Origin of the sequence: Vibrio sp. 10N.239.312.C11, from assembly GCF_041466065.1 — a bacterium.
Lineage (GTDB): Bacteria > Pseudomonadota > Gammaproteobacteria > Enterobacterales > Vibrionaceae > Vibrio > Vibrio tasmaniensis_A.
In genome coordinates, this window is sequence record NZ_JBFSRZ010000038.1 from 1 (window position 1) to 46,532 (window position 46,532).

Annotated in this window: 43 protein-coding genes; 11 read left to right on the forward strand and 32 right to left on the reverse strand. The window is 44.1% G+C overall.

The window, feature by feature from the left end; all coding sequences use genetic code 11:
• Positions 1-238: 238 nt before the first annotated feature.
• From AB6D07_RS15745 to ppsA, 6 genes are all read right to left on the reverse strand, one after another.
• Positions 239-1,561, reverse strand: coding sequence for a CoA-disulfide reductase (locus AB6D07_RS15745; protein WP_017102502.1), 1,323 nt, complete (start codon positions 1,559-1,561; stop codon positions 239-241).
• A gap of 77 nt (positions 1,562-1,638) precedes the next feature.
• Complete coding sequence (locus tag AB6D07_RS15750) at positions 1,639-3,045, reverse strand: cation:dicarboxylate symporter family transporter (RefSeq protein WP_017102501.1); 1,407 nt, start codon at positions 3,043-3,045, stop codon at positions 1,639-1,641.
• Positions 3,046-3,082: 37 nt separating this feature from the next.
• Positions 3,083-3,466 carry a RidA family protein gene (locus AB6D07_RS15755; RefSeq protein WP_017101764.1) on the reverse strand — a complete coding sequence of 128 codons (384 nt, stop codon included), beginning with the start codon at positions 3,464-3,466 and terminating at the stop codon, positions 3,083-3,085.
• A gap of 24 nt (positions 3,467-3,490) precedes the next feature.
• The gene (locus AB6D07_RS15760; RefSeq protein WP_017101763.1) at positions 3,491-4,156 is read right to left on the reverse strand and encodes a transcriptional regulator; all 666 of its coding nucleotides are present in this window, start codon (positions 4,154-4,156) and stop codon (positions 3,491-3,493) included.
• 496 nt (positions 4,157-4,652) lie between these two features.
• Positions 4,653-5,987, reverse strand: coding sequence for an MATE family efflux transporter (locus AB6D07_RS15765; protein ID WP_017102500.1), 1,335 nt, complete (start codon positions 5,985-5,987; stop codon positions 4,653-4,655).
• A gap of 202 nt (positions 5,988-6,189) precedes the next feature.
• Entirely contained in the window at positions 6,190-8,562 is a 2,373-nt protein-coding gene (gene ppsA, locus AB6D07_RS15770; RefSeq protein WP_017102499.1) for a phosphoenolpyruvate synthase, read from the reverse strand.
• A 178-nt stretch (positions 8,563-8,740) separates the two neighbouring features.
• Between ppsA and AB6D07_RS15775 the strand changes: the two genes are divergently transcribed.
• Complete coding sequence (locus tag AB6D07_RS15775; RefSeq protein WP_009846294.1) at positions 8,741-9,574, forward strand: pyruvate, water dikinase regulatory protein; 834 nt, start codon at positions 8,741-8,743, stop codon at positions 9,572-9,574.
• A 167-nt stretch (positions 9,575-9,741) separates the two neighbouring features.
• Here AB6D07_RS15775 and AB6D07_RS15780 read toward each other — a convergent pair whose 3' ends face one another.
• The 5 genes from AB6D07_RS15780 to AB6D07_RS15800 form a co-directional block, all read right to left on the reverse strand.
• The gene (locus tag AB6D07_RS15780; protein WP_017102498.1) at positions 9,742-10,914 is read right to left on the reverse strand and encodes a serine protease; all 1,173 of its coding nucleotides are present in this window, start codon (positions 10,912-10,914) and stop codon (positions 9,742-9,744) included.
• The gene (locus tag AB6D07_RS15785; RefSeq protein WP_017102497.1) at positions 10,914-11,591 is read right to left on the reverse strand and encodes a hypothetical protein; all 678 of its coding nucleotides are present in this window, start codon (positions 11,589-11,591) and stop codon (positions 10,914-10,916) included. The genes AB6D07_RS15780 and AB6D07_RS15785 overlap by 1 nt, the downstream gene beginning before the upstream one ends.
• A gap of 312 nt (positions 11,592-11,903) precedes the next feature.
• Positions 11,904-12,536 carry a glutaredoxin 2 gene (gene grxB, locus AB6D07_RS15790; protein ID WP_017101756.1) on the reverse strand — a complete coding sequence of 211 codons (633 nt, stop codon included), beginning with the start codon at positions 12,534-12,536 and terminating at the stop codon, positions 11,904-11,906.
• Between the two features lie 346 nt (positions 12,537-12,882).
• Entirely contained in the window at positions 12,883-13,044 is a 162-nt protein-coding gene (locus tag AB6D07_RS15795) for a hypothetical protein (RefSeq protein ID WP_009846296.1), read from the reverse strand.
• Positions 13,045-13,207: 163 nt separating this feature from the next.
• A complete protein-coding gene (locus AB6D07_RS15800) occupies positions 13,208-14,188 on the reverse strand; it encodes a Gfo/Idh/MocA family protein (RefSeq protein ID WP_017101754.1) in 981 nt (326 codons plus the stop codon).
• Positions 14,189-14,791: 603 nt separating this feature from the next.
• Between AB6D07_RS15800 and AB6D07_RS15805 the strand changes: the two genes are divergently transcribed.
• From AB6D07_RS15805 to AB6D07_RS15815, 3 genes are all read left to right on the forward strand, one after another.
• Complete coding sequence (locus tag AB6D07_RS15805) at positions 14,792-15,568, forward strand: glycosyltransferase family 25 protein (RefSeq protein WP_009846298.1); 777 nt, start codon at positions 14,792-14,794, stop codon at positions 15,566-15,568.
• 211 nt (positions 15,569-15,779) lie between these two features.
• Positions 15,780-16,262 (forward strand): GNAT family N-acetyltransferase, encoded by a 483-nt coding sequence (locus tag AB6D07_RS15810; RefSeq protein WP_017102496.1) that lies wholly within the window; start codon positions 15,780-15,782, stop codon positions 16,260-16,262.
• 2 nt (positions 16,263-16,264) lie between these two features.
• Entirely contained in the window at positions 16,265-17,038 is a 774-nt protein-coding gene (locus AB6D07_RS15815; protein WP_017102495.1) for a murein L,D-transpeptidase family protein, read from the forward strand.
• A 104-nt stretch (positions 17,039-17,142) separates the two neighbouring features.
• Here the strand turns inward: AB6D07_RS15815 and AB6D07_RS15820 are convergent, their stop codons facing one another.
• The 7 genes from AB6D07_RS15820 to AB6D07_RS15850 form a co-directional block, all read right to left on the reverse strand.
• A complete protein-coding gene (locus AB6D07_RS15820; RefSeq protein WP_017102494.1) occupies positions 17,143-17,880 on the reverse strand; it encodes a sulfite exporter TauE/SafE family protein in 738 nt (245 codons plus the stop codon).
• Between the two features lie 182 nt (positions 17,881-18,062).
• The gene (locus tag AB6D07_RS15825) at positions 18,063-18,782 is read right to left on the reverse strand and encodes a glycerophosphodiester phosphodiesterase family protein (RefSeq protein ID WP_017102493.1); all 720 of its coding nucleotides are present in this window, start codon (positions 18,780-18,782) and stop codon (positions 18,063-18,065) included.
• A gap of 56 nt (positions 18,783-18,838) precedes the next feature.
• A complete protein-coding gene (locus tag AB6D07_RS15830; RefSeq protein WP_017102492.1) occupies positions 18,839-20,149 on the reverse strand; it encodes a sn-glycerol-3-phosphate import ATP-binding protein UgpC in 1,311 nt (436 codons plus the stop codon).
• Positions 20,139-20,981 (reverse strand): sn-glycerol-3-phosphate ABC transporter permease UgpE, encoded by an 843-nt coding sequence (gene ugpE / locus AB6D07_RS15835; RefSeq protein ID WP_012601047.1) that lies wholly within the window; start codon positions 20,979-20,981, stop codon positions 20,139-20,141. Before ugpE ends, AB6D07_RS15830 begins: the two co-directional genes overlap by 11 nt.
• Before the next feature lie 38 nt (positions 20,982-21,019).
• Positions 21,020-21,901: an ABC transporter permease subunit gene (locus AB6D07_RS15840; RefSeq protein ID WP_029222833.1), complete on the reverse strand. Its 882-nt coding sequence runs from the start codon at positions 21,899-21,901 to the stop codon at positions 21,020-21,022.
• 242 nt (positions 21,902-22,143) lie between these two features.
• Positions 22,144-23,436: an extracellular solute-binding protein gene (locus AB6D07_RS15845; protein WP_017060568.1), complete on the reverse strand. Its 1,293-nt coding sequence runs from the start codon at positions 23,434-23,436 to the stop codon at positions 22,144-22,146.
• 276 nt (positions 23,437-23,712) lie between these two features.
• The gene (locus tag AB6D07_RS15850; RefSeq protein WP_017102491.1) at positions 23,713-24,315 is read right to left on the reverse strand and encodes a 2OG-Fe(II) oxygenase; all 603 of its coding nucleotides are present in this window, start codon (positions 24,313-24,315) and stop codon (positions 23,713-23,715) included.
• A 419-nt stretch (positions 24,316-24,734) separates the two neighbouring features.
• Between AB6D07_RS15850 and AB6D07_RS15855 the strand changes: the two genes are divergently transcribed.
• Complete coding sequence (locus AB6D07_RS15855; RefSeq protein ID WP_029222832.1) at positions 24,735-25,523, forward strand: MBL fold metallo-hydrolase; 789 nt, start codon at positions 24,735-24,737, stop codon at positions 25,521-25,523.
• Between the two features lie 75 nt (positions 25,524-25,598).
• Here the strand turns inward: AB6D07_RS15855 and AB6D07_RS15860 are convergent, their stop codons facing one another.
• Positions 25,599-26,027, reverse strand: coding sequence for a RimK/LysX family protein (locus AB6D07_RS15860; RefSeq protein WP_004733090.1), 429 nt, complete (start codon positions 26,025-26,027; stop codon positions 25,599-25,601).
• Between the two features lie 32 nt (positions 26,028-26,059).
• On the reverse strand, positions 26,060-26,965 hold the full coding sequence (rimK, locus tag AB6D07_RS15865) for a 30S ribosomal protein S6--L-glutamate ligase (RefSeq protein WP_017102489.1): 906 nt from the start codon (positions 26,963-26,965) through the stop codon (positions 26,060-26,062).
• A gap of 603 nt (positions 26,966-27,568) precedes the next feature.
• Between rimK and AB6D07_RS15870 the strand changes: the two genes are divergently transcribed.
• The 5 genes from AB6D07_RS15870 to AB6D07_RS15890 all read left to right on the forward strand — a co-directional run bounded on the left by AB6D07_RS15870 (position 27,569) and on the right by AB6D07_RS15890 (position 34,186).
• Positions 27,569-29,353: an SgrR family transcriptional regulator gene (locus AB6D07_RS15870; protein ID WP_372091448.1), complete on the forward strand. Its 1,785-nt coding sequence runs from the start codon at positions 27,569-27,571 to the stop codon at positions 29,351-29,353.
• Between the two features lie 183 nt (positions 29,354-29,536).
• A complete protein-coding gene (locus tag AB6D07_RS15875; RefSeq protein ID WP_017102487.1) occupies positions 29,537-30,589 on the forward strand; it encodes an MBL fold metallo-hydrolase in 1,053 nt (350 codons plus the stop codon).
• 67 nt (positions 30,590-30,656) lie between these two features.
• The gene (locus tag AB6D07_RS15880) at positions 30,657-31,421 is read left to right on the forward strand and encodes a fumarylacetoacetate hydrolase family protein (protein ID WP_017102486.1); all 765 of its coding nucleotides are present in this window, start codon (positions 30,657-30,659) and stop codon (positions 31,419-31,421) included.
• A gap of 190 nt (positions 31,422-31,611) precedes the next feature.
• Positions 31,612-32,970 (forward strand): Na+/H+ antiporter NhaC family protein, encoded by a 1,359-nt coding sequence (locus tag AB6D07_RS15885; protein WP_017102485.1) that lies wholly within the window; start codon positions 31,612-31,614, stop codon positions 32,968-32,970.
• A 157-nt stretch (positions 32,971-33,127) separates the two neighbouring features.
• Entirely contained in the window at positions 33,128-34,186 is a 1,059-nt protein-coding gene (locus AB6D07_RS15890) for an AraC family transcriptional regulator (RefSeq protein ID WP_017102484.1), read from the forward strand.
• Between the two features lie 20 nt (positions 34,187-34,206).
• Here AB6D07_RS15890 and AB6D07_RS15895 read toward each other — a convergent pair whose 3' ends face one another.
• The 4 genes from AB6D07_RS15895 to AB6D07_RS15910 all read right to left on the reverse strand — a co-directional run bounded on the left by AB6D07_RS15895 (position 34,207) and on the right by AB6D07_RS15910 (position 39,127).
• Complete coding sequence (locus tag AB6D07_RS15895) at positions 34,207-35,223, reverse strand: alpha/beta fold hydrolase (protein ID WP_017102483.1); 1,017 nt, start codon at positions 35,221-35,223, stop codon at positions 34,207-34,209.
• 124 nt (positions 35,224-35,347) lie between these two features.
• Complete coding sequence (locus tag AB6D07_RS15900) at positions 35,348-36,508, reverse strand: multidrug effflux MFS transporter (RefSeq protein ID WP_017102482.1); 1,161 nt, start codon at positions 36,506-36,508, stop codon at positions 35,348-35,350.
• A gap of 323 nt (positions 36,509-36,831) precedes the next feature.
• Entirely contained in the window at positions 36,832-37,212 is a 381-nt protein-coding gene (locus tag AB6D07_RS15905; protein ID WP_017102481.1) for a hypothetical protein, read from the reverse strand.
• Positions 37,213-37,414: 202 nt separating this feature from the next.
• Positions 37,415-39,127 (reverse strand): RluA family pseudouridine synthase, encoded by a 1,713-nt coding sequence (locus tag AB6D07_RS15910; protein ID WP_017102480.1) that lies wholly within the window; start codon positions 39,125-39,127, stop codon positions 37,415-37,417.
• A 291-nt stretch (positions 39,128-39,418) separates the two neighbouring features.
• Here AB6D07_RS15910 and AB6D07_RS15915 point away from each other — a divergent pair, with 291 nt between their 5' ends.
• Positions 39,419-39,871 (forward strand): NUDIX pyrophosphatase, encoded by a 453-nt coding sequence (locus tag AB6D07_RS15915; protein ID WP_029222831.1) that lies wholly within the window; start codon positions 39,419-39,421, stop codon positions 39,869-39,871.
• A 17-nt stretch (positions 39,872-39,888) separates the two neighbouring features.
• Here AB6D07_RS15915 and AB6D07_RS15920 read toward each other — a convergent pair whose 3' ends face one another.
• From AB6D07_RS15920 to AB6D07_RS15955, 8 genes are all read right to left on the reverse strand, one after another.
• Positions 39,889-40,326 carry a bifunctional diaminohydroxyphosphoribosylaminopyrimidine deaminase/5-amino-6-(5-phosphoribosylamino)uracil reductase RibD gene (locus AB6D07_RS15920; protein WP_372140730.1) on the reverse strand — a complete coding sequence of 146 codons (438 nt, stop codon included), beginning with the start codon at positions 40,324-40,326 and terminating at the stop codon, positions 39,889-39,891.
• 259 nt (positions 40,327-40,585) lie between these two features.
• Positions 40,586-41,113: a DUF4823 domain-containing protein gene (locus AB6D07_RS15925; RefSeq protein WP_009844743.1), complete on the reverse strand. Its 528-nt coding sequence runs from the start codon at positions 41,111-41,113 to the stop codon at positions 40,586-40,588.
• Between the two features lie 76 nt (positions 41,114-41,189).
• Positions 41,190-41,777: a nucleotidyltransferase family protein gene (locus AB6D07_RS15930; protein WP_017102478.1), complete on the reverse strand. Its 588-nt coding sequence runs from the start codon at positions 41,775-41,777 to the stop codon at positions 41,190-41,192.
• Complete coding sequence (locus tag AB6D07_RS15935; protein ID WP_017102477.1) at positions 41,770-42,063, reverse strand: putative quinol monooxygenase; 294 nt, start codon at positions 42,061-42,063, stop codon at positions 41,770-41,772. The genes AB6D07_RS15930 and AB6D07_RS15935 overlap by 8 nt, the downstream gene beginning before the upstream one ends.
• 970 nt (positions 42,064-43,033) lie before the next feature.
• A complete protein-coding gene (locus tag AB6D07_RS15940) occupies positions 43,034-43,891 on the reverse strand; it encodes a hypothetical protein (protein ID WP_017102475.1) in 858 nt (285 codons plus the stop codon).
• Positions 43,891-44,745 (reverse strand): ABC transporter ATP-binding protein, encoded by an 855-nt coding sequence (locus AB6D07_RS15945; RefSeq protein ID WP_017102474.1) that lies wholly within the window; start codon positions 44,743-44,745, stop codon positions 43,891-43,893. Before AB6D07_RS15945 ends, AB6D07_RS15940 begins: the two co-directional genes overlap by 1 nt.
• Positions 44,742-45,113: a GntR family transcriptional regulator gene (locus AB6D07_RS15950; RefSeq protein ID WP_012601023.1), complete on the reverse strand. Its 372-nt coding sequence runs from the start codon at positions 45,111-45,113 to the stop codon at positions 44,742-44,744. Before AB6D07_RS15950 ends, AB6D07_RS15945 begins: the two co-directional genes overlap by 4 nt.
• Before the next feature lie 226 nt (positions 45,114-45,339).
• Positions 45,340-46,532, reverse strand: a 1,193-nt coding sequence (locus tag AB6D07_RS15955) for an EAL domain-containing protein (RefSeq protein WP_372140731.1), incomplete at its 5' end; no start/stop codon positions are given.

The following is a 46,532-nucleotide window of genomic DNA, read 5'->3' on the forward strand; positions in this document are numbered from 1 at the left end:
TAATAGCGGTTCTAGGGTTCAAATCCCTATCCCTCCACCACCATTGAAAAGCCCGCTGAGAAATCAGCGGGCTTTTTTACATCTTGAATTTGCTAAAAGAGAGCTCAAAAACACTAGATAAGTCGTTATATTATCTAGTTATAAGGTTCGTAGAGTTAAGGCATTAAAAAAGCAGAGCGTAATCGCTCTGCTTTGATGTCTCAATGAATACTCTTTGGAATTTGTACAATCAGCTCGCTTATTTAGCGACGTTACCCGCCACGTTTAAAGCATCCCAAGTACGTGAAAAAGGTGGGGCATAACAGAAATCCATGTAGCCTAGTTGTTGAGTAGTCATCTTGGCTGTGATCGCTACGGCCAGTGCATTGATGCGGCCAACGGCTCCTTTCTTACCTACGATTTCACCACCTAAAAGGACCTTAGTTTCTGGGTGATAAACCAACTTCACCTTGATGTCTTCTTGGCCTGGGTAGTAATCGGTTTGGTTCTTATCTGAAATCGTTGATACTTTGACGTCCAAGCTGTGTTCTTTCGCCAGAAGTTCAGATACGCCGGTACACGCCAATTCGTAATCGAGTACTTTCAAACAAGACGACCCCAAGAAGCCTGACATATAGGTATCTTTACCTGCTAGCTTGTCTGCCATCATACGCGCTTGTTTGTTGGCTGTGGTTGCTAGAGGAACATAAACGGGTTTGCCTAGTGCCATATGATGGACAACGGCACAGTCACCTACAGCATGGATGTAAGCGTCTTCAGTGGCACCATATTCATTTACCAACAACGCGCCATTTTGAGCTTTTGGTAATTCGAATGCTTCCGTGTTTGGTTTGAAACCGAGTGACAGGATCACGACATCGGCTTCTACGTTGCCATTGTCGGTTTCTACGATGTAACCACCTTGCTCGGCATCGCGAATCGCAGACACGCTGCACCCTGTTTTAAGGTCAGCGCCGGATTCTCGAATTGCACCTTCGACAACTTCAATGATCTCTGGGCTGAACTGACGGCTCATGATGTGTTGTTCACGTTCGATAATCGTCACGTGCTTATCTAAGCCATGTGCCGCATCAAAGACTTCCAGCCCGATAAAGCCTGCACCGATGACACACACGCGTTGTTTGTTATCGTCTTTAAGCGCTTCTTTGACTGCTAAGCCATCTTCCATACTTGTTAGTGTGTATACGTGTTCTGGATTGAATTCACCGAATGGTGGAACGATTGGTCGTGCACCTGTTGCAATGACCAACATATCGTAATCGATGACGCTTTCTTCATTTTGGTGACGCACCGTAATTTGCTTTTCAGTGCGGTCGAACGACACCATTCCTGTGTCTACACGAACATCTAAACCTGATTTGATGGCTTGTTCTGGTGTACGGGAGATCATCCGTTCGGTGTCATCAAACATGCCGCCTGCAAAGTAAGGTAGGCCACAGGCTCCGAAAGAGATGTAGCTACGCTTATCTAAAACGATGACTTCGTCTGATGGTTGATTACGTTTGTATTTTGCTGCGAAACTCATCCCCGCGGCGCTACCGCCTATAACAACAACTTTCATATTTACTACCTAAATAACCTGAACTCAGGAAAAACAGAAGAGCACTCACGTGGAGTGCTCTTAATTAAGTTTGAGAATTATACTGCTGCTTCTTTTGATACTGTCGCTGTAACGTCAGCGTCGTATTGTTCAGTATCCAGTGAGCCATTCTTCTTCGCTGTAAGAACGCCTGACAACATAGAGCCAGAGATGTTCAGCGCGGTACGAGCCATGTCAATTAGCGCTTCGATAGACACTAGAATCGCGACTACTGTGATGTCTAGACCCATGATGGTCAGTACCGCTACTGCTGCGAACGTTGCACCGCCACCAACACCCGCGATACCGAATGAAGCAATTGCGATAACAGCGATCAGTTGTAGGATAAAGCTCAAGTCTACAGGCATGCCCATGACCTGTGCCGCCATGATTGCTAGCATTGCTGGGTAGATACCGGCACAACCGTTTTGACCGATACTGGTACCGAATGTCGCTGACATGTTTGCTGTTTCTTCGTCTACACCTAGGCGCTGAGTTTGTGTTTCAACGTTTAGTGGAATAGCTGCCATGCTTGAACGAGACCCGAAACCGAACACGAGTACTGGCCAGATTTTCTTCATGAACTTGGCAGGAGAAAGGCCGAACATTGACACCATCACGAAGTGGATGCCGAACATAACGCCAATTGCTACGTAGCTTGCTAGAAGGAAGCGGCCCATTTCTGCTAGTGCGAACAGGTCGTTGGTCATCATGAACGTAGTCATCAGAGCGAATACACCGTAAGGCGTTAGCTTCAGAATTTCACGTACCATTGAAAGCACCACTTCTTTTGCAGAGTTGATGAAATCAACGAAGTTTTGCACTTTCTCTGGCTTACGGTTTTTCACTTGAAGGATGCAGTAACCAAGGAACATACCGAACAGTACAGTTGATAACGTAGAAGTACGTTGAGACCCCGTTAGCATGTCAAAGATGTTGGTTGGAATGATAGACAGAGCCATACCAGACAGACCACTACTCGCCATTGCATCTTGTGTTGCGACCAGAGAATCACCGCGAGCTTCAATCGCGCTGTTTGTGCCGATTGTGCTTACTAGCGCGTTCGCATCGATACCAAATAGGTAAATACTTGCGATACCAACGGCTGCTGAGATTGCACAAGTGAAAAGTAGAATACCGATGATTTTTGGTGCGATTCGAGATAGCGCACCACCGCCTTCGACGTTCATGATCGAAGAGATCATCGCCACGAATACCAGTGGGATAACGATCATTTGTAGAAGTTTGATGTAGCCTTTACCGAATACGGAAATCAGTTCAGCAAAGCCAGATGTCGCAACGTTGCCGACACCGAAAACAAGTTGAATTGCGCCACCGAACAACAAGCCAGCAGCAAGCGCACTCAGTACGCGGAAGTTAAAACTTTTCTTTTGCTTTTTGAAGTTCGACAGCAGTGCGTAGAACCCAAAGAACAGTACGCTTAATGCGATAAATGAAACGCTCATGAGAATCTCCTATGATACCCATTAATACCTAAATCGGTTATTTTTTGTATGCGATGGCTTCAACTTCAACCAGTGCGTCTTTTGGTAGTCGTGCTGCTTCAACACAAGAGCGAGCAGGTGCATTCTCAGTCCCAAACACCTCGGTATACACTTCATTAAAGGCAACGAAGTTCTCCATGTCTGATAGGAAGCAGGTAGTCTTCAATACTGTGTCTAAGCCAGCCCCGCTTACTTCTAAAACAGCCTTCAAATTCTCAAGAGATTGACGAGCCTGCTCTTTGATGCCGCCCTCGACAAACTTCATGGTTTCTGGAACGAGAGGTAATTGGCCTGATGTATAAACCATGTCGCCGTAAGACGTACCTTGTGAGTAAGGGCCGATAGCTGCAGGTGCTTGTTCAGTGGCAATGATCTGTTTCACGATGTAACTCCTAAATTATTGGTTTTATTCTGATTTAAATTCACGGATAAACTTGTAAACCGCCTGACGGCTGATCCCAAGCTGCTCTGATACTTGTGTAGTCGTCTCTTTTAGCTCAAATACGCCGTTATCAAATAAGCAACGGATGATGGCTTTATTACGACCTTTGAAGGAAACCGACTCGTCTTGGTCAACCTCGTTAATGGCTGAACTCAATGCTTGTTGAATGACGTCGTTTGCATTGTTGCTGAATGTCTCGCTTACAATGGTTTGCGGCACATTGCACTGCGGCATCAACGTTTTGACGATTTCTGGGAATGGGAAAGATAAGTTCATGTTGATACACAGCATGCCGATAGGTTTTTGCTGTGGACCAGCCAGCACACAGGTGGTTGATTTCAGTAGGGACCCATCTGCTGCGTTGGTGAAATAGCTCTTCGGAGAAACTTCGCCAGTTTTCTCGAACGTGCTCCACATGCGTAAACCTAAATCGGTGATCGGTGAACCAATTTCACGACCCGTATGATGACCATTGACGATCTTCACGACTGAGTTTTCTAAGCTTTCAAATGAATGGATGACCACTTCGCAGTAAGGACCAATCAAATCGGCGATAGTGTCTGCTAAGCGGAAGTAATTGCTTAAGCATTCTCTGTCTTCATCGGTGAATCGAACTTGTTTTACATTCATGATTTCGGTTTACATTTTTGAACTCAATGACTGAAATCTACCCCTTTGGTGGTACCCCCGCAAGATGCGGTAAACTTCTGTAAACCTGAAGCGAGCGTTCAAAACATCAACAAATCGTAAGTTTTAGACATATATCACGAGCGGAATTTGAACAAGATCACCAAAGGTAGCCAAATGAGGTTTAATTTCTTAAACCGCATCAAGGTTTACATATTTAAAACCAAAGGTTGCATTTTTGAACCCTTTGATGATCTAGGACAAGTTATAAGGAAAGGCAAAAAGTCGGATTGATTGGTATTGTAAATGCATGGCAATCAAGAATTTACCTTGCGAATGTGGTGGTGAGTAAAGATAGGTGGTTAATTGAAAATGAGGTTGTATTAGAGAGTTAAATTCACAAAAAACAGCTTTTTAATAGGATGCAAGCTAGGATTTAGATCCTAAAAAAGCAGCTGAAGTTGCTGCTTTATTTATTTTGGAGTGTTCTGTTTGATTATTAGCCTGGCAGTTTAAGCTCGACTTGTTTTAGCGCGCGCTGATACATAAACCATGCACAGGTGCCAGCAAGCACATTACCTGCCATTGCGCCCCAGAATAGGCCTTCAATACCCGCAAGCTGAGAGCCAACCCACAAGCAAGGTAAGAAGAAGGCGAACAGGCGCAGCGCTGAAATCGTCAAGGCGGTGTAGGACTTGCCCAGAGCGTTAGAGACAGAAACCATCAGCATACAGATTCCTAATGGCCCTAAGCTAATAGGTACGATCAGTAGGTGATAGTTTAAAATCGTCGAGACTTCTTTTTCACTGGTCATTAGGCTTGCCAGTCCGCCTGAGAACAACCAAGTCACCAGTGCAATCACTAATTGGAAACCCAATACGAACATCACTGCAATCTTAACGAGCTTGCGTATGTTACCTAGGTTGTTTTCTCCCAACATGCGGCCAATCATCGGAGGCATCGACATCGTTAGTGCTAGCACAGCGACAATCGAGAAGAATTCAAAACGTGAACCTAGCGCCCAAGCTGCAACGGCAGCGGTGCCATAGCCAGCAAGCAGTTTAGTCGCAAACATGGATGAAACGGGTGGCAGCAATTGACTGATCATCGCAGGCCCCATGATGTTACCAATGGAGCGAACACTCTTGCTGATGTCGAGGTCGTGCCAGTCGAAGGTCATCCAATGCTTCTTGGTGACCTTTGGTGCAACGATAAAGATACCCGCACCGAACGCTAAGATGGTCGCAATGGCGGCTCCATTGATGCCCATGTCGAGCGTAAAGATGAAAATCGGGTCCAATATCAAGTTGATGATACTGGTCGCGATCATCATTGAACCGGGCAGCATGGTATTACCATTAGCACGACACACACTGTAGAAAAAGTAGAGCAGTGCACCTGTCCAAGAGCTGGCTAGCCAATAGATCCAATAAGAATCAATGATCGGTAATACTGTCGGTGGCGCATCCAACAATTGTAAAATTGGCCCTCGCAGCAGATAGATGATGACGGAGAAAAGCGCGACACTCACGCTGCCCATCGCAATCACTAATCCACCAAGCTGCTTAGCGTAGCGCGTTTCATTCGCGCCAATGGCTCTCGCGATTACCGCGGTTGTCGCGATACCTAACCCGACCTGAATACCGATGATGATCATCTGTATTGGAAGCGTGAAACCTTGAACAGCGAGCGGCAGTACGCCCAGTTGGCCAATAAAAGCACTGTCGACAAGCTGGAAGCTCATTAGAGAAAGCACCCCAAACAGCATTGGCCACGTCATTGTATAGAGTTGTCGGCCAAGAGAAGGCGAGGGAGTTGCGGTAGTAGAATTCATAACGCTCTTATCGGTCTTGAAGTTAGGTTTGTATTGGTGACAAACCTCTCAATGAAGAATTGTGTAAAGGATAACGTAAGGTCAGCGCGATACCAATGTTTGTTATGCTAGGCAGGTTATCTTTGTTGGCTTTCGGTGAACAAAAAAGCCAGTCGCAATGACTGGCTTTGTTGACTTTATATCTACTTGTTGACGCTAAGCGTTACTTGTTCGCAACGTTACCAAGCTTCAACCACGTGTCGATAACCGTATCTGGGTTTAGTGAAACCGAGCTGATGCCTTGTTCCATCAACCATTCAGCTAGGTCGTCATGGTCAGATGGGCCTTGGCCACAAATGCCTACGTATTTACCCGCTTTAGCTGCTGCATCTATAGCCATTTTCAGCATCGCTTTCACTGCTGGGTTACGCTCGTCGAATAAGTGAGCAACGTCACCTGAATCTCGGTCTAGGCCAAGTGTCAGCTGTGTCATGTCGTTTGAACCGATAGAGAAGCCATCGAAGTACTTCAAGAATTCCTCAGCCAAAATCGCATTCGATGGAAGCTCACACATCATGATGACTTTCAGACCTTGGTCGCCACGGCGTAGGTTAAACTTAGCCAGAATATCGATAACCGATGCTGCTTCGCTCGGAGTACGAACGAATGGGATCATGATTTCAACGTTCTTCAGTCCCATCTCGTTACGTACACGTTTTAGCGCTTGAGTTTCAAGCTCGAAACAGTCTTCAAATACTGGAGATATGTAACGAGATGCACCACGGAAGCCTAGCATTGGGTTCTCTTCATGTGGTTCAAATGTTTTACCGCCAACAAGGTTGCTGTATTCGTTCGACTTGAAGTCAGACATACGTACGATCACACGCTTAGGCCAGAATGCAGAAGCGATAGTCGCGATGCCTTCTGTTAGCTTGCTTACGTAGAAATCGATAGGATCTTTGTAGCCACGAATACGCTGGTTGATTTCAGCTTTGATCTCATCCGTTTGCTCATCGAAGTTCAACAGAGCTTTAGGGTGAATACCAATCATCTTGTTGATGATGAATTCAAGACGAGCAAGTCCAACACCTTCGTTCGGGATTTGAGCGAAGTCGAAGGCACGATCTGGGTTACCCACGTTCATCATTACTTTAGTTGGCAGCATTGGTAGCTCATCAACCTCAGAACGTTTGATTTCAAAGCCGAGTTCGCCGTTGTAAACGTAACCTGTTTCGCCTTCTGAACATGACACTGTTACGGTGTCGCCGTCATTCAGACTGTTTGTCGCGGTACCACAACCAACAATTGCAGGGATACCTAGCTCGCGAGCAATGATTGCTGCGTGACAAGTACGGCCACCACGGTTAGTCACAATCGCAGAGGCTTTCTTCATCACAGGCTCCCAGTCCGGGTCTGTCATGTCAGTGACCAGTACGTCGCCTTCTTGAACCAGTGACATTTGGTCTAGAGAGTCGACCAAGCGAACAGGGCCTGAACCGATACGCTGACCGATAGCGCGGCCTTCAACCAAGACATCCGCCTTGTTGTTTAGCTCGTAACGCTCAATGACATTTTGGTCACTTTGAGAACATACTGTCTCAGGACGAGCTTGAACGATGTAAAGCTTGCCGTCGATGCCATCTTTTGCCCACTCAATGTCCATTGGACGTTGGTAGTGCTTCTCGATGATCATCGCTTGTTTTGCTAATTCTTTGATCTCTTCATCGTTCAGTGAGAACTCGTTACGCTCTTGAGTATCTGTGTCGATGATATCAACTTGCTTGCCGATCTCTTGGTTGGTTGAGTAGATCATCTTGATCAACTTGGAACCAAACGTCTTTTTAACCACTGGGTAGTGACCCGCTTCTAGCATTGGCTTGTGAACGTAGAACTCATCTGGGTTCACCGCGCCTTGCACGACCATTTCACCTAAGCCCCAAGAAGAGGTGATGAATACCACTTGGTCGAAGCCTGATTCAGTATCAAGCGTGAACATCACACCTGAAGAAGCTTTGTCTGAGCGAACCATGCGCTGGATGCCCGCAGACAATGAAATGCCACGGTGATCAAAGCCTTGGTGTACTCGGTAAGAGATGGCGCGATCGTTAAACAGTGAAGCGAACACGTGTTTCGTTGCTTCGATAACCGCATCGATACCTTTCACGTTAAGGAAGGTTTCTTGTTGGCCTGCAAAAGAAGCATCTGGAAGGTCTTCAGCTGTTGCCGATGAGCGAACCGCAACAGACAATTCTTCGTTGCCTTCAATCAGTTCGCGGTAGTTATCACGGATATCTTGCTCTAGTGATTCTGGGAAGGGTGCGTCTAGAACCCATTGTCGAATTGTTGCACCTGTCTTACGCAGTGCGTCAACGTCTTCAACATCAAGTTCATCAAGGAGTTGGTGGATGCGCTCATCAAGACCTTTGTAGTCAAGAAAGTTATTAAACGCATAAGATGTGGTAGCAAAACCATTAGGTACTGATACGCCAGCGTTGGCTAGGTTAGAAACCATCTCGCCAAGTGAAGCATTCTTACCGCCGACTTTGTCGACATCTTCCATGGAAAGGCCATTGAACCATAGGGTGTTATTTTGCATTTATTTCTCCAGAAACATAGCAAGCATTGTAGGGATTTAAAGGCAAACGATTACGTATCAGTTTAAAAAAATGTAAATTATTTTCTAAAGCTGTGGGGGACGTAATAGTCAGCAGGGTTTCGTTATATATATTATGGTTCCCATCCTACTCAAAATAATTTTAAACATTAAATAAAAAATGCAAATTGATATCCAAAGTCGTGATGTATTCTATGTTTCTGATGGAACGGCCATAACATGTGAGACTTTAGGGCATGTTGTTCTAGGTCAATTCCCATTCGAAGCTAATGAAAAAACCTTCCCGTTTGTCGAAAGTGAAGACAAACTTTCTGATTTATTGAAAGAGATCGAGATTTCATATCGAGCAACAGGCCATGAACCTTTGGTCTTTTTCTCGATTGTGATTCCGGAGATAAAACTCAAGCTGTTAGATGCGCCTGCGCATTGTTATGACGTGTTAGAGAGTATCGTGCAGAAAGTGCAAGATGATACGAAAATGGCGCCTAAGCCGAAGCTGCAGCGTTCTCGTAGCGTTAATAAAGACTCGGACAAATACTTCGACCGTATTGCTGCTATCGAATACACGTTAGCGCACGACGACGGCATTACTTTAAAAGGCTTGGAAGAGGCAGACATTATCTTGTTGGGTGTCTCTCGCAGCGGTAAAACGCCAACGAGCTTGTACATGGCAATGCAGTTTGGTTTACGCGTCGCAAATTATCCGTTTATCCATGATGATATTGCTCGCTTAAGGTTGCTACCGGAATTTGAGATATATCGTCATAAGCTGTTTGGTTTGACGATTGATGCGGAAAGGCTGACCGAGATCCGTGAAAATCGATTAGCAGGCAGTGAGTACGCAAGTGACTCTCAATGTTTGTATGAGCTGCAAACGGTAGAAGGTTTGTTCAGACGTGAAGCCATTCCATACATCAACACCTCGTCACTGTCTGTTGAAGAGATTTCGACACGAATCTTGGAACGTACAGGGTTGAGACGCCGACTTCTTTGATCTTTCGTTTGTGCTCTAGCGATCTTGCTGCTTTATTCGAGGTGGCAATTTCATCAGCGTCCCTGAAAATAACAACCTATTTCTGATAAAGCCGTAAACGTGAAACCCAAGTTAAGTGTATTTTAATAAAAAGCCCCGGCCATAAGGCTGGGGCTAATCATCAAATATTACTGTTCAACCGACTTAACCAAAAAATGATCTATAGTTAAGTTCTCACCTGGTTCAATCAATTTAAACTCTACTTTCACTAAATCGCCTTTTGCTTTAAATGCGTTTAGAGTAAGTTTCAAAGCCTGATCAGTTGCGTCTACATTGTGAGCAACTTGTCGACCATCAATAAATACATCAAAAGGCTTTTGCCCTTTTTCTATTACTGTTTCAATCGTGTAGCTATCGCTCTCTGTCGCATAGAACGCGCTTTGAATACTTCCATCATTTAGCCATTTTGTTTCATTGAAATCAACGTTGCTAGCGCGCCAGTAAGAATAAAATGCATGCAAGTTATCAATATCGTTTTGGGTTTCCGACGTCCATTTGATAGCGTCAAAATCAATTGGCTCGGCATAGCTAAAACCATGCTCTTTCATCGTCTTGTGAATGAATGGTAAACGCGCGATCACATCATCAAATGTATCAGTCCAGCCGCCGATTTCACTGGTGCTATACTGCAAACCAATCTCACCTATTAAGTAAAGTTCACCGTCTTTTTCAATGGTGATGCCTGAACCTGAATCACCATGAATAGTAAGCCAGTTTAAGTCCGTCTTTTCTAATGTACGGAAATCATATGAATATTCAGCAAGCCAGCGATCTTCATATTCACTGTGCATTACCTGTTTAGTTCCGCCGTTTCTGTGGTTGTAATTGCCGTAACCAATTTGATTAACCTGGTAAACTTTCGAGTAATCAAACATCCCCTCTTTAGGTAGTTTTGCTGGCTCGATTTCTGTGATCGGCGTATCTAGTCGAACAAGGGCGAAATCACCAAAACCGCGATCATTTTTATACGGGAAATTGTATTCTCCCAATTGACCCGCCGGATTAGTGCTCGCAACCTTGTGCGTTATTTGCTGATAAACGCCGTTTTCGTCTTTCTCGTATGAATAACAGGTCACAGTGTTTTGATACCCGTCAGATTTCGAGCCGCTTACATGGCTTGCAGTGATGACCCAAAACGGGTCAATTAGCGTTGCTGAACCTGCATTCATCTTACAAGCAAAATCAAACTTTGTTTGCAATGCAAATTCTTTGTGTTGTTGAACTGATCGATCAAGCCGGGTCAAACCAGCGTTTGCAGAAAATGAGGCTAAAACCGCTGTTGCAACTAATAGCTTTTTCATTATTTCACCTCACTTAAATTGATTGCTTCTAGCGCATGGTAAGGGGCGTTATCTTTCCAGCTGAATTGATCGTTCTTTGCTTTATATGTGATTGTTAGCTCATCTGTTGTCGTATGAGTTGAAAACTCGACACTGTTCTTTGTCGTTGATATGTGCGACGGGTAGTAGTTTGTAATGGTTACACAGTCATTTTTCAAACATGCTGTGAACTCTGACATAGCAAGCCAGTTATGTGTATACAGATCTAGCTTGAATTCTCCAGCTTTGCCGGGCTTTACGGTAAACTCAAAGCCACCTCCATGCTTGACGAGAATGGCATGATTTGATTCGCCCAGAAAATCTCTAGAGCTGCCACTGTTCCATAAGTATTCATTGCCGTGAGCTGGTTTTTGAGCTTGGAATTCAAACTCACCAAATGTTTTTACATCGCTAATAAGGTTTGTTTTTGGCTTTGATTGTGAACGGTTTTCACCGTACCAAAAAGCCCAATCTATGCCGTTTAAATCAACGGTATCAACATATCTAAATTCACTATCATTCTCTGTTTTGTATCCGTGAAATTTTGATGTGACTAAAAGCGTTTCGCTTTGTTCTGTAGAAATATTGGAAAGTGTTTCTGTTTCTGATGCAATTGATCCGGCGGAAATCAAAGCAAGTGATAAAAGTTTAAGCCTCATTGTTAGTTCCTTTTATATAAAGTCACTGAACTATATGTGGTAATTATGAGACAAATGTAAGCGGTTTGTAAGTGTCTATTTTTATTGAATAAAGGTCAAAAAGAGCGCCATGATGTCGTGATGGGAATTTGACGTTCTATATATCTAAGACAATTTTGATTCATCCCATTCAAACCGTTTCTCAGCTTCTTGAGTTCTGATTCATGCTACTTTCCAATTTTCTGCTTGGGCATTGTCCGCTTTATTTAGGACGGGTCAGAAATCAATTTGAAACATAAATAAAAACCGAAGCACTAGGCTTCGGTTTTTAGTCTATTTAAGCAGCCCGACACCAAGCTCCTTGCTTTTGCGTTCCATCCAGTGATCAAGTTCCGGTGGCCATTCAATACTTGGTTCGACACAGAAACCGCGAAGCATTGAGAAATAAAGAGCTTGATCAATCAAAGGTAGCGATGATTCACCATTCTCTAGCTCCAATAGAAGCTCTGCATCTTTCAGCAATGGGTTAATCAGTTGAACGTATTGTGGGGTCTTTTCTAAGAGCTCTTCAAAATTAAAGCCTTCGGTCTCTTTACTAACACGCCAAGCTTCTTTTGCTCCAGCCGAACGATATTCAGCCAAGTCGAGGTTCCACCAACGTGGGCGTCCGATCTGTTGAGTAAGAGGGAAAGATCGGCTTTGGAAAAGAGTAGCCTGCTCTGAAGGTTCACGTTGCTCATCATTTGATTTCAAATCCATGAAATAAGCAATGATGTCTAGGCTTTCGGCCATAATAGAACCATCGTCTTTCTGTAAGACGGGCACCATTTTTTTACCGATCAGATCGATAAGGGTTTGGGCATCATCATAATCCACAGAAACAAGTTCGATGTTCAAGCCGAGAGATTGAGCAATGTAGGCAACTCTTGCACAGAAAGGGCAGTGGTCGTAAATGTAAAGCTTCATAGCTTCCCTCATTCATGGTCATTACAAGCATAAGATAATGCTAATGTACCAGAAACTCTTACGAATACTAAGCACAATAAATGCCAAGTTCCAGTAAACGCTTAGCACTAATAAACAGCATGCACTACCAGACAATAAGTATTTAGTGTAGATACTCTTTACTGAATTCTATTGTCCGTTGGATTGGACTTTATGGTAATGAGTAAATTAGTGGGGAAGCTGGTGGGTAAATCACGGGCACAAAAAAGGCTCTGGCTGCTCACTCTAATGCAGAAGAATGAAGTCAGCCAAAGCCTCAATTTTGTTACCTTTAGCAGAGTGACGACTAAAAGAGCGGAGCGGTTAACTATGCTTTTTTAAGGTCTTTTGCAGGGTAAGTAAGCGTCATTATTGCGCCTTCTACTGTTGTAACATGAACGTAGCCACCACCAGCACTTAGGCCAATTACTACCATTTCACCTAGCTCAACACCTTTTGTTGCAACAACGCGATCATCAACTGAAAACACTTTACACACCTTCAATAAAATAAATAAATACGACAGATATCGAACGCGGATTTAAACAGATGGTATCCCAATCAACTAATCCGGTTATTTGTCGTAAAGATTAAATTTAGTTATGCATAAATCGGCATTTCTTAAAAATCAGTTGGTTAACATGCTTGGGGTGTTATTTGTCGGCGGGATAAACGACACCAACTTGTTGACGCATATCTGTAATTAACTTGGCAACGGTTAAAGCACGTAGTTTGGCTTGAGCTTGTGTACTTTTGTCACCAGCAATGCAGTTTGCAAAGGCTTGGGCCTCGTAACTCATGGAGTTTTCTCTTTGTGCTTGAGTAAGGTTTTCTACCGTGCCATCACGATAGCGAATCTTAACGTCGGTGCATTCTGCAATGTGATCGATGATGATCGATCCCTGTTCGCCTTGGATCTCGCTTGGTACGTAAGAGTCGCTGACTTTAGAGTGCGCAAGGGTTACATCAAATTCTGGATACTGGAAGATCGCACAGCCATGCGCATCCACACCTGAGTCAAGTAGCTTTGCCGAAGCCTGTGCATTCTCAGGTTCACCAAACAGAGCAACAGTCGCGGCTACGCAGTAGAAGCCAATATCGACTAATGAACCATTAGAGAAAGCTGGGTTGAAGGTGTTTGGGTTCTCGCCGTTTAGGTATTTCTGGTAACGCGATGAATATTGACAGTAGTTGATGTGCGCTTTATGCACTTTGCCTATCTTTTTTAAGCCGAGTTGAACTTGCTCAAAGTTCGGTAGATACTGAGATTTATACGCCTCAAACAGCACCACACCGTTCTTCTGAGCGACCTCAAACATGTGTGTTGCTTCTTCAATATTCGATGCGACAGGCTTCTCACAGATGACATGCTTGCCGTGTTCCATCATCAAGATAGATTGCTCGCAGTGCAGTGAGTTTGGTGAAGCGATGTACACGGCTTCAACTGTGTTGTCATTTGCCAATGCGTCGAGTGAGTCATACGTCGTTTCAACGTTAAATTCTTGGGCGAACTGTGCCGCGCTGGCCAGATTTCGTGAATAAACAGCAGCCAACTGCATTGATTGTGACTCATGAGCAGCTTGAACAAATTTCTTTGTAATCCAATTGGTTCCAATTACAGCGAACTTAATCATAAGGTATCCAATAGTTAGTATATTAATTCTATGAAGATAGTAGCACTCAATGGCTAGCATTGTTTCTGAGATTTGCGGAACAATTCTCCAAGATCTTTAGCCTGATATTAATATTAACTCGTCTATACCTGAGCTTTGTAGAGCATCATAATAAAGTCTTTTGTTGTGTTGTTTCTGAGGTGGGAGGTGCAGGTTAGTTTCAGTGACCGATTGTATTCTCTCAATTGGTGGTTTATTGGAAGTGTTTAATATAAAAGACTCAATACCCAAAGAATGAAGATCTATTGATTATATCCTCTCGTCAATTCTTAAGAAATATTATACAAGCTGAATTGGTGTGCAATTGTATTTATATGTAATCGCGCAATTAACCTATGGTGTTTTAATATCACTTTGTTTAGTAATTGATAACATTTTAAGACAATAAATGTTATCGATTGGGAGCAATTTACGTTACAGAGTCACGAAGTTGAACATAATTGGAATAATGAACAACATTTGTTTTAGATTGGTTCTAATTATGAGAAATAGGGGGGTTACTTTTGTTGATATTTATATTAATTTCTTATGGGTTAAATTATTAGCAATAGGTGTTTTTTTACTGTGAAATCTCTTATTATTGCGCTAGAACGTAAATCTGAACGATTTTTATCCAGCCAAAAGCAACTTTTAAATATTAAGTCTCTAGATATTGAAAAGTTGAGTGCTGTTGATGCTATGTCCTCTAAACCTCATCCTTTGATGGATTTCTATGATGAAACCGCCTTTTATGCACTAAATGGAAGGATCGCCGTTCCTGGTGAGATCGGGTGTTATGGTAGTCACTATTTAGCGTGGGAAAGATGCATTCAGTTAAATCAACCAGTTATTGTCTTCGAAGACGATGTTGTTGTTGATGTCGATGTATTTGAAAAAACGGTTCAATTTGCCAGTAAGCATATTGAAGAGTGTGGTTTTATGAGATTGGAAAATTATTCGACTAAGAGAGAGTATAATTATGTCGTTGAAAATCTCGATGACGAACAAAGTCTAGTGCGACATATTAAAACACCACTATGCACCACTGCCTATATGATCACACCGCATGTGGCGAAAATTTTTATAGAAAAAAGTGAACGATTCCTCTACCCAGTAGATGTATTTATTAGAAATGTATGGCTTCATAAGCAACCAACTTACGGAATATCTCCTGCAGGATTAACCGGGGGAGAAGGTGGCTCAGTCATTGGGAATCGGTCTTCTAGAACAAAAAAATCACTCCGTATTAAAACTCTAAAATTCTTAAGTAAGTTTAGAGATGTCGCTATGAATGGTTTGTTCAATTTGACCTATACCGTAATAATCAAAAAAAGCAGACCCAAAATGTTTAACGGTTTTTAATCGTTTCTTATCTGATTGATTTTACGTCATTCGTTTAGAACGAACCGAGATTTAGATATAAGAACAGCTCCCAATTGGGAGCTGTTCTTCGTTATCGTGTCATGTAATTAGTGGTATCAAGCTCTAGCTCGAAAGTTTTGTTAAAAGAGTAGGACGGTGCACAGCTAAGCTATTTTTGCTAAGGTGTTATTGAATTTAAAAAGGTAGTGATATGCAAATCCGGAACGCTAAGGTAACTGATATTAGCTCGATCTTAGAGCTCTCTATGCAAATAAATCGTCAACATCATCTTGGTGCCCCTATAGTATTTGCTTCCGCTTCTCATGGCTTAGCTGATAGTGAAGAATATTGGTTGGGATTGATGCTTGATCCGGTTGGCTCTTTCTTAGTTGCGATTGACGCTCAACAGGTTGTTGGTTTCTTGGTGGGGAAGGTAACGCAGAATAAAGGGGTAAGCTTCATTCAGTCTCACAAAATAGCGCGAGTGAATACGATTGTGGTAAACGATCAGGTTCAGAGCCAAGGCGTCGGCAAAGCGTTGATGAAGTCGTTTAATCAGTGGGCGCAAGCGAGCGGTGCTATTGAGCTTAGGTTAGAAGTGATGGAGTTTAATCAGCAAGCTAAGGGTTTCTATGAATCGTTAGGCATGGAAACTCAATCACGAACCATGTCCATGCGCTTTGAGGAGAACTAAAGGTGCGTCTATTTTTTCCTTTATCACTGTGTTTACTGTTTGTAGCTTCGAGTGTGCAAGCTGAAAAGGTTGTGGTTGAAAAGATAATTTCTGACGCGACGGCAATCGAAACCATTGTATTCGAGTCGAAACCGGCTCACTCTCAGCGTGTCTCAACGTCTTCCTCTAACTCAACCTCTTCAGTGATCTCAAATTCCAAACATGTGATTATTGTGGATGATGTTCTTAGCAGTAACTCTGGCGAACAAGTTGCCCAGCTGTCTCAAGGTTCATCTAAACGTCCCCCTCAAAGCTCTTCTCAACAGTCTTACACTCTAACCGGTCCCTCTTCTGAGGCAGACTCTCTGTCGCAAGTGGTCACCTTAGTCAAAGTTGATAAATCGAAACGTAGAATGTACCTACTTAAGGGTGACGAGGTCATTCAAGAGTTTCGTATTGCGTTAGGGAAACAACCGAAAGGGCATAAACGTTTTGAAGGAGACAACCGAACACCTGAAGGGGAATACCAGCTCGATTATGTGATGGAAGAATCGGATTTTCACCGCTCGGTGCATATCAGCTACCCGCAACCTTCGGATATGCAGTGGGCTGAAGAAAATGATGTCGACCCTGGAGGGAACATCAAGATCCACGGTATTAAAAATGGTGAGCGCCGCTCACCGAGCTTTATTCAAAGCTTTGATTGGACGGATGGCTGTATCGCATTAACCAATCAAGATATGGATGAGTTTCTCCAACTTGTAAAAATGGGTACCCCTATCCATATCGAATGGTAGTCATTGGTACCCAATTTTATTAATCATTTGCGGAATCAATTAGCGCAGTCAATTTCCGTAGTCAATTCGTAAAACCAACTTCCGAAATTAACCGCTAAAGCCAGTTACAGTAGGACTCGACCAGCACTGAATATCGCAATCACGATAAGCAATGCAATGGTGACTGGCTTAAACTTCGCTCCACCAAATCTCTCGAATAGTTTAGAACCCACATAACCGCCAAACATGCTGCTTGGTAAGAGTGCTAGAGTAAGCCAGACCACATCACGATCGACTAACCCAGCGATAGATGCCGAAACAAATGCAGTGGAATCCGCCAAGACAAAGAAGGCAATCAGGCCGGCTCTAGCAATGTGCGGAGCAACTGGGCTTGCCAATGCATGAGTGCCAATTGGAGGCCCTGACATCGAAGCCGCGCCGTTCATTACCCCAGCAAGGCTGCCTAGAATATAGGGAGCAAATCTAGGCTCTCTTTTGTACTGGAACCCTTTGTAGATCATAAGTGCAGATGCAAAAATGAAGGCGCTGATGATCAAGATGATCGTGTCTTGGCTAACGGATTTGAGCAACAGCAAGCCGACGGGCGTGAAGGCCAAACAAGGGATAAATACCTTTGAAACCCATCGCCAATTTACGTGATGTTTAACCTTCGGTAGCAATTGGATATTGCCTAACAGGTCGATCAGCATGAAAACGGGAACCAGTTCGATAACGGGGACGAATAGCGCGCTTAACGGCAATGCCACTAAGGTGAAACCGAAACCTGAGAAGCCACGAACAATAGCGGCAAAAATGAAGATTGCACCCAAAATAGGGAAGGTTGGACTAAAAATGAGATCCATAAATTAAGTAACCAATGAAGCTGTCTAAATAGAGCGAGCGGTGAAACCAAGTGAGTAGCGGAATGTACTCCTACTCACTTGTGTTTGCTACTTAATTTTATGGTTTCCCGAGAGTTAATTTTAGGGCATCCCGGGAGTTTATTTTAAAGTTTATCGGGGCTATTTTTGCGGTATTTACGAGCTCAATTTATAGGATTGAACTGATTCGGAAAATCAGTAAATACAGCATCTACTTTTGAGAGAAATTTGAAGCGGGACGGATCATTGACGGTGTAGCACCATGTTTGAATGTTTGCTTCACCAAGTGTGTCAAGATCGCTCTGCTTCAGATGCTCGTAGTTCATGTGACAACTGAACGCTTTAACCTCATCAATCAGCATAAGATCATCTTGAGTCAGTTGCTCTGTGATCACACCAACACGGTATCTAGGCAAATGACGAGCGATTTCAGCAACGACTTGATGGCTGAAGCTTGAAAGCAAAATTCTGTCGGTGTCTAGATTTGAATGAATCAACTCGGTGTGCAGCAAATCCACGACATGAGGTGCTTGATGTCGGCTATCGACTTTGACTTCTAGGTTGACGCTGAGATCATACAGCTCAACAAGCGCGAGCAACTCTTCCAGCGTCAGTATTTTCTCACCCGCGAACTGCTCAGACTTCCAACAGCCAAAGTCAAGCTGACGCAGTTCTGCAAGGGTATGTTCGTCGACACGACCCTTGCCATCGCTGCAGCGCTCAAGCGTGTGGTCGTGACAAACCACAAGTTGATCATCCTGAGTGGGCTGAATATCAACTTCAATCCATTTCAAACCGAGTTTCGCCGCTTGTTCAATGCTTGCTTTGGTATTTTCTGGGTGAGTACCTGCTACACCTCTATGACCTACGATGATAGACGACATAATTAATCCCTCTTAAAGACGCACCGTAAAAACGCATTAAATATCAGTGTACTCGATTAAGCGAGAGCCGTCGTTAAGCTTGTCGCATCTTCGTGTGACTCCTGTGATGTGAAGTTATTTGGGTGAATGCGTTTGCCAAGATTGTCAAAAATATGCAGGTTGGATTTATCGATTCTTAGCGCTAGGGGGACGGCTTGGCACAGTGTCGTTTCGGGTGTTACTGCAATGAAGGGCTGCTCGTTCACCAGACCATGAACCAATTGATTTGGACCCAAAGGCTCAACCACACTGATACGCAGTTCAAGAGGCAAGGTATTCATCATCAATTCTGAACCAATTTCAGAGTGCTCTGGACGAATACCAAGTGTGATAGCTGTATTTTTTACGTGGGCGTACTCGGGTAAGTACATTTGCTGATCACCAATCTCAAGGTATCCGTCATCGAGTGTTGCTGGTAAAAAATTCATTGCAGGGCTGCCAATGAAGCTCGCTACAAAAGTACTGGCTGGCTGGTGGTAGACCTCTCGTGGCGTCCCGACTTGCTCTATCTGGCCTTTGTTGAGCACCACGATTCTATCAGCCAGTGTCATGGCTTCGACTTGGTCATGAGTCACGTAAACACTGGTCACGCCAAGTTCGCGTTGCAGTTTTTTGATCTCTAATCTCATGTGAGCACGCAGTGAGGCATCTAGGTTAGACAAAGGTTCGTCAAACAGAAAAAGTTGTGGATCGCGAACGATCGCTCGTCCCATAGCAACACGTTGACGTTGACCACCCGAAAGCTTGGCTGGCTTGCGGTCTAGATATTCTTCGATTTTCAGCGTTTTGGCGACTTTCTCAATTTTCTCTTCAATAAGGTGCTGACTAACACCTCGGTTCTTTAAGCCATAAGCTAGGTTTTTGTAAACCGACATATGCGGGTAGAGCGCATAATTCTGGAAGACCATCGCGATATCACGCTGAGCTGGCTTTTCGTTATCAACACGGCGACCACTTAAATGAATCTCGCCACCAGAAATGCTTTCCAAGCCTGCAATGGAACGTAGGATTGAAGACTTGCCACAACCAGAAGGACCCACCAAAACAAGGAACTCACCCTCATCGATATCAAGCGAGACTCCTTTGACGGCTTGATGGCCGTTTTCATACGTCTTTACCAAGTTTTTGATACCCAGCATGATGGGAGCTTTGCGCGTACGATCGTGAGTGGCTTGGTTGTGCGCTAACGTTTGTTTTAGCTTTGGCATAGGGGTGTCCTCTGTATTTTTGTGGATAGCTTGGTGAGAAGGCTGGTGAGACGTCTTGTACTCATCGAGTGATTGAATGCGGTTATTGTTCATTTGAGTTGTGTCGTTGTTATTTTTCACTTTCTACTAGCCCTTTTACAAACCAGCGCTGAAATACAACCACCACTAATACGGGTGGCAACATGGCTAAAATCACCATGGCGAAAGCATAGTCATAGCGCGGTAAACTGGTTTCATTGATATTATTGAGTACTTGTTTGATGCCCATCACGATGGTGTTGTAGCCTTCGTCGGTAGTCATCATGATTGGCCACAGGTATTGGTTCCAACCCACCACAAACATGATGATGAAGATCGCGGCGATCATGGTTTTAGAAAGAGGCAGCAAGATATCGACAAAGAATCGAAATGGGCCTGCATTATCTAGTTGAGCTGCTTCTAACAATTCATCGGGGATGGTTTTGAAGAACTGCCTAAAAAAGAACGTCGCGGTGGCTGAGGCGATCAAAGGCAGAATTAAACCTGTGTAGCTATTAAGAAGTCCAAGCCCAGCGACAACCTCATAGGAAGGGATAATGCGCACTTCTAATGGCAGCAAAAGCGTCACGAAGATCAACCAGAACCAAGCTGTGGCGTAAGGCAACCTGAAGTAGACCAAAGCATAGGCGGCCATCATCGAAATGATGATCTTACCGATCGCAAAACCTAGCCCCATGATCATTGAGTTGGCGATCATTTTGCTGGCGGTGACTTCGCCACTGAAGCCCATGCTTTTGTTCCAAGCTTCGCTATAAATGGCCGTAAAGTTATCGCCTGGTAGCCATTGCAGGCCTTCGCTGACAATGGTGTTTGGGTTATGCGTCGAGCTAGCGAAGATGAGCCAGATAGGGACCAACATAAACAGCATCCCAGCAATTAAAATTAGGTGGTCAGAGACCTTATTACTTTTCATAAATAACTCCTATCGCGTTAAAACCTAGCTGTAGTGGGCTAGTAATGAACACGCTTTTCTACAACGCGAAACTGGATAAATGTAAGAGTGAGCACCAGTAGCAACAACACAACTGACTGTGCAGAGCTGCCGCCTAAATCTGCGCCAACAAACCCGTCTCGATAGACCTTGTACACCAACGACGTTGTGCCGCCACCCGGGCCGCCATTGGTCATGGTGTCGATCACGCCAAAGGTTTCAAAGAACGAGTAGGTGAGGTTGATGACCAGAAGAAAGAAGCCTGTAGGTGCGAGTAGCGGGAAAGTAATGGTCCAGAAACGTTTTGAGTCGCTGACACAATCGAGCATTGCCGCTTCTTTTACGGCGTAAGAGATCGATTGAAGCCCAGCCAGAAAGTAGATGAAATTCACCGAAACCTGTTTCCACACCGAAACCAAAATCAGAGCAAACGTGGCATCTAAAGGGTCGGTCTGGAAGCTAAAGTCCCAACCTATAACCGCAAATATCTCGGTAAACACACCAATGTGTCGGTTAAACAAGAAAGCACCGATTACGCCTGCAATCGCAGGAGCAACCGCGTAAACCCAAGTAAGAGTGACCTTGTAAGCGCCTTGTCCGTGAATGATGTTGTCGGCTTTTACGGCGAGCAGCAGCGCTAAGGCAAGCGATAAGAAAGAGACCACGATTGCGAACATCAAGGTGAAGCCAATCGAGTTCAGATACTCGCTCGATTCGAACAGCATCTGATAGTTTTCGAACCATACGAATATCGATGAGGTACCCCAAGGGTCTTCTAGCATGAAGGACAGGTAAACTGCCTTTGCCGCAGGGTAGATAAAGAAAACCGCAATGATGAGTATCTGAGGCGCCAAAAATAGGTAAGGCAGCGGAGAGTGAAAGAATTGCTGACGTCGTTCCACAGGGTAATCCCCAAAAATTAGTGACTGTTATCACTGTTAGTTACGGTGAGCACTAGCGCTATAGCAAAGGAATGCGTCCAGTTGAGTTGTAGTTTTTGGAGCAAGAAATGGCGCTAGTGAAGAATCTCCTCACTCCTTGCCATTGCATTTTTAATGACGCAGTGACAAGTGGTGAAGAGCAATGAACGGCTTGGGCTTGTTAAGCCTTTAGCTCAGTAATCTGCTTTGGTTAAAAAGCCAAATTAGTTCATCGTACGAGCGAAGCGTTTCAGCAGTTTGCTGCTCTCATCTTCGACTTTATCTAGGCTGTTCTCGACGCTAGAGCGGTCGGCGAAGATATTGTCGAATTCACGATGCATCACTTCACGAATTTGAGGGTAGTAACCTAAGCGGTAGCCCTTAGTCCATTCGCCCGATTTTAGGCTTAGTTGCTTAACGCCCACTTCTGCGTCTGGCTGTTCGTTGTAGTAGCCAGACTCTTTCGCTAGCTCATAGGCAGCCGTTGTTACAGGTACATAGCCAGTGGTTTTGTGCCAGTAAACCTGAGTTTCAGGCTTAGTCAGGTAATCAAAGAACGCTGCGACACCTTTGTCTTGTTGCTGGTCATGACCATTGAGTGCAAACAGAGCTGCGCCGCCAATGAAGGTTAAGCCTGCGTCTGGGTTAACCGATTTCCAGTATGGAAGGTATGTGGTGCCGAGTTCGAAAGGTACGCGGTTACGTAAGCCGCCGAATGAGCCTGAAGAACCCATCCACATCGCCACTTCTTGGCGCTCGAAAGGCGTTTGGTTCGCATCCCAATCGCTGCCGTAATACTTGTAGTAACCTAGATCTGACCACTCTTTCATCTTGCTAACGTGCATCATCATGTCTTTGGTGTTGAACATGATTTTAGTGGATAGGCCGTCGTAGCCGTTGTTCTGGTCAGAGACTGGCAGGTTATGGCGAGACTTGAAGTTCTCGAACATGATCCATGGCGTTAGAGATTGAGAAAACGCAATGTGGCCTTCTGCTTTCAACTTCTTGGCCACCACTTCTAACTCTTCATAAGTCTTAGGCGCGTCGGCTCCCACTTCTGCGAGAAGGTCTTTGTTGTAGTAAAGAACAGGCGTCGAACTGTTGAAAGGCATACCAACCATCTTGCCTTGGTTGTCGGCATAGAAGTTACGAACGCCCGCTAGGTAATCATTCGAATTAAAGTTGTAGCCCGATTCAACCAGAATATCCTGTACCGGTTTCGCGACACCTTTAGCGTTCATGATGGTTGCAGCACCGGCATCGAAGACTTGTAGAATATTAGGAGCTTCGCCTGCTCGATATGCTGCGATACCCGCTGTTAAGGTCTCTGTGTATGAACCTTTGTAGATTGGCGTGATCTCGTAATCATCTTGTGACGCATTAAAGTCGGTCGCAATTTTGTTTACTGTTTCTCCAAGCTGGCCGCCCATTGCGTGCCACCAAGTGACTTGAGTCGTTGCAAACGCCGGCATTGCCGCTGTCGCAGAAAGAACGCCTGCCAAAATTAGCTTATTCATCTTCGTTTCCTTTTGGATGAAATCGATATAGAGGTATTGAATTTGAGTATTAACGAGACGGTAGGGGTATCGTTTGAAGCTATCTTGAACAGGGTATATTTCACTTACGTGGCTAAACCGTTTCACTGATGTGAAAGATTCATTTCGATTTTATTTAAGAGAAAAGTTATTGATGGTTTTGATGTTTGATGTATTTGGCTTTTAAGACGTTTTTCTGACCCAAAAAAAAGCCTCTCGATGGAGAGGCTAAGAATAAGGTTCGATGTGGATACAGTTTTAGTGCGCGATGTCTAATTGGTTGTCTTTCACGCCGTTAATGCGAAACCAACCCGCGATACTGAATCGCTCTGTGTTTGTCGGCAGTACCTCGTGTGGGAACTGTTCAGACAAGAACACAAATAAGCGGCCTGACTTTGGTGGAATGGTCGCGATGTGGTTGTCTTTTAGATCGTAAACCACGAGCTCCCCAGCGTCTTCCTCAGACCATTCGTCATTCATGTAGAACACAGTGGTTAGGCGGCGGTTTTCATTGCCTTTAAAGCAGTCTAAGTGCTTCTGGTAAAAGTCACCTTTTTCGTATTTAGCAAAGTGCGCTTCGTACTCGAACAGACCCAAAAAGAACGCTCTGTTTGCTTCTAGACGAATTTGTTCCATTTTGTCTAGGAACAGAGATGCTGGTTCGCCCATATCACGGCGCACCCACTGAATCTTGTCACTACGGATGGTCGACTCTCGCGTTACTTCATCGTTACGGCCAATCCTAGCCTTTTTCCAGTTCTCTGGAATGCAATCCCTCAATGCCACCACTTCTTCGTGAGTTAAGAAGTCATCCCAAACAAAGTAACCTTGGGTAGAAAGAGCATCGATAAGTTGGTTCATGTACAGCACTCAGACAATAAATTAGAGGCGCATATATAGTCCGAATAACTCAGGTCACCAAATCACATGTTTTGTCGTCACGACAAATGATGCTCAGTGCTTAAAGCGCAAGGCTTGTTGAGCAAGGTTTTCGGTGATGTGAGCATTCGATAATGCTGAAAAATATCGGATGAAATTGATGGTCATCTTTGGAATGTGCCCTCATTATTCTGAGTTAAATTGGTTTTGAGTAACATTGGTTTTGAGTAACGTTGGATTTGAGTAACGTTGGATTTGAGTAATTGAGTGGATACCAATGGAAATCTTGATTCGAGTTCTCTATCCGGTTTTAGATTGTTGCTTTTAACAAAATGATCACAATTGATGGTGGGTTTGCTATTGTATAGGTCTGACCAGTTGTTTTATCACAAGGAGTGGATTTGCAACTTCATACCATCAAAGGCTATATCCAAGACATGTATCTCGTAGAGTACCCTGACAGGTTGCTCTTGCTTGATGGTGCGTGTCGAGCCGACATCCCGCATTTGAAGGCTTTCATCGAAACAGGGCTTATGCGTGATTTTGCTGATCTACATACGGTTGTGGTTACGCACATGCATCCAGACCACGCAGGGGCAGCGCACAAGCTCAGAAAGCTCACGAATTGTAATTTGGTGGCAGCAGATCGAGACAAAGACTGGTACCACGGCATCGATGGTATATTGATGCATTTGACCGATCTGGCATTGGCACGTTGGATGGCGAACCGATTGGGTAAGCCTAAAGCAAATCTGTGGTATTCAAGAAAGTTGAAGCCGGACTACAAGCTGTCGGATGGAGACAGCATTCCGGGTTTTGATGACTGGTTGGTTCTGGAAACGCCAGGCCATACCGACAGAGATCTTTCCGTCTATTGCCCATCACACAGTGTCGCCTATGTGGCGGATTTAATGGTCGAGGTCAAAAAGAAGCTGATTCCGCCTTTCCCAATTTTTCATCCCAATAAGTATCGAGAGTCGGTATCCCGTATTTATAACATGCAGCTCGACACCTTGCTGGTGGCGCATGGGGGACAAGTGAATTTGAGTGAGCAAGCGTTTGAACACCTGCTGATGAGTGCATCAAGAAGGCCAGTAACACATTGGCGAGTGACTAAAATCAAACTCAAAGGTTTGGTTAAATCTGTTTGGCGATTTGGGTTTAAAGATAAAAAAAATCGCCATAAATAATAAAGGCCAGTCTCAAAGACTGGCCTTTATTAATGCGCGTTGTTGACTCACTATTTGAGCTGTGGAGCAGTTCAATTAGTGAGAAATTAGAAATTCACCCGCTGGGTCAACAATCACTTTGTCACTCATGCCTTGACGACCAAGCAGCATCATATAAGTCATATCTTGACGGTTGCTTAGTGTGATATCGATAGGCCATTCCTGACCGCCGATTTTTAGCATGGTTTCAATCACACAACGGTGTTCAACTTCGCCGTTCGATGATTTGATTCTTTTACTTGTTTTCAGCTTCGCCTTGCAGCGCACTGTCTCTTCTAGGTGGTAAACGTCTGGGTGAAGATCGAACTCAACGAAGTTTTCACCGTCTGTTTTTACACATAGTAGATTGTCTACGTGTAGAGAAGAGGTTTGAGCCCCTGTATCAACGCGCGTATGTAGTCCAGTTATCCCTAACTCTGGTAAGCAAAGTGCTTCTGTATTCCCTATGATCATTTTATTGTTCATGTTTTTTCCAATCATGAGTAAACGGCGTTTAATCAGCCTTTGCCACGAGTACGGTTAGCGTTTGGTTTTGCATTTTTTTCAATGAACTCGAAAATCATGTCTGCCACATCTTTGCCTGTTGATTTCTCGATACCTTCTAGGCCTGGAGAAGAGTTCACTTCCATTACAACAGGGCCATTCTTAGATTGTAGAATATCGACACCACATAGGTTTAAACCCATGATTTTAGCCGCATTGATCGCTGTAGCGCGCTCTTCTTTGGTTAGTTTAACCAGTTGAGCTGTACCACCACGGTGCAGGTTAGAGCGGAATTCACCCTCACCAGCTTGGCGTTTCATTGCTGCAATAACCTTGTTACCCACAACAAAACAACGAATGTCTGCGCCATTAGCTTCTTCAATGAACTCTTGAACCAAGATGTTCGCTTTTAGGCCCATGAATGCTTCGATAACGCTTTCAGCTGCTTTGTTTGTTTCTGCTAGAACCACGCCGATACCTTGAGTACCTTCAAGAAGCTTGATAACCAGTGGCGCACCACCTACGTTTTTGATCAAGTCTTGAATTTTGTCTGGGCGGCTTGCGAAACCTGTTTTTGGTAAGCCAATACCTTTACGAGACAACAATTGTAGTGAGCGCAGTTTGTCGCGAGAACGACTGATTGCTACTGACTCATTGATACAAAAAGTGCCCATCATTTCGAATTGGCGAACAACCGCAGTGCCGTAAAAGGTAATGGAAGCGCCAATACGTGGAATAACAGCATCGTATTGAGGTAGCTCTTCACCCATGAAGCGAATCTTCGGATTGTTACTCGCGATATCTATATCACAGTGCAGCGTGTCGATAACATCGACCTGGTGACCACGAGCTTCTCCTGCCGCTTTTAAGCGAGAAGTAGAGTATAGATTTTCGTTGCGAGAAAGAATTGCGATACGCATGGCGTTTCCTTAGTTAATACCTGATTGGTAACTGCAAATAAATTAGTTGTTAGCTGAGCTTTCAGTTTTTCTGAGGCTCCTTGCTTGCTTCGGGGCGAACCTTAAGGCTTTTCGTTTAACTAGGAAAACGAATTAAATTTGTCGAGTCGACAACAGAAATTTATCGTATGTGTGAGTGATTGGTACAGCTGGGTTTAGAGGGCGTTTTGAATGGAAAAGCGAGTTGAGACCTAACTCATATTGGGGGTAGGAGCATATTAGGTTGTACTCAACTCGCGTTAACTCGGTGCTTAAAAGTGTACTAATAACGCCAGTTACATAGCTCTATAAGTGTTCGTAGTGCTTCTCTTTCGAGCTTGCTACAGGTGCTTTTAAGCTTATTAAGATAGTATTTTCTCATGATGATTACTTCTCTTGTATTAGGCTCTGGTGGGAACTCAAAGTTCCTTGTTGACCCATTAATTATGGTCAATTAATAGGAAGTAATAAACAGATGGCTTTTTACTAAGTTGTTCCTGTTTTTGTCTTTTAGCGCTACTTTTGGGCTGATGTGTTTTATAATGAGCTTAATCAGGAAGGGTTGTTTCTAAAAAGGTTCATTATTTGTCTGTTCTAAACATGATGCGTTATTACACAAGGCTAGATTCGTTTGAGCCTAACCTCTCACATTCGGTTACCTTAACTGAGGTGGCAGACAAGCTGTTCACCAGCTTGCGCCATGCACGAACCTTGTTAGGCAAGATGCATCAGGCTGAATGGTTGGTGTGGGAGCCAAAAGTCGGCAGGAATCAACGCTCTAATCTGACTTTACGTTTTAGCAATCAAGAATTGACTCAACATGTTGCCAGTAAACTGATAGAGCAGGGCAAATACGAAAAAGCACTCTCAATTCTAGACAACGACCGCGCTGTATTTGGCTCTCTCCTCCAAGAAACCTCTGGCGCGACGATGCGTGAAGGGCTGCTGCACGTTCAATTAACCTATAAACGTAAGTTTGAAGACCTATTCCCGCATCATATTCACCGCAGTAGCGAACGCTTTTTGATCAGGCAAGTGTTCAGTTGCCTCGTCACTTGTAATGGCAAGGGTAAGTTGAAGCCTGAACTGGCGCACCATTGGGAATATGATGCTGAAAAATTAGTTTGGACTTTCTATTTGCGCCCCGGCTTAACCTTTCACGATGGGCAACCCGTCGACGCCAAGCAACTCGTTTCGTTGTTTTCAGCCTTGCAAACCTTACCTTTTTATCAGACAGAGCTAGCCCATGTTGCTTCGGTTTACAGTGAGCAGCCATTGAGGGTCAGCTTTCAACTCACCAAAGCAGATACTGGTTTTGCTGGTTTACTTGCTGGCGTTAAGTATTCGATTCAACCCGCAGCGCAAGTCACCCATGAACCGTCTCCATTAAACTCGGTGTCACATGCAGTTATTGGTACCGGTCCATTTAAAGTGGTTGAGACCAATAATGAACGGATCAAGCTCGCGGCATTTGAACACTATTATGGTTGTCGCTCTCTAACGGATGAAGTGACTATTTGGCAATTCGAAGAGTCGATGACGGGCAGTGCTCGCTTTGATGACAGCCAAATGCAGGTGTCACCTTATGAAGATTCATCTTGCTTCCATCAACTCGGAAAAAGCGACGCGAAGCTGGTGTCGGCTGAAACTGATGGCCTTCGTAGCCGAATCGAGGATGGGTGTCTGTTTATCCTATTCAATCAGAACTCAGCGGCTAGCCCACTAAATAATGAGCAGCGAAAATACCTTTCAGAACTGACCAACCCACAAGCTATTTTATCTCAGCTGGAAAAAAACAAGGGTTTGTTCAGTGTCTCTTTAGCTCAAAACATACTGCCAAGTTGGCAGAAGTTGTATCGAACGCCTTCGAAAGAAGCACAATTGCCGAAAAAGATGAGTATTGCAGTTTACGACTATTATGCGTTGTATCGATGTGCGATTTGCGTATCCGACATACTCAGACGATATGGCGTGGAAGTTGAGGTGAACACCTACAGTTTTCGAGAGTTGGCGCAGCTCTCTCAGAGTGCCGACTTAAAGGAGGATCTGGTGTTGTGTAACTTGAATCTCGATGACAATGCCCCGTCTTCGCTGTTTTCGTGGATGATGAATGATCCTGTTTTGCACTCGGCACTAGGTGAGATGAACAGTGATTGGCTCAAACAGCGCTTAGATCATCACAAAGCCTCGGTTGAACTGCCTAATTACTTGGCTGAGTTGGAGCCCGTTGCATCGACGTTGATTTCTGATTATTGGTTAGTGCCTATGTTCCATCACCTACAAACCGTGCGTTTCCAAGGCATTTTGAAAAACGTCGCTATCACCAACTGGGGATGGCCTGACTTCAAAAATGTATGGTCTGCTGATTAGCCTTTCTTACTAAATAACTAAGTTAGCTCGTTTTCAAAGTCGGTTTCTCCAAAATCGACTTTGGCATGCTCACGTCTAGGTAAATTAAAAATTACACTCATTGGTTTACTTTTTAATTTTGGTATGTAAACTGGTCGGTGTAGTTTATGTGTTGGGTCTATCCCAACCGATGAAGAGATACCAATGAAAAAATATCTATTACCGATTTTAGGAGTACTTGCCGTGGTCGCTATCGTCAGCACAGGTTCACAATCAAACGACAATCTAGATAAGCTTCCGAAGAAGTTTGTTAACAGTGAGCTGGAATACAAATCGGGTATGTCTGATATTTTTTCAATCCTGAAAGCTTATGTGACAGTGGAAAGGAATGAGTCAGTGCCGCGCTCTGCATTGCCTCTGATACCAATGACAGCCGAGCAACTGATCGAAGAACAAGACGACGTTGTTTACCGCTTAGGTCACTCAAGTGTGATGATGAAGCTGGGTGGCAAGTTAGTGATGACAGATCCTGTGTTCAGTGATCGCGCATCGCCAGTTCAATGGATAGGGCCAAAGCGCTTTCACCCAACACCAATCTCACTGCAAGAATTGCCTGATATTGATGTGGTAGTGATCAGCCACGATCATTATGACCATTTGGATAAAGGCGCGGTTAAGGTGCTCGCCGACAAAGTGGGTACGTTCTTAGTGCCATTAAGAGTTGGCGCACTATTGGAAAAGTGGGGCGTGGATAAAGCAAAGATTATTGAGCTGAACTGGTGGGAATCGGCAACAGCCTCAGATATTGAGTTTACTTTGACGCCAACACAGCACTTCTCTGGTCGTGGCTTACTTGATCGTGACCAAACACTGTGGGGGAGTTGGGTTATTAAGGCTTCAGATAAGAAAGTCTTCTTTAGTGGTGACTCTGGTTACTTCAATGGCTTTAAAGAGATTGGTGAGCGCTATGGGCCGTTTGATTTTACCATGGTCGAAACGGGCGCATACAATTCACTTTGGGCGGATATTCATATGTTCCCAGAGCAGAGCGTTCAGGCTCACATCGACCTGCAAGGTAAGGTGATGATGCCAATCCACAACAGTACGTTTGATCTCTCTATGCACGATTGGCAAGACCCAATGGAACAAGCACTGGCGATAAGCAAAGAGCGAGATGTACAAATGGTAAGCCCTGTGATGGGTGAACGTTTGGTGATTTCAGAACCAGTACCTGTTCAAGCATGGTGGAAACTGTAATTGGATACCTACCCACAAGCTATAAATTTCAGTATTATAAAGCCCTATAATTTCAGGGTGATAAGACATGCAAAGTAAGTTTAGACAAGCGGCAAAGGAGTTACTAAGCTACCGAGTTGCTGGTATGAAAGCAGCGCGAATGAGTGATCAATTTCGCCCGAACAACCTTGAAGATTCTTTACACATTCAAGCAGCAATGGTTGACCTTCACCGCAGTAAAGTCGGTGGTTGGAAATGCCTGTTGCCATTGAGCGAAGAGAAGTTGATCGTTGCGCCTATTTTCGAAGATAGCGTTCAGTTTGGTTCTGAATGCGAGGCTTTTTCGGATAACGGAGTAGTTCGTATTGAACCTGAAATTGCTTTTGTCTTGGCCAAGCCTTTACCAGCAAATTCCAATGGTTACACTGAAGAGCAAGTTAATGAGGCTATCGGTTCGTGTCGCATGGCTTTAGAGCTTATTCAATCCCGCTTTGCCGATGATAGTGGCGTAGAGTTCTATGAAGTGTTGGCCGATGGCTTAGCTAATCAAGGTTTGTTTCTTGGCCCTGAGCTTAGTAAAGAGAGCGCTTTTGCAGCGGCGAACTTTGAGATTGCTATTACTCAAGATGAGAAAGTGCAAGCCTTCACTGGTAAGCACCCAAACTCACTACCACAAACTCCTATCTATTGGCTGATTAACACCATGACTCAACGCGGTGTTAGCTTCGAAGCGGGGGAGGCCATTATTACCGGGTCATATTGTGGTGTTGTTGAAGTCGAATTCGATCAACTAACGACAGTACGTTATGACGAGTTGGGCGAATATGAAGTGATATTTAAACAAAAGTTATAAAGTTTTCTGCTTACATGATCTGTTCTCGAAAGGCTATTTACTGGTTAGTAAGTAGCCTTTTCTATTATGTGATGTTCAATGGTGTGCTTATTACTTTGCATTAAATTGGGCGTTTAGACGTCTAGACGTTGACAACCTCTAAGTGTGACATTAGTCTGCTCATCTTCCTGTTCTATTGCGTTGATGTTCCATGTCCAATTCAAAAAATTCTAATGCGGTAATTGCCCCTTCGGCAGTTGCGCTTATCCCTCTGATCGTGTTCCTAGCGCTGTTTATTGGCGTAGGTACGTACTTGTCACTGCAAGGCGTCGATTTTGCTTTCTATCAGCTTCCAGCTCCAATTGCGGCTCTGCCTGCCGTGATGTTAGCGTTGTTGCTAAGCAAAGATAAATTGAACCGCGCTATCGAACAATTCTTAGGTGGAGTAGGTCACAAAGACATTATCGCAATGTGTATGATCTACCTATTGGCGGGTGCTTTTGCGGCTGTGGCTAAAGCGTCTGGTGGCGTGGACGCGACGGTAAACCTAGGTCTATCGGCGATTCCGACAAGCATGATCCTACCGGGTATCTTCCTAATTTCAGCTTTCATTGCGACCGCAATGGGCACATCTATGGGTACTATCGCTGCGGTAGCCCCTGTTGCGCTAGGCATTGCTGACTCAGCTGGCATGAGCATTCCTCTAACCGCTGGCGTGGTGCTAAGTGGCGCTATGTTTGGTGACAACCTGTCTATCATCTCTGATACCACGATTGCCGCGACACGCTCGCAAGGCTGTGAGATGAGAGACAAGTTTAAAGAGAACATCCGTATTGCACTGCCTGCTGCACTTATCGCGATTGTTATCTTTGCTTTCAACAGCACAGCGACTCAGGTGCCTGAAACGGGTCCAATCGAGTGGCTGAAAGTACTTCCGTACATCACTATCCTAATCCTTGCGGTATCGGGCATGAATGTATTCGTTGTGTTGACGATTGGTATCTTGCTAGCGGGTGGAGTGAGCCTAGGTTCTGTTGAGAACTACGGTATGACTGATTACGCTCAAGACATCTACGCAGGCTTCGGCAACATGCAGGAGATTTTCTTATTGTCGATGCTAATTGGCGGTTTGAGTGAGCTCATGCGTCGTCAAGGTGGATTGGCGTTCCTGACTAACTTAGTAAGTGGTGTGATTCGTGCGTTTGGTTCTTCACACTCTAAGCAAGCAAATGGCCGCGCAAGTGAGCTAGGCATTGCAGGCTTGGTATCAATGGTGAACCTATGTACGGCAAACAACACTGTAGCAATCATTGTGTCTGGTAGTGTTGCTCGCCAATTAGCTGAAGAGAACGATGTATCTCCTCGTCGCTCAGCGAGCTTATTGGATATCTTCTCGTGTGTGATTCAAGGCGTGTTGCCTTACGGTGCGCAGGTATTGCTATTAGGTTCGGTATTTAACCTATCGCCTTTGGATATTGTAGCTAACTCGTACTACTGTTTTGCTCTTGCAATCGTGGCTGTGGTTGCTGTGTTTATCAAACACCCAGCGCGTCAAGTGGCTCAAGCTTAATAGCAACTGACCAAACTTAGTTATCACTGATTTTGATAATAAAGGCTCCTGACTAGGAGTCTTTATTATATATGGCGAATGAATTACCATGAGTTCAAGTTATCATCGATACTTATTGAGCTATCGACGCTATATACTCTGTTATTAAAATGGAACTTTGATGCTCGCTATTCCCTTGCCATTTGTTGCTGCTCTGCTGTTATTTATCACGGCCGTTTTGCTTCGATATCGTTATCCACAAACAAGTCAAAAACCATTTTGGTTTATCATGTTGTGCGCGCTGATGATCTCTGTTGTTGGGTTACGTTGGACGGTGGATATCGCATTGTTTCGTTTCTTACAGCCGGTTCTAGGGGCAAGTGTACCGGTGGTGGCATGGCTCTGCTTTGCGGGAGCTCATCGAAGTAAACCTTTGTCTCTTTTGCATTGCTTAGGCCCAGTCGTTGTTCTGGTTGGCTCCTTTTCTTATTCGTATATTTGGGATGGAACGATTGATCTATTGTTGATCTCGCTATATCTCAGCTATGGCTGCTTGTTGTTGAAATCATCGTTTAACTTCCCAGAGCACGTCAGGCTGAGTGATGTATCGAATGTTTTGTATGCTGAGCGTACGGCAGGTATAGCCTTACTGTTTTCGGCTTTCGTGGATAGCATTATTTCGTATGATATTTTGCTGCTTAACGCACAACACACCGACTTAATTCTGTCTATTGGTTACCTAGTTCTTATTCCCGCAATTGTTGGGGCTGTAGTCGTTGTGAGTACTAGCACGGCACCAATTCAGGAACAAAACCAACAGCAGAGTGAACTGACAACGTCAAACCATTATCCTGAAGCAATTGATGTATCGTCGACAAGCTTAGAAGTAGATGAAGAAGTCACGCAGATCGTCGCTAAGTTTGATGCGTTAATGAAGGATCATCAGGTGTTCAAAGATCCTGACTTGTCCCTGAATCGAGTGGCGAGAAAGCTAGGTATCCCAGCTAGAAAAATATCGTCTGCAGTTAATCAAACTCACCACCAGAACATTTCAAAGGTAATTAACGCCTATCGAATTGAGCACGCTAAGGCTCTCCTGATGCAAAGTGATGAAGCGATAACTGATATTTTCCTTAGTTCAGGCTTTCAGACCAAGTCCAATTTCAATCGCGAGTTTTCAAGGATAACTGGGCAAACTCCGAGTGAGTATCGAAGTTCGCCGCAAGTGTTAGATTGAGTGTGTTTGCTTTCCGTTTATCAATTCAGAAAGCTAACGATGTCGTTTAAGATCAATTGATGTAGCTGGTCGCGTGATATACCGACGCCATCTTTACAAATAATGCCATCGCCCGGTACTTCCTCTTCAAGCATTGCTTCGGCTCCCGATTTACATGGTTGAATGAAACTGAAATGGGTAGCGCTTTCATAGACCTTATAACGTCTTAAATTAAGAGGCATGTGCTCAGCAATGTAGCCAGACTCTAATGCCTGAGGTAGATCTCCCCCAATATCGACTCCAGCTGCGAGTATTAAGGTTGGCACTGTGATGTCATTTAAGCTGCCGACTGAGAAGCTGCGAGCAAGCCCCAGATCAAGGCTAACTACACGTTGAATTCGAGGGTCTGAAAGGTCTTTATTGCTTGGTTCTTGGGCTTGGACTTTGGATAGCCCTAACTCCACAGCGAGTCCACAAATCCGTGGGTTCGGGTATACCAAACAATTAGCCTCAAAGGTTGGTCTATCCAATTTAGTTCCAGCCAGTTGCATTACAGTCCAGCCACCTAGAGAGTGCCCGATTGCGGTAACATTTCCAGCGTTAGCAAATTGCTTCCACGGGGTTTCGGATAACAAGTAGTCCAGAATGCGTGACATATCTTGTGGTCTCTCCCACCATTTCGCCGCTTGCTCTGGAGATTGGTCGAAAGAAGTGGTTCCCGGATGGTCAGTGGCCGTTACGATGTAGCCACGACTCGCAAGTTCGGTCGCCAACCAGTTTTGGTTTCGCCAGTTTCCTCGGTAACCGTGTGATAACAGTACTATTGGAAAAGTGCCGGATTGAATCTCTCCATCTTTGATGACTTGCGTGCCGATGAAGGCTGGGTTATCGCCAATCAAGGTTGTGTCTGATACATCTTGTGTGGGATACCAAATGGTAGTGTTTAGCGGGCGATTAGGATCGTCAGCTAAGGTGACTTGAGTGAATCCGACACCGGAAGCGATGGATGAAGTGCAAAGGAAAAGTAGGGATGTGAACAGTAAATGTATCCATTTCATGGTTTAACTCCAATTGAGGTGATTGGAGCCAATATGCGCTAAAGCCAGTGAGGGCGAGACCTTAAACACGATCGAGTACGTCCTAAATCGTGTTTAAGTGCCAACTTAGCTATTTTGGATGTCCCTAATTCAGTTTCTTAGTCACATACTCTTTGTTTCTGACCATCAGCCACATCAAGCCGCCTAGGATTCCCACCGATAATTGGATAAAGCCTAGGTTTTCAATTAGCGAATCTGGTCGGATTGAAACCAACACCATGCCAAGCGAGCCACAAATCATGCTAAAGAACTGAATCAATGCGACGGCAGAGCCCGTGTCATGATCTTGCTGGTTCAGCATTAAGTTGGTGCCCGGTACTCGCATGATGATAACCATCAGCGTCGCTGGTGCTGCGACAAACATAAAGAACCAAGGGGACAAGTCGCCGATGGCTAGGGTAAAGATTCCTGCTATCGCCAATAAAGCAAAACATCCAGAGATGACCTTTTGAACTGATATTTTGTAGGACAACTTCATATAAATTGTTGGGCCAAATGAGGCGCACAATGCATTGAACGCAAAAGCGTAACTGAATTGCTGTTCGGTCAATCCAAAGTGATCGATGTAGATATAAGAACCCGCCGCAAGAAAGCTCATTAGCGCCATTGGTGTAATAGAGAAAATGACCAGCAGTTTTATGAACGATCGGTTTTTCATGACCACGCCCATTCTGCCCCATGAGCGGAACATAGAACCTTGGTATTTAGTTTCAAGTGTCTCTCGGTAGCAAAGTGCCAATGCTGAGGCGAACGCACCAAAAATAGCGAGAGTGACGAACATCATTCGCCAAGAAGCAATTTTCAGTAGAAAGGCACCAAATACAGGTGCAACCATCGGCGCGATGATCACCAACGACATGATAGTCGCCATGATTTTTTCGCGTTCTCGGCCGTCATAAAGGTCTTTCACAATGGCGGTTGCGATAACTGTGATGGCACTGCCCGCAAAGGCTTGGAATATACGAGCACCAATCAACTGTTCTATGCTATTGGTCATTGCACATAATACGCTCGCCACCATATAGCTTGCGATGCCAATGAGCAGAATCGGCTTACGTCCAAACTTTTCGCTGAGCGGTCCCCAGAACAACAGGCCAACTGCATAGGTCACGAAGTAGCTGCTCAGGGTTAGGTTGACCATCGACTGGTCGGTGTTGAACACTTCAACCATTTGCGGAAGGGCTGGCAAATACAGGTCGATGGTTAATGGAGGAAACGCACTGATGATGACGAGGAAAAATAGCATACCGGTCTTACCCAGTATTGGTTGTGGTTTCTTCAAGGTATTTCCCCGCTATCCAATAAAGGGCTTTTAATGGATGTGATGTTGGCTTTCAGAAGGTTTAAGACACGCTAGACATGAAGGATGGATTCGCTCAAGAACTTGGCGGAAAATCTCTAATGGTTTGTCTTGGTACTTATTGTATTACAAAATATTATCACTCTTATAGTGAACGAGTTCAACCTGTTAGTGACTAGGTTAGATTGCAATGATGATCGATAGATTGTAGTGCGGATAGATAGTTTGTAATGCTCATCGAAAGCTTGTAGTAGCTGTGAGTTAGCTGGTTATCTTTTCTTTGGGCGCTTTTCTACCAAGCCGTTGCGTTCTAGGCCGCGTCTAACACTACTGCATAGCTTACCAAAACGGCGTAATTCTTCGAAGTTAGGGCCTTGACCAATTGAAATGCTGTGTTCCCAATACATCAACTCACTGTCGACCATCTCCAGTAGTTTCTTAGAACAACCGGCGCAGTTTCCTTTTGGGCCACAGATAAACGTCTCCGACTCGTAAAGAGGGAGTTCGTTTTTCACTTCTTCAATTAGATTGAGCATTGCCGAGTTTAAATCTGGCTTTTTGTCTGTGAGTGGTTTCAAGCTTAGTGCTTGCGAAGCGATTACGGAAGAAGTCGTTGTGTTGGATTGTATATTCAAAGCAGCTGATGACATATCAAAGGCCTCAAGGAAAGAAGAAGAGGCGCATGCTACTCTTCACAACAAAGTGGACCTTGATGTAGTGCAATAAGCGTGGTGAATTATCCGAAAGGGGTAGGAGAAAGAGGGAGGCAGAGTCACAAATGGCTTGTGACTCTGGTTTATCTCCTAGGCTTAACGCAGAAAGTAGTCTTAACGCAAAAAATAGGCTTAACGCTTAGAATTCGGCGTCGAACTGGAACTCCATCCACTCTTTGGTTACTGGGTGGTGCAGTGCTAGCCTTTCTGCGTGTAGGTGCAGTCGATCGGCTTTATTGCCATATAGGCCATCACCGACGATAGGCATGTTAAGGCCTTCTTCGTGTGAACAGTGAACACGCAACTGGTGCGTACGCCCTGTTTTAGGGTGCAGGTAAACCTTAGTAGTTTGCTCGTTTCGCTCAATCACTTCCCATTTGGTTTCTGCAGGCTTGCCGTGTTCGAAGCAGACAATCTGACGAGGACGGTCATACAAATCACCACGCAATGGCAGTCGAACATAGCCTTCATCTTCTGCTAGAAAGCCTTCAATCATTGCCACGTAACGCTTCTCAACTTCACGAGTAATGAACTGCTTCTGTAGGCTTTTGTTCGCACGTCGTGTAAGCGCAAATATTAGAATGCCAGAGGTCGCCATATCCAAGCGGTGGATAACAAATGGCCCTTCAACATTGGGATGCATTTCTTGAACGCGAGTGTAGGCTGAATCTTTGATGGTTTTACCCGGTACGGATAGAAAACCTGCTGGTTTGTGCACCACTACGATGTGATCGTCTTGGAATAAGATATCGAGGTCTTTGCCTTCTGCTGGGTTTTCTAGCAATGGGTTGGGATCGACTTCAAGGCCTTTCATCATATGGCCTAAAATCGGTACACACTTACTTTGGCAAGAGGCGTAGTATTTTTTGTGTTTGCGGATTTCCGATTTCGGTGAACGACCCCACCAAAATTCAGCCAATGCCAGGGGTGTGTAACCGTTCAAATACGCGTATTGCAGCAGCTTGGGAGCGGCACATTCGCCAGAACCCGCAGGTGGTATCTTGTTTGGGGTGTCTTCAAAGATCTGGTTCAGATCCTCAATGTTTCCTTCCGCATTTTGGAAAGCGTATTGTGAAAACAACTTGTGTTGAAGCTGATGAGAAAGGTGTGCTCTTTGCTCTTTTAGCTCAGCTAATTGATTAGTGAAAACATCAACTTTAGCCTGCAACACTTGCAGCGTCTGTTCCCAGTTGAGTTTTAGGTATTTCTGCTGGTTCTTGTCGGCAACACTGGCTTTGTTAAGCTCATTGTTCAGTTGCTCGAAGGCTTGCTCATCAAGGTTTTCTTTACCTTGCTCACGTTGTTCTTTACGTGTTTTTCGGCCTTCTATAATCAACAAACGTTGTGCTTCGATCTCTTGCTCCGCTTGCGCTTTTTGCTGCGCCAGTTGCTCGCATAACTCAAGGTATTCAGTGTTTGCTTGCAGAGCTTTAAACTCAGCGTTGACAGCCATCATATCGGCCGTATCTTGATGGAAAAAGCTGTCACTGCTCAGCATGTCGAATACGGGTGGTACAAAGTGAGGCAATAGATTTTGGTCGGCGATTTTTCCAGAGAAAGCAGAGAAGTAACCCAATTCACCTTCAGGGCTTTTCACCAGTAACACACCAAACATTTTGCCGCGACCATCGTCAGAATCCAGTCCGAAGTCATGCTGCCAGTCGGTTTGAGTTTCTAGATATTGTTGAAGCTGATGAGAGGCGATTTCACACAGTGGATGCGGTTCATAATAGAACGGGAATGTGAAACGCTCAGGCAACGAATATGACTCGATCGGCTGTTGAAAACGAGTGAAGCAATGCTCAGGAGTATGGCTGTTTTCTGAGTCGTGCGTTGGTTTTGATGAGTGCATAGTCGTATTAATACTTATATCGTGGTGATAAATGGTTGTGAGTCTACTGTGTATGTTTAAAGGTTTTAAACACAGTACAAGGCGGCGATTCTACTCTTTATCGAAAAGCGCCTCAAATAAGAAATGGTTCTATTACTGGATAGCTAAGCGAGACGGTTAACACGGACCCCATGAGTTATGGCTTGAACTTCATTAATTGATGAGTAACTTCTCGTTTTTAATCATAGAAGGTAACTTCACAAACGAAGGGTGGTAGCCTTGCCGCCCTCTTATGAAAACTAAGGTAACGTTATGATTCCACTCAATACTTCGATTGTCTCCGGTGTCGCTCTTTCAGAGATCGACGGACAAATGAAAATGCTATTAATGAAGCGTGTAAAGGGCGAGTTTTGGTGTCACGTCGCAGGCTCGATTGAAGCGGGTGAAACAGGCTGGCAGGCTATCGTGCGCGAGTTTGAAGAAGAGACCCAAATTAAAGTGGAAGCTTTGTATAACGCGCAGTTTCTGGAGCAGTTTTACGAGGCTCACGTTAATGTGATTCAGCTAATCCCTGTGTTTGCGGTGCTATGCCCACCCAACCAAGCGATTGAACTGAATGACGAACATACAGAGTACCGCTGGTGCGATTTAGAGGAAGCGAAAGCACTTGCGCCGTTCCCCAACCAACATGCCGTCTACGATCATATTTGGTCGTATTTTGTCGATAAGCCAGCCAATCCGCTTTACCGAGTGAAATTGAATTAGCACTGGCTGTTTAAGATCTAGGACTTACCAAGATACGGGGTTAAAAAGGCGTTTACCTGTTCTTGGCATAACCCTACATCGACTTTCACGCCGTGCGACTCGAGTATCGCCACACCACGACCATTATTGCGAGGGTCAGGGTCTAGCATCGCCACTACTACGTGTTTTACACCTGCTTTAACCAATGTACTGGCGCAAGCGGGTGTTCTGCCAACAAATGAACATGGCTCTAAAGTTACGTAAGCGGTAACGCCTTCCATTTCTCCGTCCGTTTCGCTGTCATAGCCATTCAGTGCTTCAACCTCGGGGTGGTTTCCACCGACCTTTTGCGTATATCCAACAGACACCACCTTATCGTTCTTCACCAAAACACAACCCACAGGCGGGGGTGGTTGGCAATCGGGGAGGGCTTGGCGCGAAGCTTCAAGAGCTTGCAGCATGTATTGTTGGTTCATGGTCGTTACTCAGTATGACGAGAGAGCGCAGCAGATTAGTGGCCAGGCGCGGTTGATGAGTTAGTTACTAACTTACTAAGCTAATAAATTAATAAGCTAAGTAAGTGGGGGGCATGTTCGATCTGATTGGGCTTTTAGTCAATGGTTTTACAGAGGCAAAGTTTGATTCGACATAGGTTAACCATGCTAACTACGGTGTCATAAGGTCGAGTTGATGTTGTCTACGCAATAGAGCTCAATTATTGAATCACCACGATAATTAATTTAATAGGCTAGCCATAAATTCGCTGACCGGCTCTGACAATAAGTCTTGTGGGTGGTCACCGCCAAAGGTAGCTAGCCCGCTTTTTCCTTCGATTATGCCAGACTTAATAATTACTTTTGTTTTAACATCAACAACTGTAATTTTTACGCTTACTTTGTCTGGCTTAGCTGACCATTCAGTCGCGCGATCTTCCCAGTGTAATATGGTAGGAAAAATTAAGTAGTCGAACTCATTGCTTTTCGCATATTCAAGGACAAAATTGTAATCAGCTGCTTGGTTAGCGATTGCGACGTTGTTTAGTTTTGTGAATAACTCTGATTGAAGAGCTTTACTCACCATTAGTCCAGAGCCTGAATAATAGTGCTTCCCATACTCCCCATTCTTTGAGCGGCCGATTAAAACTGAATCACTTGTTTCAAATTTAGCTGTCGAGTTTACATCCGTAACCTGAAGTTTATGTGTATCAGCACACCCAATGATAACTAAGCTTATAAGTATCAGTAACGCACGTAAAATCGACATAATAGCTACCTTATATGGATGTGAGTTAATATTAACCATAGTTTATATTAAACATATTAATGTATAAAATTTGCGACTAATTAGTACGAGCGACAAAGGACCCTTTGAGACTCAAACAACCAATCGTTAACTTGGGCCAATGAGTTAACCAGTTTTTAGATTGAACTCGTTGGTCAAACACGTCTCTGCTGCGATTGGTATTCGGTGTGATCTTTAAATCAAACAAACTCTCTAAACCAAAAGCGGAAATACACTCGATTTCTCCTGTCGGGCTTTGCTTGACGGCGACTGCGGTTTCTTTCTCTGGCCAGTAACTCATCGCATCCAATGAGCTTTGATAGGGCTGATCCTCGTTTCGAGTATGCATGTTGGCTTGATTGCGAACTTGCCAATTTAATTCAGGCAACCGTTGTTGAAGTAGAGCCTCGTATCTAAGACCCGATTCGTAGAAGGTATCAATAGGATCAAAGTAGATCACATCAATATCATTAAGTGGAGTCGGGGAAGCATAGTTATGTAGGTAGTCCCAAACGAGATTTCGCACAAAGCCCGCCGAAACATAACACTGCGGTAAATTCAGTTGAGAGACACAGTCTAAAACCTGCATTCGCAAGGGATCTTGTTTGATCAACGTGATGATACGGTTGGCTAGCGGGTCAATCATTAGGTGTCAGAACATCGGTGACTTGGTAGTGACGTGTTGCGTTCTTGGAGGTTTCACCCCACTCAGACGTTTTTACTCGCTGTTGGTGCGCTTCAAACGCCTCACGGTTAGTGAATTCTTCATACACTTCAAAGCGATTAGGTTGAAGCGTGCTTTGACTGACTCGAAACACGATACAACCAGGTTCTTCCAGTGTCAGTTCTTTGTGTACAACCAGCGCTTGTGTGACGGCTTCTAGGTCGTTGTCTGGCACTAGAATATGCCCTTGCAGAATTACTTTACTCATAATTACGTCCATTTAATTACGTCTATTTAATTTTGTCCACTACGGCTTTTGTCTATCAAAAGCTCTCCCCGTTACAAACATAATCCCATTTTGATGTTGTGACGTATAGGCTAATGTGGCGATTAATTGTTCACATTGAACATAGATCTTGTTGCACTGTAACTTCTTGGGTGAGATGAGTAATAAAAGATAAGATACTGGAACTAAATCCGTGTTAGTCCGGTCTATTAAATACGTATCACTGAACTGTATTGATACTGAAATGAATTTGTCATCTGAGATAACTAATCTAAATTTCGAACAACGGCTTAAGAGATTGAATTGAGCCATAGTTGATAACTAGGTCATACTTTGATGTAAATGGTACTCGAAACTCTATATATTTTGTGATTTGTATCATTGATCTGGGCATCAAACACCGTTAGATTCGAATGGTTGGCAATAAAAATAGCTCATGAAGAGCAGTTAAAGAAAAGGAAATATCCCTTATGAAAAAAATGAGAAGAGCACAGCTTCATCGCGTTCGCATCCAATACTGGAAAGACACAGCGAAAGAAGCTTCAAAGAAATAAGCTTTAAATCGTAAAGCTTTAAAATAAGAAAGCTGAAAAGCTTAATCATATGTAAAACGTAACAAATCGATTTCAATAGCACTCTCAAGGACCTTCATCTGGTCAGCGACTAAAGAAATCATCCCCCCAAAGAGCTGGCAGGCATTAACAATAATGCAATTCAATGTCAGCTCATTAATACCTCCTAGATTATCCTCACTCAGCACTCTGAAGCAAAACCAAAACCAAAACCAACCACCAATCCGTACCTTTGCCTCTATCACGAAAACCGTTGTTATAATTCAAAACACCTAACAATAAAACAGCAGCCAATAAAAAAGCTCCTGATTTCTCAGAAGCTTTGATTTAGATTTTGATATCTGATTTGGTTACCCGTTGAGGGTTCAGAATAAGTGACTCTATCGATGGAACAGTGTTTTCAAACTGACATCGTCCGTTCGGTTCAGCTTCAAGCTCAGTAGACACCCGCCAACACCAATCAGTACATAAATACCCAAAGACAAAACCGGCGCTTCTGCAATCGCACTGAATGGGTTGCTCGCCGTTAGTACCTTTATTGGTAGTGATGCGACGAGAGAGAAGAAGTCATTGATGCCATAGAATCCAAATACGGCGACCGAGAGTAACTTAATCGCATAGCTTGAGATAAAAATGACAAGCAGTGGAGAATTCACTAACTGCGAAATTGCCAGAGTAACGGTTGCTAGTGGCAATAAAACCAGTGCAACTAACATCATTCGCCCAAAGAATACCAACCAATTGCTCAGCACATAAAACAGTGATTGCTGCTCTACTATCAATGCCAATTGTTGTTCGCTTGAGACGTTCAATATCCAGAATAGGAAGTCAGCGAATAGAACTAATAGCGCGCAGATAGCCGGAATAACCACTAGACCGAAGCCTAGCTTCACGCCGTGAGTCATGGCATTGGATACTGGCATGCTTCTCCAAAACATCGAACTGCCTTCTTGGCGCTCTTTACGCAGTGTTTTAGGGATGTAAAGCGTCGAAAGTATGAGTGAAATAAGGCCAGCACCAAAGTAGATCACTGAGTTGAGGTCTTGTGCGAACTCTCTGTGTATGTCGCTTACGTCACCATTCACTTCCATTTGGAAGAAAAACTCATGCTGCGCTGCGCCATTGAAAAACAAACTAACGAACAGCAAGAAACCACATAACGCGATAAACAGAGGCAATCGAGTGTTAATTTTGTGCTCGATCAGTTCTTTTTCTAGCATGTAAAAAGTTGGGTGCATTATGCCTTCTCCGTCTGTGTTGCAAGGAATAGGTCTGCGAGACCAACGTTGTAGATGTTACCCAATGATTCAACTTGCGCTTTGTATTGACCTTCCAATAACCACTTAGTGGTTCCTAGCCCTGGCTGTGAGGTCAGTGGATTGAGTTTCTGAATTTCGCTTGAGTGGTTGTTTGCGACATCGATAATGAAATAGTCGTTCTCGATGTCTTCCATGCTCTTTTGCAGCACACAATGGCCTTGTTTTAGAATCAATACGTCCGTTAATAGGTGTTCAATTTCTGAAACCTCATGGCTGGCAATGATCATCGCGCGTTCGCCGTCATGGAACCACTCTAGGAGGTGGCGATAAAAAGTATCGCGGTAGAGCAGATCTAGACCTAGCGTTGGCTCATCTAAGATCAACACTTGAGTGTCGGTCGCGATAATGATTGCAAGGTGAAGTTGTACCTTCATCCCTTTAGAAAGCTGTTTGATCGTTGAAGACAGCTTAATGTTGGTGCGACTTAACGTCTGTTCCGCTTTTTGCTTGTTGAAGCTTGGGTGCACGCCTTGGGTGTATCGAAGCAGTTGTTTAACGGTCATCCACTCGGGTAGCACATTAACATCTGAAATGTACGACAGGTGCAACATGAGTTCTGCATGCTGGTGGATAGGGTGATAGCCGTTAACTTCTATCTCACCTTGATAGCTGTGTCCGCCAAGCAGTGATTTGATCAGAGTCGATTTCCCTGCGCCATTGTGGCCTAGCAGACCAAGCACTTGCCCCGGTTTTAACTCAAAGCTGATGTTCTCGACACCCACTTGATTTGAATAGGTTTTGGTTACGTTTTTCACTGAAAGTAAAGTACTCATGACTTGTCCTTTATATGTTGTTCTAGCTGTTTCACGAGTTCTTCGACACTCATATCAATGATGCCTAGCGTCTCAGCGATGGCTGGGATCTGTGTGTTGATGAATGATTGATGTGCGGACTCTTTCAATTTTTGAAGTGCCCCTTCTGCGACATACATACCTTGGCCGCGTTTTTTCTCTACCAAGCCTTCATCCACCAGTAACTGGTAGCTTTTCATGACAGTAAGGTGGTTGATCTTGAGATCGGCGGCAACCGCACGCACTGAGGGCAATGCTTGTTGTTCTAACCAAACACCTTGAAGAATTTGGTCACTGATCTTTGCCGCTAGCTGCCTAAAGATCGGTTGGTCGTCTTTCCATTCGGTCATAATTAAAACTGCATGGTGATATACATGTGTATAACACTAAACTTTTTATTCAGATTGGCAAGGTTTTTATAAAAATGAAGAGTATATTTTTATGTTTGAGAGAAATGTATTGGGTTATGAGAACGCTTGAAGCCTACTTCCTTGTGGGCTCTCAAGTCGTTGTATGATCAATGGCAATTAAACAAGAAAAGGGAGGTCATCAATATTTAAATGAGGTGGTAGATAATTACTCCTCCGAGTGACTAGGTCTACTGTACAGATAACCTTGATGTAGGTTGTAGCCTAACTGACATAAGATATATTGCTGCCTGCGCGTCTCGACACCTTCATAAATCATCGTGATGTTTGATAAGCGTCCAATCTCCGATATATTAAGCAATACTCCTTGATGATAATCTCCTGACTCAATGTCTTTAACAAAACAACGATCCAGTTTTAGGTAGGTCGGAGAGATAGCACTAATTATTTCAATGTTGTTGTTACCTGTACCAAAGTCGTCTAGCGCGATGGTGATTCCAAGATCTTTGATCATTTTGATGTTGTCGATGACCTCATAGCCATAGCCATAGCCAATGTTTGAATACTCTGTTATTTCTACGACAAACTCATTCGCTTCCATCGTGACTAAATGCTCTTTGAGCTTTGTAAAGTTAGATCCCACCAACGCACTCGGGCACACATTGACACCGTAGATATCATGGCTATTGTCTAACTTCGCTTTTTTTACTGTTTCAATGATTAAAATAGTATGAAAGGTCAACAAATTAGTACGTCTCATGGTGTTGATGAAACTCAGAACGCCTACGTTACGCACTCTAGACAATAACTCGTAATATAAAACGCTATTGTCGTCAGTGTTGATTATGGGCTCTTCCTCGAAGGATATGTGTCGCCAACGAAGCAGGTAAATGCCAAAGCCAAGAATATATGAGCGATAAAGTAGCGTGGCGATCACCAGAGAAAAAATGACCCACAGAAGCACAATATCATCACTGTAGAAAGTGATGGTTGCACCGGTTGGAAGTGGGGCTTGATAAATAGGCTGACTGTTTTCGCCTAGGTTTAATATGTAGTGACCATTTTTTTGTATGGAAACTGAATCAACCAAAAGAGGGAGTAATGAGTTCTTATATCTAGCTTCAATAGACCATTTAGAAATACGCGCAATGAGTTCGATGTCCTCTTTGGGATCTGAGAAGCGTGAATAAGCAAAATCTAGGCTATCGTCAAAGTTTTCAATTTGGTCTAGTTCAACCATTCTTGATTGTGTTTTGGATATGTAGCATGAACCATAAGGCGTTGTCATCAAAACAGAATCCAGGTTAAGTGAGTGCCTCAATGCGTACACTGCAACTTCGCTATCACAGGGCTTTGTTGCGTAATTAAATTTAAAGATAGAACAACCCCGTTTCGCGTATT

Bases quoted from the DNA above. Each gene is read 5' to 3' on its own strand.
- AB6D07_RS15950 (WP_012601023.1), bottom strand. From the start codon at position 45,113: ATGACCGAATGGAAAGACGACCAACCGATCTTTAGGCAGCTAGCGGCA.
- AB6D07_RS15850 (WP_017102491.1), bottom strand. From the start codon at position 24,315: ATGAACCAACTTATCGATGCTCTTTCTACCCAAGGTTACTTTGTTTGG.
- AB6D07_RS15905 (WP_017102481.1), bottom strand. From the start codon at position 37,212: ATGTCATCAGCTGCTTTGAATATACAATCCAACACAACGACTTCTTCC.
- AB6D07_RS15895 (WP_017102483.1), bottom strand. From the start codon at position 35,223: ATGAAATGGATACATTTACTGTTCACATCCCTACTTTTCCTTTGCACT.
- AB6D07_RS15945 (WP_017102474.1), bottom strand. From the start codon at position 44,745: ATGAGTACTTTACTTTCAGTGAAAAACGTAACCAAAACCTATTCAAAT.
- ppsA (WP_017102499.1), bottom strand. From the start codon at position 8,562: ATGCAAAATAACACCCTATGGTTCAATGGCCTTTCCATGGAAGATGTC.
- AB6D07_RS15880 (WP_017102486.1), top strand. From the start codon at position 30,657: ATGCAAAGTAAGTTTAGACAAGCGGCAAAGGAGTTACTAAGCTACCGA.
- AB6D07_RS15845 (WP_017060568.1), bottom strand. From the start codon at position 23,436: ATGAATAAGCTAATTTTGGCAGGCGTTCTTTCTGCGACAGCGGCAATG.
- AB6D07_RS15775 (WP_009846294.1), top strand. From the start codon at position 8,741: ATGCAAATTGATATCCAAAGTCGTGATGTATTCTATGTTTCTGATGGA.
- AB6D07_RS15750 (WP_017102501.1), bottom strand. From the start codon at position 3,045: ATGAGCGTTTCATTTATCGCATTAAGCGTACTGTTCTTTGGGTTCTAC.
- AB6D07_RS15910 (WP_017102480.1), bottom strand. From the start codon at position 39,127: ATGCACTCATCAAAACCAACGCACGACTCAGAAAACAGCCATACTCCT.
- AB6D07_RS15935 (WP_017102477.1), bottom strand. From the start codon at position 42,063: ATGAGTAAAGTAATTCTGCAAGGGCATATTCTAGTGCCAGACAACGAC.
- rimK (WP_017102489.1), bottom strand. From the start codon at position 26,965: ATGCGTATCGCAATTCTTTCTCGCAACGAAAATCTATACTCTACTTCT.
- ugpE (WP_012601047.1), bottom strand. From the start codon at position 20,981: ATGAAAAGTAATAAGGTCTCTGACCACCTAATTTTAATTGCTGGGATG.
- AB6D07_RS15875 (WP_017102487.1), top strand. From the start codon at position 29,537: ATGAAAAAATATCTATTACCGATTTTAGGAGTACTTGCCGTGGTCGCT.
- AB6D07_RS15785 (WP_017102497.1), bottom strand. From the start codon at position 11,591: ATGAGGCTTAAACTTTTATCACTTGCTTTGATTTCCGCCGGATCAATT.
- AB6D07_RS15940 (WP_017102475.1), bottom strand. From the start codon at position 43,891: ATGCACCCAACTTTTTACATGCTAGAAAAAGAACTGATCGAGCACAAA.
- AB6D07_RS15900 (WP_017102482.1), bottom strand. From the start codon at position 36,508: ATGCTATTTTTCCTCGTCATCATCAGTGCGTTTCCTCCATTAACCATC.
- AB6D07_RS15745 (WP_017102502.1), bottom strand. From the start codon at position 1,561: ATGAAAGTTGTTGTTATAGGCGGTAGCGCCGCGGGGATGAGTTTCGCA.
- AB6D07_RS15780 (WP_017102498.1), bottom strand. From the start codon at position 10,914: ATGAAAAAGCTATTAGTTGCAACAGCGGTTTTAGCCTCATTTTCTGCA.
- AB6D07_RS15885 (WP_017102485.1), top strand. From the start codon at position 31,612: ATGTCCAATTCAAAAAATTCTAATGCGGTAATTGCCCCTTCGGCAGTT.
- AB6D07_RS15860 (WP_004733090.1), bottom strand. From the start codon at position 26,027: ATGAACAATAAAATGATCATAGGGAATACAGAAGCACTTTGCTTACCA.
- AB6D07_RS15915 (WP_029222831.1), top strand. From the start codon at position 39,419: ATGATTCCACTCAATACTTCGATTGTCTCCGGTGTCGCTCTTTCAGAG.
- AB6D07_RS15765 (WP_017102500.1), bottom strand. From the start codon at position 5,987: ATGAATTCTACTACCGCAACTCCCTCGCCTTCTCTTGGCCGACAACTC.
- AB6D07_RS15810 (WP_017102496.1), top strand. From the start codon at position 15,780: ATGCAAATCCGGAACGCTAAGGTAACTGATATTAGCTCGATCTTAGAG.
- AB6D07_RS15925 (WP_009844743.1), bottom strand. From the start codon at position 41,113: ATGTCGATTTTACGTGCGTTACTGATACTTATAAGCTTAGTTATCATT.
- AB6D07_RS15825 (WP_017102493.1), bottom strand. From the start codon at position 18,782: ATGTCGTCTATCATCGTAGGTCATAGAGGTGTAGCAGGTACTCACCCA.
- grxB (WP_017101756.1), bottom strand. From the start codon at position 12,536: ATGAAGCTTTACATTTACGACCACTGCCCTTTCTGTGCAAGAGTTGCC.
- AB6D07_RS15930 (WP_017102478.1), bottom strand. From the start codon at position 41,777: ATGATTGACCCGCTAGCCAACCGTATCATCACGTTGATCAAACAAGAT.
- AB6D07_RS15800 (WP_017101754.1), bottom strand. From the start codon at position 14,188: ATGATTAAGTTCGCTGTAATTGGAACCAATTGGATTACAAAGAAATTT.
- AB6D07_RS15920 (WP_372140730.1), bottom strand. From the start codon at position 40,326: ATGAACCAACAATACATGCTGCAAGCTCTTGAAGCTTCGCGCCAAGCC.
- AB6D07_RS15760 (WP_017101763.1), bottom strand. From the start codon at position 4,156: ATGAATGTAAAACAAGTTCGATTCACCGATGAAGACAGAGAATGCTTA.
- AB6D07_RS15820 (WP_017102494.1), bottom strand. From the start codon at position 17,880: ATGGATCTCATTTTTAGTCCAACCTTCCCTATTTTGGGTGCAATCTTC.